Source organism: Archangium sp. (assembly GCF_057119385.1).
This window is the reverse complement of sequence record NZ_DBNGVP010000047.1, coordinates 1-57,671: the sequence shown is the minus strand read 5'-3', so window position 1 is coordinate 57,671 and position 57,671 is coordinate 1. Positions and strand designations below refer to the sequence as shown.

At 67.8% G+C, this 57,671-nt stretch carries 45 protein-coding genes; 30 read left to right on the top strand and 15 right to left on the bottom strand.

Annotated features, from left to right (window positions below):
* Positions 1-46: 46 nt before the first annotated feature.
* Positions 47-1,849 carry an FHA domain-containing protein gene (locus AC16DP_RS10945; RefSeq protein ID WP_329728995.1) on the bottom strand — a complete coding sequence of 601 codons (1,803 nt, stop codon included), beginning with the start codon at positions 1,847-1,849 and terminating at the stop codon, positions 47-49.
* Positions 1,850-2,086: 237 nt separating this feature from the next.
* Here AC16DP_RS10945 and AC16DP_RS10940 point away from each other — a divergent pair, with 237 nt between their 5' ends.
* Positions 2,087-2,866 (top strand): outer membrane lipoprotein-sorting protein, encoded by a 780-nt coding sequence (locus AC16DP_RS10940; RefSeq protein ID WP_329728994.1) that lies wholly within the window; start codon positions 2,087-2,089, stop codon positions 2,864-2,866.
* Positions 2,863-4,326 (top strand): hypothetical protein, encoded by a 1,464-nt coding sequence (locus AC16DP_RS10935; RefSeq protein WP_329728993.1) that lies wholly within the window; start codon positions 2,863-2,865, stop codon positions 4,324-4,326. Before AC16DP_RS10940 ends, AC16DP_RS10935 begins: the two co-directional genes overlap by 4 nt.
* Before the next feature lie 6 nt (positions 4,327-4,332).
* Here the strand turns inward: AC16DP_RS10935 and AC16DP_RS10930 are convergent, their stop codons facing one another.
* Positions 4,333-5,196: a hypothetical protein gene (locus AC16DP_RS10930; protein ID WP_329728992.1), complete on the bottom strand. Its 864-nt coding sequence runs from the start codon at positions 5,194-5,196 to the stop codon at positions 4,333-4,335.
* 12 nt (positions 5,197-5,208) lie between these two features.
* Positions 5,209-6,444: a hypothetical protein gene (locus tag AC16DP_RS10925; protein WP_329728991.1), complete on the bottom strand. Its 1,236-nt coding sequence runs from the start codon at positions 6,442-6,444 to the stop codon at positions 5,209-5,211.
* A gap of 189 nt (positions 6,445-6,633) precedes the next feature.
* On the opposite strand from AC16DP_RS10925, the gene AC16DP_RS10920 reads away from it, so the two are divergent.
* The 4 genes from AC16DP_RS10920 (at position 6,634) to AC16DP_RS10905 (ending at position 11,891) form a co-directional block, all read left to right on the top strand.
* The gene (locus AC16DP_RS10920; RefSeq protein ID WP_329728990.1) at positions 6,634-8,928 is read left to right on the top strand and encodes an ArnT family glycosyltransferase; all 2,295 of its coding nucleotides are present in this window, start codon (positions 6,634-6,636) and stop codon (positions 8,926-8,928) included.
* On the top strand, positions 8,925-9,842 hold the full coding sequence (locus AC16DP_RS10915; protein WP_329728989.1) for an ABC transporter ATP-binding protein: 918 nt from the start codon (positions 8,925-8,927) through the stop codon (positions 9,840-9,842). Before AC16DP_RS10920 ends, AC16DP_RS10915 begins: the two co-directional genes overlap by 4 nt.
* 2 nt (positions 9,843-9,844) lie before the next feature.
* Positions 9,845-10,645: an ABC transporter permease subunit gene (locus tag AC16DP_RS10910; protein ID WP_329728988.1), complete on the top strand. Its 801-nt coding sequence runs from the start codon at positions 9,845-9,847 to the stop codon at positions 10,643-10,645.
* A gap of 184 nt (positions 10,646-10,829) precedes the next feature.
* Positions 10,830-11,891: an SPFH domain-containing protein gene (locus AC16DP_RS10905; RefSeq protein ID WP_329728987.1), complete on the top strand. Its 1,062-nt coding sequence runs from the start codon at positions 10,830-10,832 to the stop codon at positions 11,889-11,891.
* 135 nt (positions 11,892-12,026) lie between these two features.
* On the opposite strand, the gene AC16DP_RS10900 is transcribed toward AC16DP_RS10905, so the two are convergent.
* A complete protein-coding gene (locus AC16DP_RS10900) occupies positions 12,027-13,994 on the bottom strand; it encodes a chromosome segregation protein SMC (protein ID WP_329728986.1) in 1,968 nt (655 codons plus the stop codon).
* Between the two features lie 30 nt (positions 13,995-14,024).
* On the opposite strand from AC16DP_RS10900, the gene epmA reads away from it, so the two are divergent.
* From epmA to AC16DP_RS10875, 5 genes are all read left to right on the top strand, one after another.
* A complete protein-coding gene (epmA, locus tag AC16DP_RS10895) occupies positions 14,025-15,011 on the top strand; it encodes an EF-P lysine aminoacylase EpmA (RefSeq protein ID WP_329728985.1) in 987 nt (328 codons plus the stop codon).
* Between the two features lie 8 nt (positions 15,012-15,019).
* On the top strand, positions 15,020-15,688 hold the full coding sequence (locus AC16DP_RS10890) for an inorganic pyrophosphatase (RefSeq protein WP_329728984.1): 669 nt from the start codon (positions 15,020-15,022) through the stop codon (positions 15,686-15,688).
* A 136-nt stretch (positions 15,689-15,824) separates the two neighbouring features.
* Positions 15,825-17,123 carry a carbon-nitrogen hydrolase family protein gene (locus AC16DP_RS10885; protein ID WP_329728983.1) on the top strand — a complete coding sequence of 433 codons (1,299 nt, stop codon included), beginning with the start codon at positions 15,825-15,827 and terminating at the stop codon, positions 17,121-17,123.
* A 31-nt stretch (positions 17,124-17,154) separates the two neighbouring features.
* Positions 17,155-17,820: a helix-turn-helix transcriptional regulator gene (locus AC16DP_RS10880; protein WP_329728982.1), complete on the top strand. Its 666-nt coding sequence runs from the start codon at positions 17,155-17,157 to the stop codon at positions 17,818-17,820.
* Between the two features lie 2 nt (positions 17,821-17,822).
* On the top strand, positions 17,823-22,922 hold the full coding sequence (locus tag AC16DP_RS10875; protein WP_329728981.1) for a KGGVGR-motif variant AAA ATPase: 5,100 nt from the start codon (positions 17,823-17,825) through the stop codon (positions 22,920-22,922).
* Between the two features lie 26 nt (positions 22,923-22,948).
* Here the strand turns inward: AC16DP_RS10875 and AC16DP_RS10870 are convergent, their stop codons facing one another.
* Entirely contained in the window at positions 22,949-24,088 is a 1,140-nt protein-coding gene (locus tag AC16DP_RS10870) for a TonB C-terminal domain-containing protein (RefSeq protein ID WP_329728980.1), read from the bottom strand.
* 65 nt (positions 24,089-24,153) lie between these two features.
* Here AC16DP_RS10870 and AC16DP_RS10865 point away from each other — a divergent pair, with 65 nt between their 5' ends.
* The 8 genes from AC16DP_RS10865 to AC16DP_RS10830 all read left to right on the top strand — a co-directional run bounded on the left by AC16DP_RS10865 (position 24,154) and on the right by AC16DP_RS10830 (position 33,036).
* On the top strand, positions 24,154-25,605 hold the full coding sequence (locus tag AC16DP_RS10865) for a nicotinate phosphoribosyltransferase (RefSeq protein WP_329728979.1): 1,452 nt from the start codon (positions 24,154-24,156) through the stop codon (positions 25,603-25,605).
* Between the two features lie 18 nt (positions 25,606-25,623).
* Positions 25,624-26,595 (top strand): nicotinamidase, encoded by a 972-nt coding sequence (locus AC16DP_RS10860; RefSeq protein ID WP_329728978.1) that lies wholly within the window; start codon positions 25,624-25,626, stop codon positions 26,593-26,595.
* A gap of 12 nt (positions 26,596-26,607) precedes the next feature.
* Positions 26,608-27,633 (top strand): DUF2169 family type VI secretion system accessory protein, encoded by a 1,026-nt coding sequence (locus AC16DP_RS10855; protein WP_329728977.1) that lies wholly within the window; start codon positions 26,608-26,610, stop codon positions 27,631-27,633.
* Between the two features lie 62 nt (positions 27,634-27,695).
* Entirely contained in the window at positions 27,696-28,160 is a 465-nt protein-coding gene (locus AC16DP_RS10850) for a DUF4150 domain-containing protein (RefSeq protein WP_329729010.1), read from the top strand.
* Positions 28,161-28,279: 119 nt separating this feature from the next.
* Positions 28,280-30,814, top strand: coding sequence for a TIGR02270 family protein (locus tag AC16DP_RS10845; protein WP_329728976.1), 2,535 nt, complete (start codon positions 28,280-28,282; stop codon positions 30,812-30,814).
* Positions 30,815-30,866: 52 nt separating this feature from the next.
* Positions 30,867-31,616, top strand: a complete 750-nt coding sequence (locus AC16DP_RS10840; protein WP_329728975.1) for a hypothetical protein — start codon at positions 30,867-30,869, stop codon at positions 31,614-31,616.
* Between the two features lie 156 nt (positions 31,617-31,772).
* Positions 31,773-32,210 carry an imm11 family protein gene (locus AC16DP_RS10835; RefSeq protein WP_329728974.1) on the top strand — a complete coding sequence of 146 codons (438 nt, stop codon included), beginning with the start codon at positions 31,773-31,775 and terminating at the stop codon, positions 32,208-32,210.
* A 16-nt stretch (positions 32,211-32,226) separates the two neighbouring features.
* Positions 32,227-33,036, top strand: a complete 810-nt coding sequence (locus AC16DP_RS10830; protein WP_329728973.1) for an Imm49 family immunity protein — start codon at positions 32,227-32,229, stop codon at positions 33,034-33,036.
* Between the two features lie 163 nt (positions 33,037-33,199).
* On the opposite strand, the gene AC16DP_RS10825 is transcribed toward AC16DP_RS10830, so the two are convergent.
* The 3 genes from AC16DP_RS10825 to AC16DP_RS10815 all read right to left on the bottom strand — a co-directional run bounded on the left by AC16DP_RS10825 (position 33,200) and on the right by AC16DP_RS10815 (position 35,667).
* The gene (locus AC16DP_RS10825) at positions 33,200-33,364 is read right to left on the bottom strand and encodes a hypothetical protein (protein WP_483956696.1); all 165 of its coding nucleotides are present in this window, start codon (positions 33,362-33,364) and stop codon (positions 33,200-33,202) included.
* A gap of 421 nt (positions 33,365-33,785) precedes the next feature.
* Positions 33,786-34,853 carry a C45 family peptidase gene (locus AC16DP_RS10820; RefSeq protein ID WP_329728972.1) on the bottom strand — a complete coding sequence of 356 codons (1,068 nt, stop codon included), beginning with the start codon at positions 34,851-34,853 and terminating at the stop codon, positions 33,786-33,788.
* A gap of 73 nt (positions 34,854-34,926) precedes the next feature.
* A complete protein-coding gene (locus tag AC16DP_RS10815) occupies positions 34,927-35,667 on the bottom strand; it encodes an AraC family transcriptional regulator (RefSeq protein WP_329728971.1) in 741 nt (246 codons plus the stop codon).
* Between the two features lie 67 nt (positions 35,668-35,734).
* On the opposite strand from AC16DP_RS10815, the gene AC16DP_RS10810 reads away from it, so the two are divergent.
* From AC16DP_RS10810 to AC16DP_RS10800, 3 genes are all read left to right on the top strand, one after another.
* Entirely contained in the window at positions 35,735-36,541 is an 807-nt protein-coding gene (locus AC16DP_RS10810) for a methylase (protein ID WP_329728970.1), read from the top strand.
* Between the two features lie 76 nt (positions 36,542-36,617).
* On the top strand, positions 36,618-39,287 hold the full coding sequence (locus AC16DP_RS10805; protein ID WP_329728969.1) for a TonB family protein: 2,670 nt from the start codon (positions 36,618-36,620) through the stop codon (positions 39,285-39,287).
* Positions 39,288-39,290: 3 nt separating this feature from the next.
* Positions 39,291-40,205, top strand: a complete 915-nt coding sequence (locus AC16DP_RS10800; RefSeq protein ID WP_329728968.1) for a hypothetical protein — start codon at positions 39,291-39,293, stop codon at positions 40,203-40,205.
* 13 nt (positions 40,206-40,218) lie between these two features.
* On the opposite strand, the gene AC16DP_RS10795 is transcribed toward AC16DP_RS10800, so the two are convergent.
* From AC16DP_RS10795 to AC16DP_RS10785, 3 genes are read right to left on the bottom strand one after another with little or no spacing between them, the layout of a single operon-like run.
* Positions 40,219-41,313, bottom strand: coding sequence for a glycerate kinase (locus AC16DP_RS10795; protein ID WP_329728967.1), 1,095 nt, complete (start codon positions 41,311-41,313; stop codon positions 40,219-40,221).
* Positions 41,314-41,368: 55 nt separating this feature from the next.
* On the bottom strand, positions 41,369-41,857 hold the full coding sequence (locus AC16DP_RS10790; RefSeq protein WP_329728966.1) for a YkgJ family cysteine cluster protein: 489 nt from the start codon (positions 41,855-41,857) through the stop codon (positions 41,369-41,371).
* A 39-nt stretch (positions 41,858-41,896) separates the two neighbouring features.
* Positions 41,897-43,189 (bottom strand): class I SAM-dependent rRNA methyltransferase, encoded by a 1,293-nt coding sequence (locus tag AC16DP_RS10785; RefSeq protein ID WP_329728965.1) that lies wholly within the window; start codon positions 43,187-43,189, stop codon positions 41,897-41,899.
* A 28-nt stretch (positions 43,190-43,217) separates the two neighbouring features.
* On the opposite strand from AC16DP_RS10785, the gene AC16DP_RS10780 reads away from it, so the two are divergent.
* The 3 genes from AC16DP_RS10780 to AC16DP_RS10770 are packed head-to-tail and all read left to right on the top strand — an operon-like array spanning position 43,218 to position 44,984.
* Complete coding sequence (locus AC16DP_RS10780; RefSeq protein WP_329728964.1) at positions 43,218-43,730, top strand: hypothetical protein; 513 nt, start codon at positions 43,218-43,220, stop codon at positions 43,728-43,730.
* A 42-nt stretch (positions 43,731-43,772) separates the two neighbouring features.
* On the top strand, positions 43,773-44,477 hold the full coding sequence (locus AC16DP_RS10775) for a DUF1499 domain-containing protein (protein WP_329728963.1): 705 nt from the start codon (positions 43,773-43,775) through the stop codon (positions 44,475-44,477).
* A 9-nt stretch (positions 44,478-44,486) separates the two neighbouring features.
* Complete coding sequence (locus AC16DP_RS10770) at positions 44,487-44,984, top strand: FxsA family protein (RefSeq protein WP_329728962.1); 498 nt, start codon at positions 44,487-44,489, stop codon at positions 44,982-44,984.
* 8 nt (positions 44,985-44,992) lie between these two features.
* Here AC16DP_RS10770 and AC16DP_RS10765 read toward each other — a convergent pair whose 3' ends face one another.
* Entirely contained in the window at positions 44,993-45,685 is a 693-nt protein-coding gene (locus tag AC16DP_RS10765; protein WP_329728961.1) for a hypothetical protein, read from the bottom strand.
* Between the two features lie 9 nt (positions 45,686-45,694).
* Positions 45,695-46,669 (bottom strand): class I SAM-dependent methyltransferase, encoded by a 975-nt coding sequence (locus tag AC16DP_RS10760; protein ID WP_329728960.1) that lies wholly within the window; start codon positions 46,667-46,669, stop codon positions 45,695-45,697.
* A 134-nt stretch (positions 46,670-46,803) separates the two neighbouring features.
* Between AC16DP_RS10760 and AC16DP_RS10755 the strand changes: the two genes are divergently transcribed.
* From AC16DP_RS10755 to AC16DP_RS10745, 3 genes are all read left to right on the top strand, one after another.
* Positions 46,804-47,946, top strand: coding sequence for a cystathionine gamma-synthase (locus AC16DP_RS10755; RefSeq protein WP_329728959.1), 1,143 nt, complete (start codon positions 46,804-46,806; stop codon positions 47,944-47,946).
* 147 nt (positions 47,947-48,093) lie between these two features.
* Positions 48,094-49,281 (top strand): efflux RND transporter periplasmic adaptor subunit, encoded by a 1,188-nt coding sequence (locus tag AC16DP_RS10750; RefSeq protein ID WP_329728958.1) that lies wholly within the window; start codon positions 48,094-48,096, stop codon positions 49,279-49,281.
* Positions 49,282-49,292: 11 nt separating this feature from the next.
* Entirely contained in the window at positions 49,293-52,427 is a 3,135-nt protein-coding gene (locus AC16DP_RS10745; protein ID WP_329728957.1) for an efflux RND transporter permease subunit, read from the top strand.
* A gap of 111 nt (positions 52,428-52,538) precedes the next feature.
* Here AC16DP_RS10745 and lspA read toward each other — a convergent pair whose 3' ends face one another.
* On the bottom strand, positions 52,539-53,030 hold the full coding sequence (gene lspA / locus AC16DP_RS10740; RefSeq protein WP_329728956.1) for a signal peptidase II: 492 nt from the start codon (positions 53,028-53,030) through the stop codon (positions 52,539-52,541).
* 258 nt (positions 53,031-53,288) lie between these two features.
* Between lspA and AC16DP_RS10735 the strand changes: the two genes are divergently transcribed.
* Positions 53,289-55,286, top strand: a complete 1,998-nt coding sequence (locus AC16DP_RS10735; RefSeq protein ID WP_329728955.1) for a serine/threonine-protein kinase — start codon at positions 53,289-53,291, stop codon at positions 55,284-55,286.
* Between the two features lie 61 nt (positions 55,287-55,347).
* On the opposite strand, the gene AC16DP_RS10730 is transcribed toward AC16DP_RS10735, so the two are convergent.
* On the bottom strand, positions 55,348-56,553 hold the full coding sequence (locus tag AC16DP_RS10730) for a saccharopine dehydrogenase family protein (RefSeq protein ID WP_329728954.1): 1,206 nt from the start codon (positions 56,551-56,553) through the stop codon (positions 55,348-55,350).
* 269 nt (positions 56,554-56,822) lie between these two features.
* Between AC16DP_RS10730 and AC16DP_RS10725 the strand changes: the two genes are divergently transcribed.
* The gene (locus AC16DP_RS10725; RefSeq protein WP_414640717.1) at positions 56,823-57,551 is read left to right on the top strand and encodes a class I SAM-dependent methyltransferase; all 729 of its coding nucleotides are present in this window, start codon (positions 56,823-56,825) and stop codon (positions 57,549-57,551) included.
* The last annotated feature ends 120 nt before the right edge of the window (positions 57,552-57,671 follow it).

Below are 57,671 nucleotides of genomic sequence, written 5' to 3'. Positions count from 1 at the left end.
ACTCCGCACACGCCGCGGGGGAGCGGCGTACGCGGGAGCCGTCGGCCTACTTGCCGCCTCCCGGTTGTTTCTGGCTCTTGTCGTAGTCAGCGACGAGCTTCCTGACGTTGGGAGCCATCTCGTGATTGGGCGCGAGCCGTAGGAACTCGCGGTAGTACTGCGCGCCTTCGTCCGGGCGGTTGCGCCGGGCCATCACCGTTCCGAGCGCGAGGTAGCACTGGGCATAGGTGGGATCGAGGTTGATGCACTTGCGGAGGACGGACTCGGCCTCGGGCAGCTGCGCCTTGCGCAACAGCATGTAGCCGTCGTCGAAGAGCTGCTTGGCCTGCTGCTCCGTGGTGGGGCCCGGAGGCGTGGGGCGCGGCGGCGTCTTGCCACCCGCGACCTGCGTCTTGCCCGGGGTGCCCCCCTTGGCGGCGGCGATGGCTGCCTCCACCTTCTCCTTCAGGGCGGCGTGCTCCTCGGCGAAGGCGAGCGTGCCCTCGGCGGCCTCCAGGAAGGGCAGGGCCTCCTGGTGGCGGCCCTCGTCGAAGGACTTCTGGGCCTGGTCGAGGTTCTGCTTGGACTCCTGCTCCGCCTTGGCCTGGTCGAGCAGCTCCTGGGCCTCGGTGGGGCGCTGGCCGTTGGCGTCCTGGATGGACTCGAGCGTCTTCACCGCCGCGTCGAAGTCCCGCGCGTCGATGGCGGCCCGGGCGCTCTTGAGCTGCTCGGCGAGCCCGGGGCCGTTCTCGGTGGGCGCCGGGGCCGGGTTCTGCGGCTGCGGGTTGGCCGGCTGCTGCGGCTCGGGCGGACGGGTGTCCACCGCGACGGGCGCGGGCGGGGTGACGGGAGTGGCCGGCTGCTGGCCGAACACGAACCAGGCGCCGCCGCCCACCGCGCCGAGCACCAGCACGCCCGCGAGGGCCAGCACGAGCCCCTTCTTCGAGCCCCGGGCGGTGCCATCGTGCGTCAGCCCGTCGGTGCTCTGGCCGGGGCCGATGAAGCGCAGCTTCACGTGGCCCAGCTCGATGAGGTCACCGTGCGCGAGCGAGGCCTGCGCGTAGCTCTCGCCGTTGACGGCCATGCCGTTGGCCGACTGCATGTCGATGATGCGCCACTCGCCGGAGTCCTCGCGGACGAGCTTGGCGTGCGTGCGCGACAGCGAGCGGTGGTCGATGGCGATGTCGTTGTCGTCGGTGCGGCCGATCCGCATCTCCGTGCGGATGCAGGCGAACTCCTGGCCCTTGAGCTCGGCGCTCACCACCAGCAGGTGCGGGGCCTCGTCGGCCTCCACCGCCGCCACCTTGCGGGGCCGGTTCATCTCCACCTGATCCATGCGGATCACCGCGGTGGAGTGGCGGCGCTGCTCGGCCGGGGACGGCGTGGGAGCGTCGTCGTGCTCCTCCTGCTGCTCCTCTTCCTCGTCCTGGTGGGCGGGAACGTCCAGCTCCGTCTTGGCCTGGGCGGCCTGGAGGGCCTTGGTCTGGGCTTCGTCCAGGGCGGCCTGGAGGGCCGAGGAAGGCATGCGGATGGTGGGCGCACCCACCTGGGAAGGAGGCGGGGCCGGAGGCTGCGCGGCGGCCTCTTTCTGGAGCGCCAGATCGTAGTCGCCGATCTGGATGAGGTCCCCGTCGGCGACCTGGGTCTGTCCCTGGATGCGCTCGCCGTTGATGCGCACCCCGTTATAGCTACCCAGATCTTCCACCAGCACGTGCCCGTTCTGGCGCACCAGGCGTGCGTGGCGGCGAGATACGTTTCGCTCCGTCAGGCGGATCGTATTCCCCTCCTGGCGGCCGATCGTAATTTCGTCGCGCACGAAGGGGACTACGGTCTTTCGCCCCTCGTCGTCTTCGATGATGAGCTTCAGCACGGGTCGGGTCCCCTTACAGCTATAGCAGAATGCCCATGGGTAGCTCAAGGAGGGCATCCTCCCCAAACGACAGGGCTTTTCCCGCAGGAAGGGGCCTGGGTGGGTCGGTTGTCTATCGGACAGATGGCCGCGAGCCGGGATCAGGCCTCCCGCATATAAGGAGGCGGAAGCGGGGGGATGAGGGGCCGGGCACCCGAGGGGCTGGCGGGAGGGGAGCAGGGGATTAGAGTCCGCGCCATGCGGAACAAGCTCGCCCCCCTCCTGTGCGCCGTGGCGGTGGCGCTCCTGCTGGCTCCCCCGGTGATGGCCGAGGACTCCGCGGCGGACATCGCCCGCCGGAGCCGGGAGCGGGGAGCCCTCAACCTGCTGGGCCTGCGCGCGGAGTTGAAGCTCACCACGGTGCTGAAGGACGGCCGGCGCAAGGAGCAGGTGCTCACCTCCACGGCGAAGCGGGTGGGGGGGCGCCTGCACTCGCTCGCGCGCTTCTCGCAGCCGGCGGGGGTGGCGGGCGTGGCGGTGCTCACCGTGGAGGGCGCCCCGGGCGAGCCGGCGGATATCTCCCTGTACCTGCCCAAGCTGAAGCGGGTGCGCAAGGTGGCCAAGGGGCAGCGGGGCCAGTCCTTCATGGAGACGGACTTCAACTACGCGGACCTGGGGGGCTCGGGCGGCGAGCGCGACGAGTCGCTCCGGTTGGTGGGGGAGACGAAGGTGCTGGATCGGCTCGCCCACGTGCTGCGCGGGAAGGCCGGGCCGGACTCCCCCTACGGCGAGGTGAGGCTCTACGTGGACAAGGAGACCGATGTGCCGGTGAAGGCCGAGTACTCGGACCGCGAGGGCAAGCCGCTCAAGGTGTACCGCGCCGTGCGGCTCAAGAAGTTCAAGGACCGGTTCGTCGCCGCGGAGGCGGTGATGGAGAACCTGCAGACGGGCTCGCGCACGACGCTCGAGGTGCTGAAGCTGGAAGAGGTGCAGCTCGGCGACGAGGCCTTCACCGAGCGGGCCCTGGAGCGCGGGTGAGACACGGGTTGCCCTCGCTGCTGGCCCTGGTGCCCGCGCTCGCACTGGCGGCCCCACAGCAAGCCGAGCCGCTGGAGGAGTTCTCCTCGGATGCGCCCGTGTCGCCCACGGTGACGGTGCGGGGGGACGTGCGGCTGCTGGGGGGCGTGGACACCGGCTTCGAGCCCGCCCGGGAGGACGGCCTCGGCGAGCACGTGGTGGATGGGTGGGGGAGGGCGTCGCTCGCCACGGACGTGAAGCTGAGCCCCGCGTTGCGGCTGGTGGTGGAGGGGCGGGCGTTGTGGCGCGGCGGGGCCCAGAAGGGCTTCGAGCGCGAGAAGTCCTCCTTCGAGCCCTTCCTGGGCGAGGCCTTCCTCGACGTGTACACCCGGTGGGTGGACGTGCGGGTGGGGCAGCAGACGCTGGCCTTCGGGGCCAACCCCTTCTTCGCGCCCTCGGACGTGCTCAACCCGCGCGAGCTGCGCCAGAGCTTCGTGCAGCTCGAGCCGGAGGACTTGAAGCTGCCCGTCTTCGCCGCGCGGGCGCTCGCCTCGGTGGGGCCGCTGTCCGTCACCGCTGTGTGGGTGCCCTTCTTCTTCGCGGACCGCTACGACGTGTTCGGCCAGGACGTGGCGCTGCTGCAGCCACCGCTGGGTGTGCCGGTGCCCGTCTCCGTGGATGCCTCCGTGGAGGACGGACTGCAGCCGCGCCTGCTGGAGACGCAGCGGCCGGGCCTGCCGGGCGACGTGGGCCTGCGCGTCACCGGTGACGTGAGCCGGGTGAAGCTGGGGGGCTCGTGGGTATGGGCCAACGAGAAGCAGCCCCAGGTGACGCTCGACCCCGAGCTGGAGACGCTGCTGCGCTCCCGGGAGCGCGGCGAGCCGGTGGATGCGGCGCTGCTGCTCTCCTTGCAGGACCGATTGAGCGCGGGCGAGTCGCTCGCCACCGGCCGGTATGCGCGCCAGCACGTGCTGGCCGCCGAGGCGAGCACGCTGGTGGGGCCCACGCAGCTCGATGTGGACGTGGGCTTCAGTCCCTCGCGGACGTTCTACGGCGACCGGCTGCGGCCACTGCGCAAGCCCGCGGTGTCTTGGGTGGTGGGCGCGTCACAGGCGGAGGAGTCGGACCTCGTCTACTCCGTCACCTATACCGGGCTCGCGGTGCCGAACGTGGGTGCGCAGGAGGTGCTCTTCCTGCTGGAGCCGGGCACGGCGCGTGGACGGGAGCGCACGGCCTTCTTCCACCTGCTGGTGGCGGACGTCGGGTATTCGCTGCTGGAGGGACGGCTGCAGGTGGGGATGCGTGGGGCCTTCGAGCCCATCCAGCGCTCCTTTCTCGTGGCGCCACGGGTGGGCTGGCGCGTGAGCGAGCATGTGCACGTGGGGCTCGCGGCCGAGGTGTACGGGGGTCCGTCCTTCAGTGCATTCGGCTACTTCAACCGCAACGACCAGGTGCTCGCCTCGGTGCGGCTGGCGCTGTAGTGGACCTTACCGTGCGCTCCAGACCCTCACGGTAAGCCCCAATCCAGCGGACCACTCGTCCACCCGGGCGACCCCCGCATCCGCGTGTGCATGCGCCGCGGAGAGCCGCAGCCACACCGGCTGATCATTCACGGCGATGAGGAGCCGCTCCAGGCCCACCTCCTCGCGCGTCCGGAAGCGCATCCCGCCATCGAGGCCCACCGTCCACCCGGCGAGTGCCGTGATGCGCGCCGTCCACCACCCGTCCTCCGTCTCATAACCCGCGTCGAGCAACAGCGTGGTGAACGGAGACAACTCATGCTCCATGCCCGCGCGCGAGCTGCGCAGCATGTGACTCGCCGCCGGCCCCACGCCGAGCCACACCCGCGCCGTGCTCGCACGCACCGGATCCAGCAACAGCGCGGCGCGCCCCGTCTCCAACGTCCAGCCCGGCCCCTCCCAGACGCGCCGCTCGTAGTGCCCCAGCCGCATCGCCAGGGTGAGGTCGAACGGGAAGGGGATGCGCACCGGGCGCGCGGTGGGCACGAGGATGAAGCCCTCCTCCAGGTGGCGGCGGAGGTTGCCCTCGTAGAGCGTGGCCGTCAGTCCCAGGCGCGCGGTGCCGCTCCGGGCCCGGGTGACGAACAGCCGGTGCGTGTTGAGCCAGGGCGTGCCCTTGCTGCGGCTCGTCCGCTCGGTGCGCAACAGGATGCCGGCATGGAGCTCGGGCGTGACCGCGCCCCCCTGCACGGCGGGCCCGGCTCCGAGGAGCAGCCCGTTGCCCGGGTCGAAGCAGATGGGAAAACGGTCCCCGGCCTCGTCCGCGCGTGCACAGTCCTCTCCCTGCCCGGAGGCACTGGCGAGCAGCAGCGCGAGCGTGAGCGCGAGCATCCCGGCCGTTCCTCAGCGAGAGGCCGCCAGGGGCGCGGAGCGGCGGGCGGGCGCCCACAGCGAGAAGCGCAGGCCCGTGTTCGCGGACCACTCCCAGACGGGACGCTCGTCCACGAGGTCCGTGCGCCACTGGCCCCGCCCCTCGAGCACCAGGCTCAAGGGCTGGTCGTTGATGGCCAGGAGGATGAGCTCGTAGCCGGCACGCACCCTCAGCCGCTCCGGGTGGTGCGTCCGTCCCTCCACCTGCTGGTCCAGGAGGAGCTTCTCCACCTCGGCGCCAAAGGTGAGGTGGTGGAAGCCGTTCGGGTCGAGCGTGAGGTTCCCCTCGGCCACGGCGCCGGGGACGAGCGTGAAGAAGCCGTGGGTGCGGTCGTACTCCAGCGAGGGGCCGGCCCGCACGCGCACGTACGAGGCCAGGTCCCTCGAGTGCCACAGGTCCAGCGTCAGGTGCCCGGAGATGAAGGTGTAGAAGACGTGGTCGACGCCACCGCGGCGGAGCAGCTCCAGGCGCAGCACCTCCAGCCATCCGCCCATGTCGAAGGTGAAGTCCCAGCGGCGCGGCTTGCCGAGGAAGGTGGTCACCCGGATGGGCGGCTTGTCTTGCCGGACGTTGGTGTCGTAGCGCAGCAGCGTGGCATCCAGCGACGACTGCTCCCCCAGCACCAGCTCGGTGTCCAGTACGGTGAAGCGGCGCATCATCCGCTCGCCGTCGGGGACCTCGGTGATGATGCCGAAGTCCACCCGGCCCCGGGACAGGGCGCGCGGCTCGCCCGTGCGCCACAGCGGCGCCCACGCGCCTCCCAACCACACGCGCCGGTGCAGGTCGAAGTTGAACTGCATCACCCGGCCGCGCTCGTCGCGGTACCACCCGGGAGGCGCCTCGGCGATGGCGGGCACGAAGGTGTAGCCCTCGGCGAGCCGCTGGAGGAGGCCCGGGGCCAGCTCATGGCAGGGCGCCGTGCGCTCGAGGGGGCGGGCACTCTCCGTACCGTCCGCCTCCAGCTCGTTCGCGGGCGCGGCGAGGCAGCGCCGGGTGGACTCGTCGCACTGCAGCCGGTAGCGGCCCGAGGGCACCTGGGGCGAGGGCCCGATCGAGGCACACGAGATGGCCTTCCCATGGACCAGGGAGGGCAGAGGAGACTCCGGAGGAGCGAACCTCATGGTCTGTCCCGGGGGGGCTGTCTCCGAGGGAGCCTCGGGGCCTCCGGACTGCGAGAGCAGGAGGGCGAGGAGCACGGCCGTCATCATGGGCAGGCCTCCGAGGGGGTGGATTCAAGCCGCATGCCCCCGCCTGGGGACCGGCCTGGCAAGAGGTGGGGCGCGACGGAGTGCACGATATCAGGCTCTGGCGGAGGTCGACCGGGGCGGGAGGGGGGGATATAAGGCCGCGACCCACGCCCGGAGCGTGGGCCCATGCGGACGGAGGCGTCTTTCCCCGTGTCGAGCAACGGAGAGCAGCAGCAGGAGCCGCGGACCTTCACCGAGGCCATCCTCGGCAAGGGCATCCACCAGGAGTCGTGGGCGAAGCGCTGGATGGCGCTGGAGCCGACGCTGCGCGTGGCGTTGGCGACAGCCGCCTTCGCGGCGCTGCTCTTCATCCCCTACCTGGGGGCGGTGGGCCTGTGGGACCCCTGGGAGACGCACTACGGCGAGGTGGGCCGCGAGATGGTCCAGCGCCGGGACTACGTGTACCCCTTCTGGGAGAACGCGTGGTTCTTCTCCAAGCCGCCGCTCACCATGTGGATGCAGGCGCTGGGCATGCAGGTGGTGGGCACGATGCGCACCGAGGGCGCCCTGGGCCTCTACACCGAGTGGGGCATGCGGATGCCCTTCGCCCTGCTGAGCATCGCCGCGGTGTCGCTGCTGTCGCTGGCCGTGGCGCGGGTGGTGAACCGGCGCGCGGGCCTGGCCACCGGCTTCGTGCTGGCCACCATGCCGCTCTACTTCCTGCTCACCCGGCAGACGGTGACGGACACGCCCTTCGTCACCACGCTGGTGTGCGCCATGGCGTGCGCGATGATCGGCCAGCTGGACGACGACATCACGAAGCACCGCGCCGCGTGGTGGTACGCCTTCTACGTCTTCGCGGGCCTGTCCACCCTGGCCAAGGGCCTGCTGGGCGTGGGCCTGCCGGCCGTCATCCTCGTGCTCTACGCCCTCTTCGCCGTCATCCCCTATGACGCGGCGAGCCTCAACGCGCACCTGCGCTGGCTGCTGGAGGCCCCCTTCCGCGCCGAGGTGCGCGAGGGCAAGCGCCCCATGCCGGTGCTGTGGGCGCAGATGTACAAGATGAAGCTGGGCACCGGCATCCTCGTGTTCTGCGCGGTGGCCGTGCCCTGGTACCTCGTGCTGTGCCTCTTCGACGGCGTGGACGACGAGGGCAAGCTCTTCTGGTACCGCTTCTTCATCCACGACCACCTCAACCGCCTGAGCGCGGGCGTGCACACCACCACGCCCGGCGGCACCTTCATCTACTTCATCGAGCAGGGCGGCTTCGGCATGTTCCCCTGGGTGGCGCTGGTGCCCGGTGCCTTCGCGCTGGTGTCGCGGTTGCGGCCGCGCTCGCGCGACAAGGCGGACCAGCTGGCCCTCATGGCCGCGCTGTGGGTGGCCTTCTCCTTCACCCTGCTGGCCTCCTCGGCCACCAAGTTCCACCACTACGTCTTCCCGGTGCTCCCGGGCATGGCCGTCCTCATCGCCCTCTTCGTGGACCGGCTCTGGGAGGAGGGCATCTCCGCCCATGCGATGAGCCTCGTCTTCGGGCTCATCCTCTTCATCCTCGTGGGCCATGACCTGGCCAACAACCCGAAGAACTTCACCGACCTCTTCGTCTACAACTACGACCGGCCCTACCCCAACGAGCTCGTCACCCGGCCCATCGCCATGTTCGTCTCCCGCCCGCTGTGGATGGGCGACCTGCTGACGCTGGTGCTGCTCTCGGTGGGTGCCTGGCTCGCGGTGGGCGCGTTCTCCGACAAGGGCAAGTCCTCGGTGTACGAGCGCGGCGTGGCGCTGCTGTGCCTGGCGCTGGGGCTCGCCTTCCTCGTGCCCATGGCCCTGCGCGGCGCGGTGTCCGCCAGCCCCCTGATGGGCGGGGCCCTGTTCCTCGTGGGCGGCTGGGTGGCCTGGCAGGCGTACCGGGCCGGCGAGGAGTCCCGTACCGGGCTGTGGGTGCTCGCCGCGGCCCTGCTGCTGGGCGGCGCCCTGGGCCTCGTGCGCACCGTCCGCGTGCCGCCCGCGGGCGACTCGCTCCTCAAGTCCCTGTCCGAGCCCGTCAACGTGAAGATGGCCATGGGCTTCGTCTTCACGGTGGCCGGGGGCCTGGCGGTGGTGGCGGCGATGCAGCGCGCGCGGGTGATGCTGTACGGCACCTTCTGGGCGCTCGCGGCCGGCTTCGCCCTCTGGTTCAACTGGGGCCACTGGGTGGACCTGTCCCACCACTGGACGCAGCGCGACCTGTTCTGGCGCTACTACGCCCAGCGCAAGCCGGACGAGCCCATCACCGCCTTCCTGATGAACTGGCGCGGCGAGACGTTCTACTCGCGCAACCAGGTGAAGCAGATCCGCGAGGCGCCCAAGCTCAAGCCCTTCGTGGACCAGCCCGGCCGCGAGTGGGCCCTGGTGGAGCACAACCGCCTCCCCCTGCTCAAGCAGGCCGCGGGCGCCGACAAGACCGTCACCGTCATCGACCGTGACATCAACAACAAGTTCATCCTGGTGACCATCGATTGAGCGGCATCTCCGTCCAGGGACTGGCCAAGCGCTTTGGCTCTCGCACCGCCGTGGAGGGGCTGGACTTCGACGTCCGCCCCGGCGAGGTGTTCGGTCTGCTCGGGCCCAACGGCGCCGGGAAGACGACCACGGTGCGCATGCTCACCGGCCTCCTCCAGCCCTCGGAGGGGGAGGCCCGCGTCTGGGGGCACTCGGTGCGCACGGACGGCGAGGCCCTGCGGCGCGTGGTGGGCCTGCTCACCGAGCAGCCCGGGCTCTATGAGCGGCTGAGCGCGCGCGACAACCTGCGCTTCTTCATGAAGCTGCACGAGCTGGACGAGCGCCAGGTGTGGCCTCGGGCCCAATCGTACCTGGAGCGCTTCGGGCTGGCGGGCCGCGAGAACGACCCCTGCGGCGGCTTCTCCAAGGGCATGCGGCAGAAGCTGGCCATCGTGCGCACGCTGGTGCACGACCCCAAGGTCATCTTCCTGGACGAGCCCACGAGCGGCCTGGACCCCGAGTCGGCGCGCACCGTGCGCGACGCGGTGGCGGAGCTGGCGGCGGAGGGACGCACCATCGTCCTGTGCTCGCACAACCTGGCCGAGGTGGAGCGGTTGTGCACGCGGGTGGCGGTGGTGAAGGGGCGGCTGCTGGCCATGGCCCCGGTGAACGAGCTGCGGCGCACGGGCAGCGCGCTGGAGGTGAAGGTGGAGGGCGAGGCCGAGCGCTACGTCCAGGCCCTGTCCGCGCTGCCCTTCGCGCCCAACGTGCTCGCCGAGGGCGCGCGGCTGCGGGTGATGCTGGCGGACGAGGCGCAGGCCCCGGACGTGGTGGCATGCCTGGTGGGCTCGGGAGCCCGCGTGCACAGCGCGGTGCCGGCCCAGCGTCCGCTCGAGGAGGTCTACCTGGAGCTCATTCGCGAGGGGAAGGTGTGAGCATGGCGTTCCGTTCCCGCCGCGCACTGGCCGTCTTCTGGAAGGACTTCCTGGATCTGCGCAGGAACCCGGTGCTGTTGCTGGGCATGGCGGCGCTGCCCCTGGTGCTGGTCGTGGTTCCGATGATCGTCGTCTGGACGTACGTGCGCGATCCGCACGACGGCAACCTCCGGGTGCTCGCCCTCTACTACGATCCGACGCTGCCCCTGAACGCCAACGCGGGGCGCTTCCTGGTGGAGCGCACGCTGCTGGACTGGTTCGGCATGTTCCTGGTGATGCCGGTGTTCGTCCCCATCCTCATCTCCTCGCAGAGCGTGGCGGGGGAGAAGGAGCGGCGCACCCTGGAGCCGCTGCTGGCCTCGCCGGTGACGGCGATGGAGCTGGTGGCGGGCAAGAGCCTGGCCTCGCTGGTGCCGGCGCTGCTGATCACCTGGACGGCCTTCGCGCTGCTGTGCGTGGGCGTGGACGTGGTGGCGTGGCCGCTGGGCCAGGGGCCGATGCTGCCCAACACCCTGTGGCTCTTCGGCGTCCTCGTGCTGGCGCCGCTCTTCGCCTTCTTCGGCAACGGCGTGGCGGTGCTCATCTCCGCGCGCGTCGCCGAGGCCCGCACCGCCCAGCAGCTCTCCGCGCTCATCGTGCTCCCGCTCGTGGGGCTGGTGGCCGGCCAGGTGGCGGGTTTCTTGAATGCCGGGCTGGTGTACTACGCGGTGCAGGGCGCGGTGGTGCTGCTGCTCGACGTGGCCCTGCTGTGGGCGAGTGTCCGCCTGCTGGACCGGGAGCGGCTGATCAGCCGGTGGGGGTAGCCGGGCGGACGGGGGAATGCCGGGTTGACTGGCCAAGGGTGCGGAACCTCTGGCATGTTCCCTGGACAGGCCGGGGGTGGTGCGATCGGCGGGCATGCAATGGGCCCGGTCGCTATGCGTTTAGCAGGGGTAGGCGGCGTGGCTCCCGGTAGTCGACGCGGTCTCTGGAGGCGACGAAAGCACGATGGGATTCTTCGGTACGATCAAGGACGAGGCGAAGCGGAACTTCATCGCGCGCGCCGACGAGGCGAAGGGCGAGATTGTCTACAAGTATCCGGAGAAGAACATCCGGATGCTCACCCAGCTCACCGTCGATGCGGACGAGGTCGCCCTCTTCGTCAAGGACGGGAAGGTGGAGGGCAAGCTGGGGCCGGGGCGGCACCAGCTGGACACCAGCAACATCCCGTTCCTGTCGCGCTTCGTGGAGGGCTTCACCGGCGGCAACCTGTTCATCGCCGAGGTCTTCTTCGTCTCCACGCGCGAGTTCACGGGCGTGAAGTTCGGAGGCCCCATCGGTGACGTGCGCGACCCGGAGACGGGGCTGGGCATCGGCACCATGGTGTACGGCGACTTCTCCGTCCGGGTGACGGAGCCGGAGAAGCTCGTGGTGGGCCTGGTGGGCATGGGCCGCACCAGCAACGCGGAGTTCCTGGGCTGGTTCAAGAACCAGGTGCTCAAGGTGACGCGGGACCGCATCGCCGAGCTGCTGGTGAAGAAGCGCTGGCCGCTGCTGGACGTGACGAGCGGCGCGTACACCGAGGAGATCGAGACCGAGGTGATCGCCGGCCTGAAGCCGCACGTGGACACGTACGGCATGACCGTGGTGCGGATGGGGAACTTCCACGTCAGCATCAAGGAGGAGGACGAGGCGACGCTGAAGAAGCTGTCGAAGGACGTGGCGTACTCGCGGCTGGCGGGCGGCTTCCAGCAGTACGCGCAGGGCCAGGCGATGCTGGGCGCGGCCGAGGGCATGGCCAAGGGCGGCGACGGCAGCGGCGCTGGCGCGGGGCTGCAGGGCATGGGCATGGGCATGGGCTTCGGCATGGCCCAGATGTTCACGAACCAGCAGCAGCAGAATCAGCAGCAGCACCAGCAGCAGCCGCAGCAGCCGGCTCCCGCGGCGGCACCCGCGGACACGCGCACCCCGGCGCAGCGGCTGAAGGAGCTGAAGGAGCTGAAGGACGCGGGCGTGCTGTCGGATGAGGAGTACAACGCCAAGCGCGCGGAGCTGATGAAGCTGCTGTAGCCGTCCGCCTCGAGGTGCCCCAACTGCCCCCATTTCCCCTCTCCCCCCGGGAGAGGGACGGGGTGAGGGTATCTGGGCTCCCGAGTTGTCCCCCGAGGCCTCCGTCCGTGATTCCGGGCGGGGGCCTTCGTGTTCCTACCGCCGGGTCTTGTGTCCGTGTCCCGGGCGGAGTCCGTCCTTCTTCCTGGGGGCCGAGGCCTTGCCGGGCTTCGAGGCGCGGGCCTGGCGGGACTCGGCCTTGCGGACCTTCGAGGCCTTCGACTTCGAGGCACGGGCCTGAAGGGGCTTCTTCGCCGGGCACGTGGCCGCCGAGGTGGGCGGGGGCGCGGGGGCGGGAGTCACGGGCGTGGCCGGAGGGGGCTCGGCGGCCGGAGCCTGCTCGGGGGCCGCCGGGGTGTTCTCGGGAGTGGCCGGGGCGGTGGGCTCGGGGGCGGTGGGGCCCGCGGGGGCCTCGGACGGAGCGACACTCTCATCCCGGGCATCCAGCTTGATGGGGACGCCCAGGGTGGTGCCCAGCCGCAGCAGCAGCACGTCCGGGGCGATGCCGTTCTCCCCCATGCTGTCGGCCACCTCGCGCGCGGAGAGCGCGTTGCCGTGCGCCCACAGCCCCTGGAGGAACTTCCCGGCATCCGGCTCGTGCCACCAGGACGGGCCGAAGCGCGCCTTGAGCTGGCCCTGCAACTGGCCCGCGAGGAACCACGCGCGGAAGTGGTCCGCCGACTGGAAGAAGTCCTCCTGCTCCACGAGGTAGCGCGCCACGTCGTCCTTCGTCGCGGGCATCTCGTCCACGCGCTCGAGCATGGCCTTGTACAGCTCGCGGGCGTCCACGCCCTCCTCCTGCCGGTGCAGCGCGAGCTGGTACAGCAGCCGGCCCGCGGCGCGGCGGATGAGGAACAGCTTGTGGGCGCTCGTGGCCGCCAGGTACGTGGCCCGGTCCTTCCCCGTCAGCCCCGCGTGCTCCTCCAGCCACACCGGGTCCTCCGTCAGGTCCTCGAAGAGGGCCGCGTACGCCTCGGTGACGGTGGGGTTGCCCAGCTTGGCCAGCTCGAAGCGCGGCTCCTTCGTGTACGCGTAGTGCAGCGTGTGGCCGAACTCGTGCAACAGCCGCGACTGCTCCAGCGCCCCGTCCACGGGCCGCACCGACAGCCGCACGTCCCCGGGCACCTCGATGCCCAGCGACAACGGGCGCGGATTCTTGCGCTTCACGCCCTCGCGCGCGTCGATGCGCACGTTCTTCATGCCGCCCAGGTCGATGCCCATCCCCGACAGCGTGCCGTGCGCGCGCAGCAGCAGCTCGGTCTTGGGGAAGAAGCCATCCACCTCGCGCGGGCGGAACAGCCGCGGCAGGTCCGCCCGGGTGAGGTTCGTGAAGGGCATCCCCAGCTCGCGCTGGGCCAGCCGCTCCATCACGTCCTTGTAGGGCGCCTCGGTGGCCTGCAGCACCTCCTCGGCCAGCAGGGCCAGCCGGCCCAGGTCCGCTTGCCGCAGCTCCCCGCCAAAGGCCTCGTACGAGGGGTAGCCCAGCTCGCGCACCAGCTCCTCCGTGCGCTGCTCGCGCCGCTGGATGAGCGGGTTGAGCCGCTCCAGGGCCGGCGTGGCCGCGGTGTAGAGGGCCTTGCGCCTGGGCGCGCTGCGCTCGTTGGCGAGCAACCGCTCCAGCTCGCTCCAGCGCACCTCGCGGCCGTCCACCTGGAAGGTCAACGACGCCTCCAGGTTGGCGATGGCGTCGTTCACCTCGGCGAGCTGCTGCGACAGGTACTCGCCCGCGAAGTGCGACTGGAGCGCCGTGAGGGCGCGCAGCTCGCGCGGCTCCGTGGTGCGCTGGCGCAGCCGGTCGATCTTCCGGATGTTGTCGAGGCTGAACAGCGTCTCCCTGCCCACGTACGTGGAGGCGACGTCGGCGCGGGCCCCCTCGGACCAGTAGCTCCACACGAGCAGGTCCTGCGCCTTGAGCAGGTCCGCCGCGTCGGAGGCGAGCCGCGCCACCTCGGCGGCGAGCTGCTGCTCCTCGGTGAGAGGGGGAGGCGCCTTGGGCGTGGTGACGCACCCACCGAGGGTGCTGAGGCTGAGGGTCAGGAGGAGTGCGGGAAGCCTTGGGCGCATGGGACGCGCAATGTAACTTCCGCCGCGCTCATGCCCAATCCAGTCCAGTGGCGCTCGGCCGCCGGCCGGCAGGCGCTCTACGGAGCCCTCCGCCGTTTCTTCACCCAGCTCGGCTACCTCGAGGTGGAGACCCCCCTCCTCATCCCCGCCCCGGGGATGGAGCCCCACATCACCGCCTTCGAGGCGCCCTTCGTCCCCGAGACGGACGTGGGCCAGCGCCGCACCCTCTACCTGCACACCAGCCCCGAGTACGCCATGAAGCGCCTGCTCGCCGATGGCGCGGGTCCCATCTTCCAGATTTGCAAGGTATTCAGAAACGGAGAGGTGTCTCGGACCCACAACCCCGAGTTCACCCTGCTGGAGTTCTACCGGCCCCGGGCGGACTACCACGCCATCATGGCGGACCTGGAGGGGGCGCTGGCGGAGGCGGACCAGGCGGTGGGGGGCGATGGCTTCTTCCGCCGCACGCCCTACGAGCGGCTGTCCGTGAGGGACGCGGTGCTCCGGGAGACGGGCGTGGACCTGCGGGCCTGCGCGGATGGGCCCTCGCTGAAGCGGGCGGCGGAGGCGGCGGGGGTTCGCACGGGAGATGCCACCAGCTTCGACGATGTCTTCTTCCACCTGTTCCTGCAGAAGGTGGAGGGGAAGCTGGGGTGGGAGCGGCCGACCTACCTGACGGAGTACCCGGCCTCCATGGCCTCGCTGGCGCGGCTCAAGCCGGGGGACCCGGCGGTGGCCGAGCGTACGGAGCTGTACGCCCGGGGGCTGGAGCTGGCCAACGGCTTCTCCGAGCTGACGGACGCGGTGGAGCAGCGCGCCCGCCTGGTCGAGGAACAGGAGTTCCGGCGCAATGCGGGCCGGGCCGTGTATCCACTGGACGAGCGGTTCCTTGACGCGGTAGGCCACATGCCGCCCTCGGCGGGCATCGCCGTGGGGCTGGACCGTATCCTGATGCTGTTGCTGGGCGTGGAGTCCATCTCGGATGTCCTCCTGTTCCCGGCCCATGAGTTCGTTTGAGAAGTGACATGGCCAACAAGAAGCCGCAGACCCACAGTTTCCAGGCCCATCCCTGGCACGGCATTTCCCCGGGTGACGAGTCTCCCGAGACCGTCACCGCGTACATCGAGATGGTGCCCACCGACACGGTGAAGTACGAGCTCGACAAGGAGACGGGCATCCTGCGGCTGGACCGGCCGCAGCAGTTCTCCAGCCAGTGCCCCACGCTCTACGGCTTCATTCCGCAGACGTACTGCGACGAGCTGGTGGCGAAGCGCTGCGCCGAGCGCACCGGGAACAAGGGCATCAAGGGCGATGGAGACCCGCTCGACATCTGCGTGCTGACGGAGAAGGTGATTCCGAGCGGCGCGCTGCTGGTGCACGCCGTGCCGGTGGGCGGCTTCCGCATGGTCGACGGCAACGAGGCGGACGACAAGATCATCGCCGTGCTGGAGTCGGACCTGGTGTACGGGGCACTGCAGCACGTGGCGCAGCTGCCGACCGCGCTCGTCGAGCGGCTCAAGCACTACTTCCTCACGTACAAGCAGATTCCCAGCCAGGCCAAGCGCGCGGTGGAGATCGTCGAGATGTACGATCGCAGCGAGGCGCACGAGGTCATCATGCGCAGCATGAAGGACTACCAGCGCGTGTACGGCCAGGCCACGCCCGCGCGCAAGCCGCGCGGCCGCAAGGGGTAGCCCCTGGATGCGCTCCTGCCCACGTAGGGGCTTGGCTCCGCCGTATTACCCCGGCAGGACGTTGAACGCCAGAGCGTGAACAGTTCCTGAGATCACTGCTGTTAGGTGTGCTGCGAGTCTAACCGGTCGAGCAACGATGACGGATCAGCAGATCAACAACTACGCGCGTCGGCTGCTCGTCGAACTCTTCGTCCAGCTCGGAGAGAAGCACGCTTGGTTCCACGATGAGGAGTACCGGACCGTAGTGGACTTGGCAAACAAGCTTGAGGCGGAGATCGAGCGGGGCATCGCGCTCCTGGATGCGGGCAAGGAGTTGCCCGCGGACATGTGGCCCCTCGTAAAGCTCAGGGTCGTGGACCGATTCCTGAACGAGAACAGTGGGTTCCAACCCACAGGGGTGCTGGCTCAGGTGACATTGGACGGGAAACGGCGCTTCCAGGTCTACCGGCGTCCGGTGGGCCCACGCCGGTCTTCCGTCGAACGCCAGATCAGCGGGCACCTGCGCGCCTGGGTGAAGCACCACTGGGTCATCCCGGAGACGTTCCTGGACTATAGCGTCGAAATCGTCAGGCCTCCCCAGTTCCTCATCACGAAGCTCGAAGCCCTCCGGGGGCGCCGTGAGCCGTTGCGAGTGGCCATCTACCACTTCGAGGATGGCGTGGAGATCGTCTGGCACGAGCACCTGCTTCCCCATTGGCAGGCCGTTGACCTCAAGGCGCCGGAGACGCGATGGTCCCGGGTGGAGCGCCTGCTGGAGCGTGCCCTCCAGGCGCAGGTCCACGTTCTGGTCCTCCCCGAACTCACCATCACACCGGACCTGCGCCGCCGGATCCAAGGCTGGTTGAAGAAGAACCTCAGCCGCCACTCGCTCCTCCTGGTGCTGCCGGGCAGTTTCCACGAGCCCGACCCCGCCCAGCAGGGCAAGGCCTTCAACAGGACGCAGTTGCTGGACAGCGCCGGTCAGGTCGTGATGGAGCACACCAAGCTCACCCGATTCAGTCAGGGGGGGGCATTCGAGAGCATCCTCACCGGAAGCCGCATCAGGCTCCTGCCGCTACCCATCGGATTGATGGCCACCCCCATCTGCCTGGACTTCTGTCAGTCCGCCCACCCCATTCGCGAACTCTGGAAGGTACTCGGTCCGGAGTGGTTGCTCGTTCCAGCGTACGGCAACCAGTCGAGCGTGAACGCCCATCGCGCTGCGGCGAAGGATCTTCGGACTTCCCACGGAAGCCGGACGGTGCTCGCCAACCAGCATCGCCAGGGGGAGCAGTCGGCTCCTGGATTCATCGGGGATCCGTCCTCGGAGTCCCTGGCCCTGAGTCCCGAGGAGCAGACTGCGGAACAGGCGGACGCCTTTCAGGTAGAGAGCCTGTGGATCTGGTCCGACGAGACGTCGGGGGGAAACAAGAGTGGCCCGGGACTGGTAAACTAGAGTAAACAGGCTTATTGCCAGGAGTTTACTCATGCCGCTCGATCTTGAGGAGTGTGCCCCCGAAGATGTGGCGGTCTACTCCACGTTGCCCGAGTTGCTGGAAGCCGTCGAAGCCATCTCGCGCTGGAGCGACCGGAAGGCGGCGGTGTTGGACTACGTCTATTGCGAGCGGCTGCTGAAGCTGATCCGGACGAACGCACCGAGAGAACAGCTCGAGGAGTTCAACGAGCACCTAGTCCAGGTGGTGCATCCCCTGCGACAGGAGGATCTGGACGGCCTGAGCCTACGCTACTACCAGCGCTGGTCCCTGTTGCGTGAGCTCCTGGAGCGGCGCATCGAGTCGCTGCGCGGTGAGCTGCCTCAGCAGTTGCTGGCGCGGGAGCACGTGTCCTCCATACTGGAGTACCTCTCCCGGGCCCGTGGGCCCGTGAGCCAGCAGGACCTTATGCGGGAGCTGGATCTCCGAAAGGCCAACCTGTCGCGCATCCTGAGCCGACTGGAAGCCCACGAACTCATCGAGAAGCTTCCTGGCAAGGGGGGCAGCAATCTCATCAGTCTGGGATTCCGTGGCCGCGAGCTGGAGCTGGCATCGGCTACCGCCCCGCAGCCCCCAACGCCCACCGTCGAGAAGCCTGGGACGATGGCGCGCTTTTCTTCGCTCATGGCGGACGATGATTCGCCTTCTCCCCCGATGTGACGATGACGACCCACATCTCTACTTTCTATAGCTTCAAGGGTGGCGTTGGACGCTCTCTCTTGCTCGCCAATGTCGGCGTCAGTCTCGCGCGCAGCTCGCAAAAGGTCCTGCTCTGGGACCTCGACATGGAAGCACCGGGAATGCATTACATCTCGGGGTTGCGAGCGCAGAAGTTGCCGGCCCGCGGCTTCCTGGAGTGGCTCGTGGATTGGCAGCAGGCGGGCTCTCTGATTCCGGAGGGACACCTGCTTGAGTCCTTCCTGTCGCTGGCCTATGCCGTCCCCAACATCCCGGGATTGTTTGTCCTGCCTGCGTTCGGAGAACGCGGCAACTTCGCTCGTCTGTACCAACAGATTGACTGGCACGCCTTCACCGCTCGGAATCCAGAGCTCGGTCTGAAGCTGTTTCAACGCCTCCTGGATGCGCTCTCCGCGAAGTTTCAGTACGACCACGTTCTGCTGGACTCGCGCACGGGCATTACGGATCTGGGAGGGCTGCTCACCGCCGTGTTGCCCCATGCGACGGTATTGGTGGGCAACTACTCGGCGCAGAACACGGTGGGCCTGTTGAGTGTCTACCGCGCGCTCCAGAAGGCAGTGGACGACAAGCTTTCCGTGCGCACCCAGGGAGCACTCCAGCGCATCCTCGTCGCATCGCCCGTGCCCCTTGATGAGGATCCGAGCAGCCTCGCCCGCCGCCGTGCTGTCTGGGATGGTCAATTTGAACTGCCGCCCGACGAAACCCGCGTGGAGGTGCCCTTCGTGGCCCGGCTTCTCTTCAGCGAGGAACTACTCGTGGAGACGGAGCCCGACTCTCCCGTGGCGCGCGCCTACAAGCGAGTGGCTCAACAGCTTCTCGACCTGCGCAAGGCGCTTCTCCGGAAGCAGGAGTCTGCCGAGCTCGAGTCCGTGCTCTACCGCGACCTCTCTTCGAATCCTTCCTCGAACCGGCCAGGCCCCAGGCAAAAGGAAGTGCGTGGCCCCTCCTTCGAACAACGGGTCGAGCGGTTGCTACAGCTGTTGGGTTACTCGGTGAGCCGTGGCGAAACAACCGGCCTCATCGCCCAGCGAAAGAGCGGCTTCCAGCAAGAACGCTATCTCGTTGCATGCAAGGAGTCTCGTAGCTCCTTGAGTGCGGCTGCGGTGGCGGACCTCGCGGACTCTTTGCGAGCGGCAATCGAGCAGCTCCCTGGGACAAAGCCCATGTTGGTGGCGTCCGCGTTTTCGGAGGCTGCCCGCGATTACTTCCGGAATTGGCCGGGAGTGGCCTTGACCCTGAGCGAGCTGGAAGGGGAGCTGTTCGACTTCAAGCCCTACCTCACTCGTCTCCGGAGGAATTACGAGGAGAGCACCCTCGCGCGCGCCTATGTGGATTCGCGTTTCGTTCCGAGGTCTCACGAGCCCAAATCCATACCCGTACTGGAACGGGGCAAGGCATGGGCTCGCGGGAAGGGCTCGCGCCTCTGGGTCGTGCTGGGGGAGGCGGGGACAGGGAAGACCAGCTTCGTTCGGAGGCTTGCCTACGAGTTGGCGACTGCCGCCGAGCGTGACGCGGAAACGCCCATTCCTCTCTATATTCCGTTGAGGGAGTTGTCGGGTGCCCTGACACTGGAAATGCTGCTCCAGGAACACATGGCCACGGCTGTGGGCTGGCGCGGAGACCCCGCCGTCCTGCTCCACCTGCTCTCTCTGGGCCGTGTGGTCTTGTTGCTGGATGGTTTGGATGAGATGGGGAACGCGGCGGCCAACCTATCCGCGCTGGAGGATCAATTTCGCAATCTGGTCCGGCCAACGGCGCTCGAACCTGAACGGCGTCGCGGCAATCGGGTTCTGCTGACCGCCAGGACGGGTCTGTTCCGCGAGCCGCGGCCGGTCGGTTCCCGTTCTCCCGAGGTGGGGCAACCCCAGCTGACGTCGCTGGGCCAGGTCGCTCTGGCGTTCGGGGCGGAGGTTGACGAACTGGCGGGGTGGAATCAGGAGCAGCTCCTCCGGTTCCTCACGCGCTCCTTTGGTGATGAGCGGGCGGAGCAGTGGCGCATGCTCCTGAGCAGGTTGGAGGAAAAGGCGGAGCTGGTGATGTCCCGCCCGTTACTCGTGGAGATGCTGCTATATGCGGCTCCTGACCTTTCCGCCCAGAAGGGACCCTTGAGTCTGGGTTCCCTCTTCCAGCATTTCACCGACCGCTGGTTCAAGACAGAGTCCCTGCGGAGTCCCGATGCGGCAATGGTCCAGCCCCAGATCTTCGAGCACATCGCCCGAGAGCTGAGAGGACGTCCGCAGGGCAGGTTGCACTTGCGCCAGCTCGTCAGTCTGGTGAGAGAGTCGGATGAGCGGCTTTCTCTCGCGGAGTCCGAGCGCTTGAGCGCGGAGCTACGGAGTTCCCCATTCCTCACGCGAACGGAGCCCGCTGGTACCTACCAGTTCTCATTCAAGAGCTTCGAGGAGTTCTTCTTTGCCCGGTACCTGCTTCGTGCGGCACGGGGACGGACCCTGACGAGCGCGCTGGATACACCTCCACTGACGGCGGAGTGTGTCTCCTTTTTGGTCGACCTCAGCGCGATTGAGGGTGGACGGGACGAACTCCAGATGGCTCTGAGGGCAGTGCTCGATTCCCCTTATCGTTCGCGGGTCAGTGAAAATGCCCTCAGACTTGCCTATGAATGGTCCTGCAATACGGCAGGGCAGGCGGGTTCTCGGAGTCAGGAGGAGATGTCTCGAATTGTTCCTCCTGGGGTCCGGTTGCAGGGCGCGGACCTTCGCAATGCCCGGCTGGCCTTTGCTTGGCTCGAGGGTGCTCATCTCGAAGGGGCGCAACTGGATGGAGCTGATCTCACGGGCGCCAACTTCCGGCGGGTCGTTGGGACAGGGCTCAAGGCTCGCGGTAGTGTACTGGATGGGGCGGACTTCGCAGGCGCGGACCTGGAGGCGGCGGACTTCTCCGGGAGCAGTGCCGTTCAGCGGCCTCCTTTGTTTGAAAAGGCCATGCTCCGCGATGTACGTCTGCGAGGAACCGCATGGCAGATGCCCGATTTGCACGAGGCTTTTCTCAAGAGCACCGATCTGGGTCTTGCGCGGTGGAGTGCTCCGCGGATGGTGGAACAAGGACCCCAAGACGCTTCCCTGGTTCCGGTACTTCAAGGGAAAATCCGTTCCATCGCCATTTCACCTGATGGCTCGCTCCTCGTGATCAACTCCGGCCGAAACCCCTGTGTCGTGGATGCTACTTCTGGTCGTCCCTTGACGACGCTGGAGGGTAACGAGTCAGCGGTGAACTGGGTAGCCATTTCCCCTGACGGAGAGAGGGTCGCGGGGGGCTGTGCCGATGGCAAGGTGATCCTTTGGGAACTCGCATCTGGGAAACTGCTCCGGAGCACTCAGGCTCATGAGGATGAGATTATCGAGGTGATGTTCTCACCGGATGGCAGAATGCTTGCCACAGCTTCCGATGACGGTACCGCTCGCTTGTGGGACGCGCACGCCGACACACTGCTGAGAACCTTGGATGGTCATGGGAAGGCGGTGATGACAGTCGCATTCTCCCCTGACGGATTGCTGCTTGCTACTGGATCGGAAGATGCGGTGATCATCATCTGGGAAATTACACAGGGCACGCTTATTCGCACCCTGAGAGGGCATAGAAGTTCGGTCATCTGGTTGGCATTTAATCCGCGATCTTCGCAGCAACTGGCGAGCGGCTCCGAGGATGGGACGCTGCGCATCTGGAATGTGAGTGATGGAATCGAAACCACTCACTTCGACACTAATCAGGGCGCTGTCAACAGTATGGCGTTCAATGGTACGTACCTGGCTGCTGTCACGGCTCGGGACCGGTTGTTGGTTTGGAACAGCGAAACGAGCACTGTGGTGCGCAATATTGCCCTTCAATCGCAAGAGGGAGTTGTGACCTTTTTGCCAGGGAGTGTCTCGGGCATTGTCTTTGCGGCGAGCGGAACACTTTCCATCGAGCACCTCGATGGTTCCGGAGTGGGGGCGTTGAGAGTCTCCATTCCCTGGGTACTTGATACCGTGTTCATGCCGGATGGAAATGCGGTCATCGGGTGTGAGGATGGAACGATCTGGATCTGGGATACACGGACTGGAGAGTGTCGGCTCTCCGTTCAAACTGGCCATGACGATATGATCGGGCTGGCGGTATCCCCAGATGGAAAGCGGTTGGTGACCGCTGCGATTTATGGCGCTGTTCAGATGTGGAGCCTTGAGACAGGCGAGATGCTGGGTGTCATCTCGAATTTGGAGCGCCTCCTGTTCCTGTCATTCTCTCCAGATGGAAAGTACCTCGCAGGAGTAGGGCAGTATGCATTGGTCTGGGACTTGACCTCACCCCGGCCGCAAGTGGCTTTTGCATTGGAAGGACATGAAGGACTGGTTTTAGGAGGAGTTTTCTCCCCGGACGGGAAGTGGCTGGCCACTTTTGACGATGAGTCTGTGCGACTGTGGGATGGCAAAACCGGAGCGGCGGTACGACCCATGAAGGGTTTTTCGCACGAGCCGAGTTGTGTCTCCTTCTCTCCAGATGGAAGGTGGCTGGCGAGCGCAGGAGATAATGGTGAGATCCGTGTCTGGGACCTTCAGTCGCGCGGGTTGACCCATATGTTGAAGAGCCCCGATGAGACCATTTTCGACATATCGTTTTCCCCGGATGGAAGCCGGCTCCTGACAGGCTCAAGTGTCGGGTCGATTTGTGTCTGGGACCTCCGGGCGGGCGCTCTCCTCAAGCGACTAGATGCGCATCGAGAGGAGTTGGATCACGTGGCGTTCTCTCGGGACGGCCATCGCGCGATGACGACTTCATGGGACGGTGCTACACGGCTCTGGGATACGGAGACGTGGAACTCCCTGGCGGAACTTGTTCGTTTGCCGCAGGGCTGGGCCACGCTTGCTGGCCCGTATGCCGTTGTCTCGAACGGTGCGGACACGGACAGGGTTTCCGTACAGTCTGGAAATCGGTTTGCCCCTCTCACGCTGCTGCGGGACGTGTGTGTTCGGCCGGAAAAGGTTCGAGCTGCGTTGGCGGGACAGCCTCTCGAGCCGCTGCGCTTGGACCTCTCCCTTGCGGAGAGCACGCGAACGGGGCGGAACTGAGGGGTGATCCCTCAAGGCCGGACTGCTCAGCGCACCTCGAGCAGCCGCACGCGTTTGTAGAGCCGGCGGTCGAGCGGCATCCGAATGTCCGTGAGCTTCATCTCCGCGTCGAACTCGATGCTGAGGGTGGGCACCGGCGGGCTGATGGAGATGATGAGCTCGATCTGCCACAGGCTCACCAGTTGCGTGCGGCCCTGGAGGGCCTCGGGTGGCGGAACGGGGAGGCTCGCGGCGGCGGCACGGATGTCGGCCACCGCCTCCCGGTCTATCTGCATGTCATTGCTGGGCGTGATGAGTTCCACGCTGAGCAGCCGTCCCTCCGTGTCCTGCACCACGCGCACCGTGGCGCGGCGGGTGGCTCGGAACTGCTCCTTCATCTGCCGGCGCAGCGTGCGGCGCGCTTCGAGCGATGGATCTCCCCCAGGCGGTAGCCGGTCGTAGGCCTCCGGCGTGTCGGCGTCGAGCGCCGAGCCCGTGTTCGCGTAGGCCGCGGCCCTGTCCGACCAGACTCGCATCCACTCCGCGGAGTTGCCGCGCGTCTGGTCGAGGAATCCCTTGAGGCCCTTGGCGCTGACGGCGCGCTCGGCATCCCAGTTCTTCAGCAGCGATTTGCCCAGCTCGGAGAAGTAGGGGTGCACGAGCCCCCGGTCCACCTTCCCCCGGCGCACGCCCTCCATCACCATGTCGGCCACCTTCTCCTCCGGCGTGGCGGGAACGGGCACGCCCGCATCCGGTACGTCGACCCCTCGGTCCTGACTCCACGACAGCGAGGGCGAGGGCAGCAGCCGTGAGGCACCCAGGCGTGGACCCTCGGCTCGCGGCGCGTCCGCGCGAGGAATGTCACTCCCGGTAGGTGTCTCGGTGACGGTGGGAGGAGGCTCGGCCGGGGTGGGCGCAGGCTCGGCGGGTGGTTTCGGGGCTTGCGCGACGGCCGGTGGTGGACGGCGGGGCGGCCTCGGTGGTGGAGGGCTCGGTGGGGCGGGCTTCGGAGGCTCCGGAGGCGGGGCCACCTCCACCTCGACGAACTGGAGCGTCGCCGGAGCGGGCGGCAGGGGACGCGGCTCCGCGAGCGGGGAACGCCGGACCTCCATCCACAGCCACACCCCGGCGTGCAGGCCGAGGCTGAGGAGGAGCGCGAGCAACAGTCTGCGGCGGGAGTCCGGCATTCCTGGGCCGATTCAACCACCGCCGACCCCCATTTGGTTAGAGTGTGCGCCTTGGAGGCAACACCATGGGGCGCTCGCTGCTCGCGACGGACGGCTACAAGTTCAGCATGGCGGAGGCTGGCTGGCCGCTTCGCCGGGAGACTTTCTACTACTCGCACCGCAAGGGCGGACAGCAGGTGGTGCCGTTGGATCTCGAGTCCTATGTGCGCAACCTGCTCCCGGAGCCGACCGAGAGCGACTACTCCTACCTCGCCCGCAACAGCTACGAGATGGGTGCCGGTTTCAAGGCCGCCATCCAGCGCAAGGACAAGCTGGTCATCCGCGCCCTGCCCAAGGGGGCTCGCTTCTACTCGCGCGAGCCCGTGTTCACCGTGACGGGGACCTCGGCGCTGGTGTCGTGGCTGGAGCCGCTGCTCCTGCAACTCAACTTCCGCATCCAGATCGCCACCCAGGCGCTGGCCGACCGCGAGGCGCTGGCGAAGGCGCTCGCCGTCCTGTCGTGCGAGGAGGAGAAGCGCATCGCCCTGGAGACGTTGGACGCGGTGGGCGTGAAGCCGGTGCCCATCACCGTGGACTCCGAGGGCTATCACGCGCGCGTGGTGGCGGTGGTGCGCGAGCTGGTGCACGCGGTGCAGGACCCGAGCCGCATCTTCGAGGTGGGCCTGCGCGCGGCCACGTGCATGGAGCAGCATGAGATCGCCCTGCGCGCCTGCAAGGAGGCCGGGGTGATGCGCACCAGCAACGTGTATCTGGCGCGGAAGCTCGGGATGATTCCGGTGGGCACCATGGGCCACGAGCATGTGCAGCGCTACGGCTCGGACGAGGCTGCCTTCCGCGCCATCCGCGAGCGGCGCCCGGAGCGCTCCAGCTACCTGCTGGACACCTACGACACGGTGACCTCGGGCCTGCCCACGGCCTTCCGCCTCGTCCACGAGGATCCCAACGCGGGGGACTCCATCCGCTTCGACTCGGGTGACAAGAAGAAGCAGTACGTGTTCGCGGTGTCCCGGGCCAAGGAGGAGGGCATCAAGCCGGTGTTCATCCTCGAGGACGGGCTGGACGCGCAGGCCACGCGCGAGTTCGAGGAGCTGCGCACCCAGTATGGCTGGGAGTCCTCGAAGCAGTTCTACGGTTACGGCGGCTTCATCGTGGCGCGCACCATGGCGTGCCCGTACACGCGCGACCGGGTGGCGGCGGTGTACAAGCTGTCGCGCACGGGCCACGTGCCCACGATGAAGTTCGGCAACGAGCTGGCCGAGGGCAAGCAGAGCATCCCGGGTGTTCCGGTGGTGTTCCGGCGCCGGAGTGGCTCGGGGCCCATCGGCCTCATCGGACAGGAGGGCGAGCCCGTGCCCGAGGGCTACGAGCTGCTCTCCGGTGCCACGTCCGAGACCGCCGCCTCCATCCCCGCGCCCGGCGAGGGGGAGCAGCGCGTCGCGTACACGGCGGCCACGCAGAAGCTCGTGGAGGAGCTGCGCCACCGTCACTTCCCGCAGGGCCCCGCGCACCATTCTTGAGCTTCCCTGGAGAACGTCATGCCGTTGCCCCTTCCCGAGTTCCATGACGACAAGCGCGTGGGCTCGCTGTACCTGGAGCGTGCCGCCCTGGTGACCGACGAGGCCCGCCGCTACGCGCTCGCCCACCAGGTGAAGCCCGCGCGCGAGGACCGGCTGCGCATCGCCGCCTTCGGCATCGACGTGCAGGTGGCCTTCTGCCAGCCCGAGGCGAGCCTCTTCGTCCCGGGCGCGGTGGAGGACTCGCAGCGCACGCTGCGCTGGCTGTACGCGAACCTGGACCGCATCACCGGGCTGGTGTTCTCCCTGGACACCCACCGTGTCTTCCAGGTGTTCCACCCCGCGTGGTGGCAGGACGCCGAGGGCCGCAATCCCCCGCCGATGACGGTGATTACCTCGGCGGACATCCGCTCGGGGAAGTGGCGGCCCACGCGTTACTCGGAGGAGAGCCTCGCCTACTGCGAGCGCCTGGAGGCCACGGGCAAGTACGTGCTGACGGTGTGGCCGTACCACGCGCTGCTCGGCGGACTGAGCCACGCGCTGCTGCCCGCGATGATGGAGGCGAGCCTCTTCCACTCGGTGGCGCGCGACACGCAGACGCGCTTCGAGGTGAAGGGCGAGGAGCCGCTCACGGAGAACTACTCGGTGCTGTCTCCCGAGGTGACGGAGCTGCCCGGGCGCAAGGTGGGCGAGTTCAACCAGGACCTCTTCGACCACCTGCTGACCTACGACCGCGTGTACGTCTTCGGGCAGGCCAGGTCGCACTGCGTGCTGTCGACGCTGATGGACCTGCGGAAGCACATCGAGGCCACGGACCGCTCGAAGATGGGGCGCATCCACATCCTCGAGGACGCGATGAGCCCCGTGCCCGCGCCTCCGCTGGATCCCCTGCCTCCCGGGCTGGACTTCCCGCGCGTGGCCAACGAGGCGATGCGGGCCTTCCGCGAGGCCGGCATGAAGATTGTCCGGACCACCGACCTGCTGGACGTGTAAGGGGCGCTCCGAATGGGCCACGCTTCCATCGAGAACAAGACGCCGCTCGTGCTGGAGCCGCTGTTCCTCGCAGATGAGGAGATGCGCCCGCTGCTGACGTTGGTGGTGAAGGCCACCTACGTCATCGGCCGGGACGGGCTGACGCTGGCCGAGCAGCAGGTGCCGGTGAACGTGGCCGGCGAGTACTGGGGCGTGCCGGAAGAGTCCAGCTACCGCTACGAGCCCGAGTGCGCCTTCATCAAGCCGGCCACGGACGTGGTGTTGGTGGGCCATGCGCACGCGCCTGCACGGGGTACGACGGAGGTGCTGGCCGGGTTTCAAGTAGGGCCGGTGCGCAGGATGGTGCGGGTGGTGGGGGAGCGGGTGTGGTTCAAGAGCATGGGCAGCATCTCCATGACGAAGCCCCAACCTTTCGAGCGCATGCCCCTGCGCTACGAGCGGGCCTTCGGTGGATGGGACAAGACGGACCCGGACACGGCGAAGCACGGCTTCGAGCCGCGCAACCCGGTGGGAGTGGGCTTCCGCACCAGCGCCCAGCACTTCGAGGAGGGGCTGCGGCTGCCGAACCTGGAAGCCCCCGAGCAACCGTTGCAGCGCTTTGGCCAAGTGATTGCGCCCGCGGGTTTCGGCTTCGTGTCTCCGCATTGGCAGCCACGCGCTTCCCTCGCCGGTACCTACGACGAGGCCTGGAACCAGAAGCGCAAGCCGCTGCTACCGAAGGATTTCAACCGGCGCTACTTCAATGCCGCGTCACCGGGCTCGGTTGCTCCTGGCTTCCTGCAAGGCGGAGAGCCCGTCACGCTCGTCGATGTCTCCTCAATGGGTCGGCTCTCGTTCGCACTGCCGCGTGTGGTGCCGAAGGCCATCGTGGAACTCACGGGAAATGAGGATGTCCATCCGGCGTTGAACCTGGACACTGTCATCCTGGATATGGACGAGCACCGCGCTTTCCTGCTGTGGCGGGGAAGTGTCTCCCTACGGGATGGACCCCATGACGTGCGGAGCGTTGTGCTGACGGCGGAGGGGAGCCTTCCGTGAGCACGGAACTTGGCGAAGGTGCTACACTGGAGGACACTCCGTAGGTGATTGATGGGGGCGTTATGGCGAACACGGTTGGTGTGAACAAGATGTCCGTGGTGACGAAAGACAGTAAGGGCATCACGGTGGTCTTCCCAGATGTATGCAAGACGCCGAGTCCAGGAGGTCCCGTACCCATTCCTTATCCCAACATCGCGAAGTCCTCGGACACCGCCAAAGGTAGCAAGACTGTGCTGGTCGACGGCAATCCCGTTTGTTTGAAGGACTCCTGCTTCAGTACCAGTACTGGTGATGAAGCAGGTAATGCTGGTGGCGGCGTTGCTTCTAGCAAGACCAAAGGCAAAGCCGAGTTTGTCAACTACTCTGTCGATGTGAAGTTCGAGGGTAAGAATGTTGCGCGGGCGCTCGACCCGATGCTTCACAACGATAAGAATACTCCACCTTCGCCGCTCATTCAGGGACCAGTCGTCGCCATTGGGACGCCACCAGGGAAGCCGGTTTGTTTGAACTGTGAGAAAGAGTTTTAACCGGCAAAATAGCACAGTGGCCATTCCTGCTTGATGGGCTTGGTGCCTTCGTAAATGGGTTGTTGTTTTCGCGTGGGGTTGTGCGCCAAACCGTACTCAAGCCCAGGTCGGGGAACCTCATGAGATGGGACATTATCGAAGAGCACTTGGATGAGGCTGCGTTCCTCTGGGGACGGCGGGAGTCGAGTTGGTCCGCATCCGATTATGCTCTACCTGAGGTGGCTGAACTTGAGGCACGTCTTTGTGCCCATGTGGATGCGTTGGTGCTGGCGGGGACTCCAGCAGCACAGCGCGTGCTACGAAATGCCTTGTTGGATGAGGAGGCGCAGCGTGTCGCAGTGGCTGCGCTCGCGCTCTTGGGTCAGGGATCCAGTGGGCTATCCATGGTACTGGAGCATCTCCGGAAGGGAGGGCCTGCCCAACGGCTTGGAGTCGCCAGTGCCTTGTTTGCCTGCGAGGATAGTGGCTTGGTGCTACAGCTGTTGCCATGTCTGGGGGATGACGAGCCAGAACTGCGGGTACTCGTGCTTGGGTTGCTCGGACACTGGCGTACCTCCCCAGGCCCTGTTCTCCAGCAGTTCCTCGTTTCCAGTGAGCCGCAGGTACAGGCTGCTGCCTTCCAACTGGCGGCACAGGTACCGGCACCTATAGCCCTTGAGACCCTCAAGCATGGGCTGGCTTCCCGTGTTCCTGGTGTACGGAATGCCGCCATCCAAACGGGATTGGTCCTCGGTTACAAAGAGGCATGGGCTGCCTGTCTGGCTGTGGTTGGGGCTCGTGCTCCGGCCTCGCAGCTTCCCATGCTGCTGGTAGCCATGGGGGGCGGTGTCAAGGAGCAGGAGCTGCTTCTCGATGCGCTGTCCATACCCGCTTTGCGGCGCGATGCCCTGTGGGCGTTGGGGTTCAGCGGACGGGTACAGGCTGCGGACGCTTGTCTAACGATGATGCGTAACGAGGATTCTCTCCTCGCACGTCTGGCGGGTGAGGCCTTCAGCTCCATAACCGGGCTGGAACTCAAGAATGGATATGTCGCCAGGGAGTCACCTGAGGAGGAATCGCTGCCCCCGCTGGAGGAGGAAGATCTCGACGCCAATCTCACGCCTGTACCAGAGCAGGCGCTGCCTTTGCCCTCTCCCGATGCAGTGGAGCAGTGGTGGGCACATGCTCGTGGATCGTTCGAACTGAAGGGGCGTTACCTAAGAGGCCGGCCTTTCTCTTGGCGCATGTTGCTGGAGCAACTTGAGCATGGCCCCATGCGCAGGCGTCCGGTGCATGCCCTCGAACTGCTCATCCGGAGTCGGGGTGAGCATCGGATATCGCTCGGAGCTTTCGCTGAACTGCAGCAGCGCGAGTTGTCACGTGCACATAGACCAGAAGAGGTGATGTGCCCGTCTTTCGAACGCCTGCCCATGAGGCAGTGGACTCCTGCGCCAGCAAGTGTGCTGGGTGCTCATGTGGCCACCCGTGTGTCCTCCGCGCAGGGCAGGCGCTCGGTCTCGCTAGGCGCACGGGCGCTAGTTGTTCGCGGGCTGGGCATGGTCTCGCCGCTTGGTGAGGACGTGGTCATGAGTTGTGCGGCTAGCAGGGCGGGCATTCCGTGCATCGCAGCGCTCGATGCCCTTGATGTATGGGATCCGGACGGCGAGCGGATGCAGCCGGCCGCTGGTTGCTACATTCCGGGGCTCGCCGAGGGGTTCACGGGATTCGGGCGCCTAGCACGTTTGGGCGCTGCGGGTTTGAAGGATTTGCTGGGTCGCACCCAGGTACCCGACTGGAGGCGGACAGGCCTGTTCCTGGTCCTGCCCGATGGTCAGCACTTGTTGGACCACGAGGAGGCGCTGCGGAGGGATGCAGAGATCGAGGGCGTGGAACCGGAGTCGTTGCCCGGAGAACTTGTCAGCACGCTGCGGCGAAGCTGCGGGCAGAGTCTGCTGTTGACCCTGGCCAAGCATGTCGAACCCTCTCTCTCCCAAGCTCACCTGCGGCTCTTCTGGCAGGGCCGGGCTGGCTTCGCCTTGGCTTTGGAGGAGGCCAACGATGCGCTGGAGTGTGGCAAACTGGATCGTTGCATCATTGGAGGGATTGATAGCTTGGTGGATAGACCCGTGTTGGAGGCGCTCAAGCACCTCAATCGCTTGAAAGCGCCCAGCCAGCCGGTCGGAGTTGTCCCGGGCGAGTGTGCAGCTTTCGTGCTCGTGGACAAGGGTCGTGCGTCAGCCACGCGCGATGGGAATGTGCTCTGCATCATCGACGGGCTGAGTTTTTCCAGGGGAGAGGGAGAGCGGGGCGCCAGTTCGGTGTCCGAAGCCGGATGTGCGCTAGGGCAGACCCTCGCCTTAACGCTTGGGGGTGGCTCGGCGGAGGGGATTCAGGTGGCGCTCCTCTCTGGCTGTATCAATGGTGATGAGCGGACGGCCTACACGTGGGGCCACGCGCTCCCATGGCTGCGTGCCCGCGGCTTGTTGGACGCTCCATTCGAGTGGCACCCGGCGCTTTCCTTTGGAGAGATTGGAGCGGCGACTGGTCCGGCAGCCCTCTGCCTGGTTGCGCATGCTTTCGGACGGGGTGTTGCGCCTCACGGCAACGGCTTGGTTTGGCTGCTGGACGAATCTGGTGCACGGGGTTCGTTCCTGCTGCGACCGCCGGGAGGGTGAATGATTCAGGCCTTGTAATCCCTTGTGAGATACGTTGCCACGGGAGGATGTGATGTCTGATGAAGAACATCTCGATATCGAGAAACTACGACCCCGCAGAGGCTGGTTCCGGAAGGTAGAGGAGGGCATGCCGGAGCCCAAAAAATACGCTAAGTCTTGCAAGGCAGGGAAGGATGGCTATCTGGGGCCGCACTCTGGCGCACACCATTTGTTGCCTCAGACTTCGTTCTTCATGTCCATCGAGGGACATCCGAATAGAGAATATATCGAAAATGTGATGGAAGTTATTCCGTATCACATCAATCGCCAGTCGAACATGCTCGGGTTGCCCACCTTCTCTGTTTACGATTTGCACTACCAGAAGCAGCACACACTGGATGAGAATCAGCATTCCTCAGGTGTGGCCAAAGGCTATGTAGCCACTTTCAATAGCTACAAGGAGGAATGGCGCAAGCGCTGGCTACAGAAACTGACCTCTGGTTTGGCGAATATGAGCCCCGAACATCTGGCAATCCACTTGCCTGTGTCCTTCGGACACATCGAATACAACTATATGGTGGCTGATGAGTTGAGGCGTAGAGTCTGGCGGGTGCTGGATAGCGAGAAAGACAAGCACAAAATAAAGAAGGAGAGTTTCGACGCTATCCAGAGTGCTCTGACGGAACTCGAAAGCAAATTTCGCAAGCATCTGAAGGACAGAGCGACCAGTCTCCAGCAGTGGGACAAGCGCAACGACTCCGCCGAAACCGACTGGTACGAACCCTATACCATGGCAGACACCAACGATCCGCTGAGGGGCTGAGAAGTCAAGAGGATGAAAATGGGATATATGATTGGAATGCCCAAAGTAGGGCGAGGCGCGTGCCGCGTAGGGGTGCTGCTGGGGGTCGAGCGGACTTATGAATTGCTCGACGGGATATCTCGCGTGAACGGCTTCCCATTGGATGCACGCTTGCGTATGAGCGATGAGTTCCCCAGCGACATCAAGACAGAGGACTTTATCAAGAACATGGACGGTCTGCTGGTTGTTTCAGCACGGGCTCGAGAGATCTTGGAGGGGCAGTCGCTGAAGAATAACGAGTTCCTGCCCGTGAGCATCATCAACCACAAGGATAGGAAGGAGAAGGGACCGTTCTTCATACTTCATCAAGTTTTGCTCCAGGACTGTGTTGATTCAGGAAAGACCGTGGCGAAGGAGAACCCCATCAACCCTGAGCTTTTCATAAGTGTCAGCAAACTGGGTCTGGACGAGCAGCGGATTGATCCTGAGGTGGGTCTCTTTCGCATGAGGCGCATCCCAGACTACCCCGTCTTCAGGGACGACTTGGTAGGCAAGATCAAGGCCGCAGGTCTGACAGGGCTCAAGTTCATCCAGCCAGATGCTTTCTCGGATTGAGCCGAAAGGAGTGCTCGTGTCCCTAGAGGAATTGAAAGGAAGCATCGTGTTGTACTTGGACGGGCTTGCCAGGACTGCCGCACAGCAGCGCCAAGCCTCAGCCATCGGCAAGGTCTACTATGACTTGGCAAGGCATCACCGTGCCTTTGGCATCTGCGTCTTGCTGACAGACGTAAATGTGGATGGTTTCTTCCACGGGCTCATTCAGTCTGCGCTTACCTGGAAGTTCTTTTTGGAACGCTGCCAGTTGGAAGGGGTTAGTGACTCGTCTTACCGCCGCGTAAGCCTGAGCGCCCCCTTTCTCGATGCAGTAGCGGCTGGCCAGTGGAAACTAGCCAAGCAGATTGCAGCGCTTTCTGCCGATGCTTGGCGCCAAGGGGAGGAGTACGAGGACGACTTCGCGTATGCGCGCTTCCTGCACAGGTTGCTCGATTTTGAACAGGCTGAGCGAGCTGTGGCCCAGCATTTGTTGGATCAGTTCGAGCGTGCGCTTGAGGGCGGTTCAGATGTCCGCTTGGAGCTGGCCCGGGCTTTGTTGGACAAAAACCAGGATGCCTTTGAGTCCGCATTCGAAGGCTTGTTGGATGACCATGAGCACAAAATGAAGAGGATTGCGGATCCGCAGCGGGACTCGGTGCTGGCGCGTGAGTACACCTTCGAGCCAAATCGCCATATCATGGTCGAGGGACTGGCGATCCTGCAAGTGGCCGAGGTGCTGGGGCTGAAGTTGGAGTCCGAATACAAGTTCTGTCCGGGTTTCGTGCGGCGCACGCAGTACGCGCCGTTCGCCCCCCTGACCTTCCCGGGTGCAAAGCTAGAGGACTAAATGGCAACACTTGCTCCAATAAGGGCCGCGTCATACCTGCTCGCAATCCAATGTGCTCTTGTCTGTTGAGCTGTATCGAGCTACTCATAATGCGCTGGGGGGCCGATGAGGTGGGACTTGGAGGACAGACTCGTCCTTGCTCTTAATGACGACCCGCTTGCCGTCAACGTGGGTCGTTGAATCCGTTGCTATCGGGGCTGGAGCGCAGCGCGCTCTTCGTCTTGTTGTCGGGCAGCGAGGTGGGAACCGGATTCTGGCAGTTGTAGACGCTACGGGTGACGATGGGCCCGGTCGGGGTTGCCCTTGAGTGGTTCCACCGCCATCTCATGCCCGATTCGAGGGCATCACCGTGGCGCGGATGCGCTGACGAGCCGACCCCTTGCATCCCAGCGCACTACGCGCGACATGATGCTGTTGAAGAATCGTGCCGTCCCATTTCCGAGCTGGACCGTCAGCAGCGCCTCCTGATTCAGCTGGGTCTTCTCGTCTACGCCTCTCGTCGGGTGGTGGCGCCGGGAGGACGTCGAGTCGTGCTGGGGGAGGGTCTCCTTGGCGTCAACACCCACGACGGCTAGTTCTCTCACGGCATGGGGACCTACCTAGAATTCGAACTCAGCCTTGTTGGGCTGGAGCTCAGCGGTTGCAATCACGTGAGTCCCCCCATCCCGGGTATGCGGCAATCACTCCGGGTGTAATGCAGGGAACGTCCTGGGAGAGAATCCGAGGCTCAAGAATGTTCAAGCCGCTGCTCAGAGGCTGAACTCGGCGAAGGGCCGCCGGCACGCGGGCCCCACCGCGATCCACATCGTGCGGCGCGCCGGTGCCATCACCACCGTGGCCGCCGTCTCGCGCGGCATGGCCCCGGGGGCGGGCTGCGTGTCGTGCAGGCAGATGCGGCCCTCGGGCGTGCCGTGGTCCGTGAGCATCTGCTTCACCGTCTCGGGCGTGTGTTGGCCGTGTCCGGCGGCCACGAGCTTAGCGATGCGCTCCCGGCGCCCGAAGGTGCAGGGGACGTAGCGGTGGGTGACGTCCCGCTCCCGGAAGCGCTCGGACTGGTAGTGGTTGGCGTGGACGAGCACTCCTCGCTCCGGCCGCAGCAGGACGTGATCGTCGTACGTGCTCTCGATTCCCACCACGTGCCCCTGCGCGTCCGCCAGGTGGTAGTAGCCGAAGCCCCTCGCCGCCGTGACGAGCACCTCCAGCGCCGCGGACAGGCTCGGCTGGCGCATTGCCTTGGGGACGTACACGGACAGCGGCACCAGCGAGGCACAGGGCCGCGGCTCCACCAGCGTGAGGTTGGCGCAGTTGCCCACCCCGTCACTGTTGAGGTGGTAGTACGGCGAGCCGTCCAGGCACAGTGAGAGCTGCTCTCGTCCGTCCGCGTGGCGGATGCGGAGCAGGTCCATCCGCGCTCCCGGGTTCCAGTCGATTGTCTGTCCGAGCAGCGCCTGGCCATCCTTCGTGGCCTCGCCGGTGAGGGCCATGGACGTGCACATGCCGCCGATCTGCGCGTAATTGATCGCCAGTTCCAGCATGCAGTGCAGTGCGAAGGTCTCTCCGTAGGGGAGGCCAGTGCCCTCGGCCTGTCCCCGGATGAGCTCGAGCGCCTCCGGGTCGAAGGCGCGTACGTTGGTCTCCAGCTTCAGCGCCGTGCGCACCACGTCCTCCCGCGAGGCCGCGAGGGGGCTCATGGACAGGGTGAGGAAGAGGTTGTCCGCCGAGGCGCGCAGGCTCTCGCGGCATGCCTCTCCCCACTGTTGGCCTATCTGTCGCGGCGTCCCACGGCACTCGATGACCCGAAGCGTCTGCGTCGTCATGGGGCGCAAGGTACGCCGTGGGGCCGGGCCTCGCTTGAACGGATGCGACACGTGTTGCCTCGCTCGAAGACCCTCACCCCAGCCCTCTCCCAGAGGGAGAGGGAGTCCGGAAGTCGCTCGGCGTCCGGCCCGTCAGCTCCCGGAAGTCCCTCGTCATGTGCGCGTGGTCGGCGTAGCCGATCCGGTACGCCACCTCGGACAGCGAGCGGGTGGGGTGCTCACGCAGCTCGGACAGGGCCTCCTGGAGCCGCACGATGCGCGTGTATGTCCTCGGTGAGAAGCCCACGCGCTCCTTGAAGGCCCTCTGCAACGTGCGCGTGCTCAGGTGGAGCGCGTCCGCCAGGGCGCCCGGGCGCAGCGGCTCCGGCCGGGCGAGCAGGTGGCGCAGTGCCCGGTCGAAGCTGTCTCCGGGCGGGTAGGGCGTCCGGCTCAACAGCGGAGTGAGCGCCTCGCGCATCCGCTCCGGTGAGCCCGCGGCCAGCAGCCGTTCTCCGAGCGCGTCCACGGAGAGGCCCGCCACCTCGCGCAGCTCCACGGACTCGTTGACCAGCTCCGAGGGACTGGCATCCACGAGCCCGGGCATCGCCCCCGGGCGAAAGTGCACCACCAGGTAGCCATGGCCCGCGCGCGAGCGGACGTGGATGCTGCGCGTCAGTGGCCCGTAGAGCACGGCCCGGCAACGCTCGTCCGACAGCTCGAGGAGCAGGTCCACGTTGGCGTCGGGCACCACCTCGTGCACGTGGGTGACGGAGGCCTCCGGCGGCACCCACATCAGGAACTCCACCCGCTCCTCCAGCGAGGCGGGGGCGGGCATCCAATGCGTCCACGGAGACGGCGGCGTCGTGGCGGGCATAGCCGGAATATAGTCCCGGGCCCGGCCCATGACCTCCCTGGACAAGAAGACCCGAGGACGCACCTCACACGGGCGCCTGCGCGCACTCGACGAGTACCTGGTCCACCACGAGCGCGAGCTGCTCCTCCGGACCGAGGGCCCCTGGGCCCGGGCCGCCTTCGTGGACGTCGGTTTCGGCGAGCACCCGTGGACCACCCTCGAGAGCGCCGAGGTCTTCCGCGAGCTCCACCCGGGGCTTCCCGTCGTGGGCGTGGAGCTGGAGGACTCCCGCGTGGAGGCCGCCCAGGTCCATGCCGATGCGCTCACCGGCTTCCGGCAGGGTGGCTTCGAGCTGCCCCTGCACCCGGGAGAGAGCGTCCGCCTCATCCGCGCCATGAACCTGTTGCGCGGCTACCGCCCCGAGGATGTGCCCGGCATCCACCAGACGTTGGGTGGGGCGCTGCTCGAAGGAGGGCTGCTCGTCGAGGGCAGCACGGACACACCCGGGGCCGTGCTGGTGGCGCACCTGCTGCGGCGCATCCCCGAGGGGCTCGCGCGCGAGGCCCTGCTGTTCCACACCGACTTCAGCCGCGGCTTCGCGCCCGTGCTCTTCCGCGATTGGATGCCCCGGGACTTCCGCCGCCGGGTGAAGCCCGGAGAGCCCATCCACACCTTCTTCGCCGACTGGACGGCCGCGTGGCAGGACGCGCGCGAGGCGGGCCACACCGCGCCCCCCGACGCCTTCCGGCACTCCGTCCTCCGGCTGGTTTCTCGGGTTCAGGGAATTGTCACGGACGCATGGCTGCTCGAGCGCGGTTATCTGCTCTGGAAGCCACCGGGCGGCGTCTTCCCATGACTCCGAGCAGGGCCCATCGTCTCCGGCGCGAATGCCGGTAGAATTCCTGGTTGTCCGGCGAGGAAGTCCCTCTTAAATGCCCCCCACCGTGGCCTCGAATCGCTCCGTCCTCTGGTTGCTGCTCGCAGTCCTCTCCCTTTCCTCCGTGCGCGCGTGGGCCCAGGCCTATGACGGCGCACGCCGGGAGGAGGTGGACGCCGGTGTCCATACTCCGGTGCTGACGAAGGCACCCGAGCTCATTCAAACCGTGGAAGCCGTCTACCCCGCCGAGGCCGCCGCGGCCGGGAAGACGGCCGCCGTGGAGATGCTCGTCACCATCGACGAGAAGGGCCAGGTGTCCGACGCGCAGGTGGTGACGCCCGTGGGCGATGGCTTCGACGAGGCGGCGCTCGCGGCGGTGCGGCAGTTCCAGTTCTCACCGGCCGAGGTAGACGGAGCGCCGGCCCCCATTCAAATCCAGTACGTCTACAACTTCGTCCTCCAGCCGCCGAAGGTGGACGAGTCCGCTCCGCCGCCACCCCCGCCCGAGGCCACCCTCACCGGACAGCTCCTGGCGCGTGGCAGCCGCTCGCGCGTGGGCGGTGCCACCGTGCGCTGTGGAGACGACCCCGAGGCCCCCGAGGCGCTCTCGGACGAGGACGGCCGCTTCACCCTCAAGGTGACGCCCGGCACCTGTGACGTGCGCGTGGTGGCCAATGACTTCCACCTCTTCACCACCAAGGAGGAGCTCGCCCCCAACGAGACGACGGAGGTCATCTTCTACCTGATGCCCAAGGCCCCGGGTTACGAGACGGTGGTGCGCGGCGCGCGCGAGAAGAAGGAAGTGGTGCGCCGCACCCTCGAGCGTCAGGAGTTGCAGAAGGTGCCGGGCTCCTTCGGCGACCCCATCCGCGTGCTGCAGAACCTGCCCGGCGTGGCGCGGGCGCCCTTCATCTCCGGCCAGCTCATCGTGCGCGGCGCGGCGCCGGACCAGACGCTCACCTTCTTCGACGGCGTGGAGGTGCCGCTCCTCTACCACCTGGGCGGTGGACCCTCGGTGCTCAACGCCGAGTTCATCGACCGCGTGGACTTCTACCCGGGTGGCTTCGGGGCCCGCTACGGCCGGGCCGTGGGCGGCGCGGTGGACGTGGCCACGCGCAAGGGCTCCACCGATACGCTGCATGGCTCGGCGAAGGTGGACCTGCTGGACTCGGGCTTCTTCCTCGAGGCCCCCGTCACCGAGGGCATCTCCGTGGCCGGTGCCGCGCGCCGCTCGTACGTGGACGTGCTCCTGCCGGCGGTCCTCCCCGAGGATCCCCAGGGGGGCACCCTGCTCGTGCTGCCGCGTTACTGGGACTACCAGGTGCGCGTGGACTTCGGCGCGAAGCGGGGCAGCGAGCCCGGGACTGGCGGACGCCACTCCGGGTACATCATGGCCTTCGGCTCGGATGACCTGCTCAACGTGGTGGCCTCGGGCGGCGGACGCAACCGCGATATCACCGTGGACGCGCGCACGCTCTTCCACCGCATCAAGGGTGACTGGACGTACCGCAACGGCCGCTTCACCTCCGTCTTCACCCCCTACGCCGGCTACGACCTGGCCAGCTTCGGCTTCGGCGAGACGAAGCTGGATGCGAACGTCTGGTCGCTCGGCGCGCGCCAGGACCTGGCCCTGGAGGTGCTGCCCTGGCTCACCGCGCGCGGTGGCGCGGACGTGAAGTTCGAGCACCTGGTGGGCGAGGGGAAGGTTCCGTTCATCGGCGGCATCCAGTACCCGTCCTTCCCCGGCGCCGAGCCCAAGGTGGAGCTGCAGGACATCCGGCGCGTGGCCAACACCTTCGACGGCGCGCTCTACGCCGAGGTGGATCTGAAGGCCGGGCCCGTGACGGTGACGCCCGGTCTGCGCGCCTCGTATGCCCGCATCTACGGGCAGGATCGCTTCGCCTATGACCCTCGGCTCTGGGTGCGCGTGCAGCCCACGGAGAAGACGGCCTTCAAGGGCAGCCTCGGCCTCTACAGCCAGCCGCCGGAGGCCTTCAACCTGGAGCCGGCGCCGCTGGGCAACCCGGCCCTCACCCACGAGCGCTCCTTCCAGACGAGCGCGGGCGTGGAGCAGCAGCTCACCGACGCCATCAGCGTGGACGTCACCGGCTACTTCAACCGGCGCTATGACCTGGTCGTCTCCCCGGGCGATACGGTGCGCAACGAGGACGGCACGCTCACGCGCTACCAGTACTCCAACCGCGGCCTGGGGCGCGCCTACGGCATGGAGATCATGGTGCGGCACGCGGTGACGCGCGACTTCTTCGGCTGGCTGGCCTACACCCTCAACCGCTCCGAGCAGCGGCGCGTGGGCAGCAATGACTACCGCCTGACCACGTTCGATCAGACGCACATCCTCACCGCGGTGGCCAGCTACCGGTTGCCCCATGGCTTCGAACTGGGCGCGCGCATGCGCTACGTCACCGGCCGGCCCACCACGCCGCTGCAGCACACGTTCGACCGCTACGACGTGGACCGCAACAACTTCACCGGCACCTTCGGCCCGTCCAACTCCACCCGCTTCCAGCCCTTCCACCAGTTGGATCTCCGGCTGGACAAGAACTGGATCTTCCAGAGCTGGACGCTCAACGCCTACATCGACGTGCAGAACGTCTACAACGCCTCCAACGTGGAGGCGACCTTCTACGACTACCGCTACCGCGACCAGTTCGAGGTGCCCGGCATCCCGATCCTCCCGGTCGTCGGCGTCAAGGGGAGCTTCTGAGCCATGCGCCACCTGTCCGCCCTGCTGGGCCTGCTCCTGTGCGCCGCCTGTGTGGGGCCCGAGGACACTCCGTCGAACGTGAAGGACCTGCGCGTGCTCGCGATGCGGTTGGATCCGCCCGAGCTGCTCGCCGACACGTGCTCCACCGATCCCGCCGTGCTCGCCGACACGCTGGTGCGCCCGGTGCGGCTCACCGCGCTCATCCCGGACCCGGCCGGCGAGGGCCGCGAGCTGGACTACACCCTGTGGGCCTGCGCCTCGCAGGACGATGACACCTGCCGCGAGGACCGCGTGGAGCTGGCGCGCGGGGTGACGAAGGGCGGCGAGCTGGTGGTGGACCTGTTCCCGGGGCCGGGCACGTCTCGGCTGGGGGACGGCACCTTCCTGGTGCAGCGGGTGCTCGAGAAGGACCTCTACAACGGCCTGGGCGGCGTGCGGATGCCGCTGGTGCTGTGGGTGCGCGGCGGGAGCGAGCAGGTCTACGCGCAGAAGCTGATGGTGTACGGCTGCCGCTTCTTCCCGGAGATGCAGCCCAACGTGCAGCCGGAGCTGCCGGACCTGTTGCTGGAGGGCGAGCCGTGGGTTGCGGGCGTGCCGCGCGAGCTGTCCGGCCCGGGGCCCTTCGAGATGAACGTGCCGGATCTCACCGGCCGGGAGGAGGCGTACGTGGTGCCCTCCTTCGAGCTGAAGCCGTTGAACCTCCAGGAGGCGTGGGAGGTGGCGTGGCACACCACGCTGGGGAGCTTCTCGCCCAACCAGACGGGCGGGGCGGACTTCGGTGGCGGCGTGGCGCGGCACCGGGTGGAGTGGACGCCTGCGCGCAACGCGCAGGCCCAGGAGGTGCGCTTCTGGATGGTGGCGCGTGACGGGCGCGGCGGCATGTCCTGGGTGGAGCGCACGGTGAAGTACACGCCGTGAGCCGTGGTTCGTTCTACCGCCGCCGGGCGGCCCACCCCGTACCGGCGTGGCGCAGGGCCTCGGCATGGGAGGCTCCGGGCGGGGCGAGCGCGGACACCTCGACCACCTCGTCGAAGGGCCCACCGTCCGTGCCGGGCGCGACGGCTCCCGCGAACATCACAGTGTATTTGCCGAGTGCCCGTGCCTCCCTCGCCAGCGAGCCGGGACCCTTTCCGAGCGCCGTCTGCCGGTCGAAGCGGCCCTCTCCCGTGAGCACGGCCTGCGCGGCGGCGAGCCGCTCGGACAACCGGAGCGTCCGCGCCACCAGCTCGTACCCGGAGACGATCTTCCCTCCGGCCAGGGCCAGCAGCCCGTAACCGAAACCTCCCGCCGCCCCCGCGCCCGGCGTGCCAGCGAGTCCGGGGGCGACGACCTCGGCGAGCCGGGCCAGGGCCGACTCCAGCTCGGCGACCGCGGCCTCGTCCGCGCCCTTCTGCGGGCCGAAGAGGTGCGAGGCTCCGTCTGGCCCGAGCAGCGGCGCGGTGACATCCGTGGCCACCAGCAGCTCCACCGCCGCGAGCCGCGGGTGACGTCCGCTCGTGTCCACCCGGGCGAGCCGCTTCAACGCGGCCCCACCCGGAGGCAGGGGCGCCCCCTGTGCATCAAGGAACCGGAACCCGAGCGCCGTGAGTGCCCCCGTGCCCCCATCATTGGTGGCGCTGCCTCCGAGCCCGAGGATGAGCCGCTCACAACCCCGCTCCAGCGCCGCGCGCATCAGCTCGCCGGTGCCTTCGGTGGAGGCACGCCGGGGGTCTCGCTCACCGGGCGCGAGCAGGGACAGCCCGGAGGCCGCGGCCATCTCGATGACCGCCGTGCGCCCCGAGTCCAGCAGCCCATAGGTGGCTCGCACGGGAGCGCCGAGCGGCCCCGGGACGGTGCTCGTCACCCGTTCGCCACCCAGGCCCGCGAGCAGCGCGTCCACCGTGCCCGGCCCGCCGTCCGCGAGCGGCGCCACGTCCAGCTCCACGCCGGGCGCGCCCTGGCGCAATCCCTCGGCCAGGGCGGTGGCGGCCTCGGCGGCCGTGAGGGTTCCCTTGAACTCCTGCGGCGCGACGAGCCAGCGGGTCACGGCGTGGGTTCCGCCATGCGCTCCCCGGACTCGGCACTGCGCCACGGCATGGGGCTCATGATTCCTCCTCGCGGATGGCCTCCGCGTGCCACTCGAGAATGGGACGGGGTCCGGTCAACGATGGCAGCAGGCGCTGCGAGACGCGCTCCAGCCGCACCAGCAGGGCGGTCACCGTGTCCGCTGGCTGACGGGCGGGGCCCCGGATGCGCTCGCAGAAGAAGGTGCGGCAGCCGAACGGGCGCTCCGCGTACACGGTGCAGCGCTTGCCCGCGGCGTCCAGGTAGGGACAGCCGCCGTCCTCCCTCGGGGGCGGCAGCGGATGGTGGCGGGCCAGCATCAGCCACTCGGGGTACCACAGCCAGGGCTGCCGCTTCGTCGTGGAGAGCTGGCAGCACTCGCCGCTCGCCGGGCACGAGAAGGGCGCGTACGCCGCATCCGCTTGCCGGTAGATGGCGCGCAGCTCCTGCAGGGCCCGCGCCTCCTCGCGCGAGCCCGTGGCCGTGGGGGCCTCGTCCGTGTCGTCTTCCCAGTCGGTGTGTCGCATGACCTCGCGACGGGGATCATCCCACCGGGAGGGGCCGGCTCACAACACGCGCAGGACGAAGCACTTCAGGTAGCGCGTCTCGCGCAGGCTGAGCAGCACCGGGTGGTCCTTGCCCGCCCCGCGCTTCTCGATGATCTGCACCCGCCGCTTCGCGTCCGCCGCCGCCGAGGCGAGCATGTCCTCGAAGCCCTGCTCGTCGATGTGGTACGTGCAGCTGGCGGAGATGAGGTAGCCGCCCGGCCGCAGCAGCTGCATGGCGCGCAGGTTGATCTCCTTGTACCCGCGCAGGGCGCCCTCGATGGCGTCCTTGTTCTTCGCGAAGGAGGGCGGGTCCAGGACGATGGTGTCGAAGCGCCGGCCCTCGTCCACGGCGTCGCGGAGGAAGTCGAAGGCGTTGGCCACCACCACGTCCACGTTGGGCAGCTTGTTGGCGGCGGCGTTCTCGCGCAGCTGGGCGGCGGCCTGCTCGGAGATCTCCACGGCGGTGACCTTCTCGGCCCGGGTGGCGAGCTGGAGCGCGAAGCCCCCCACGTACGAGAAGCAGTCGAGCGCCTCGCCGAAGGCGTACTGCGAGGCCATGACGTGGTTCTCGCGCTGGTCCAGGAACGAGCCCGTCTTCTGGCCCTCGAGCAGGTCCGCGCGCACGCGCACCAGGCCCTCGTCATAGGGCACGGGCCCGGGCTGGGTGCCGTACAGCACGCCCTTCTCCTGGGGCAGGCCCTCCAGCGCGCGCACGCCCACGTCCGAGCGGTTGACGATGGCGCGCGGCTTGAACAGCTCCACGAGCAGGTCGGTGAGGAGCTGCTTGCGCTGCTCGGTGCCGGCGATGAGGAACTGCACGCTCAGATAGTCGCCGTAGCGGTCCACCACGAGGCCGGGGATCAAGTCGGCCTCACCGTGTATCACGCGGTAGGTGTTCTCCCCGGGCAGGGCGCGACGGCGCATCGCGTCAGCCTGGGCCAGGCGCTGGCGGAAGAAGTCGGTGTCCACCGGCACGTCCTCGTAGGAGAGCCAGCGCAGCGAAATCTTGGAGTGCTTCGAATAGAAGGCCTTGCCGAGGAACCAGCCGCGGGCGTCGACGACGCGCACCACCTCACCGCCCTGGAGGGCGGGGTCGCCGTTGAGGTCGGCGCGGTAGATCCACGGGTGGCCGGCCTGCCAGCGCTCGACCCCCCGGCGGACGAGCGAGACCTGGGGGAGACCGTCCTGGCCGATGTCCGGAGTGGTCCGGTCCTGGGCGGGCTTCTCCGGGCGCTGCGGGGGACGCTTGTTGCGGCCGGGGGGGCCACCGGGGCGGCGATCGTGACGGGGTCCTGGGGTTGGCTTGGGCATGGCTGGTGCGGCGTATACTCCAAACAGCGTGAGATACGACCTGCTCCTTCAATCCATGGTCCCGGGGACGCCTTTCGACAGCGCCCGGGTGGAGGCCCTCCTGGAAGCCCGGGGGGCGAAGGCCCGGCCGAGCGGTGGGCGGACCTGGCTGCTAGAACACGGCTCGGTGGAGGTGCACCCGCTGCGCGAGGGGGGCCAGTGGGTGGCCACCGAGGTGCGCATCCCGCTGGAGCACCGGACCGAGCTCATCCGCGAGGTGGTCTCCAAGGGGGCGGAGCTGGCGCGGGAGGCCGAGGTCCGGCTCTTCGATCCGCAGCTGGGACGCGAGCTCGGCGCCCACGACGAGGGCCTGGTGGCGGACCAGTACGAGCGGACGGCGCGCTACGCGGGGGAGATGCTGGGGTTGGCCTCGGCCATGCCCATCGACACGTCCACGGACGAGGGCTTCCAGCCGACGACGAAGTTCGTGCTCGGGGCGTTGGCCTTCTTCACGCTGCTGTACCTGGTGGTCAGCTGGATGAATGAGCAGCTCGGCGGCTGAAAAAGGCTGGATTTCGCGGCGGCGCTGACGCATGGCTGCGGCATGTTCCGCTCCTGGTCCGTCCGCATCTCGTTGTTGGCGGTGTTGCTGCTCGTCCTCGGGCCGTTGCTGGCCCTGGTGGGGCTCGTGCCTGGGATGAAGGCGCTGCTGCTGTTCGCGAGCGCGGCGCCGGTGGGCCTGGTGGGCATCGTGGCGGGGATCGTCTCCGCGGTGAGGGGGAGGGTGGCACCGGGGATGACGGCGGTGGCGCTCGGGACGCTGGCGCTGGTGTCGGTGCTGACGCCGGCCTTCGCGGGGGGAGGCAAGCCGCCCATCAACGACATCAGCACGGACCTCCAGGACGTGCCCGTCTTCACGCACGCGGGGACGCTGCCGGAGAACGCGGGGAGGAACCTGGAGTACCCCGAGGACTTCAAGGGCGTGGTGCGGGCGTATTACCCGGACCTGAAGTCGCTGAAGCAGGCCGAGCCGCCGGACGTGGTGTTCGCGCGAGCGGTGGAGCTGGCGCGGGCGCAGCCGGGGTGGACGGTGACGCACGTGGACGCCCAGGGACGCACGCTGGAGGGCTTCGCCGAGACGCGGCTGTTCCGTTTCCGGGACGACTTCGTGGTGCGGGTGCGGCCGGAGGAGGGAGGGGGCTCGCGGGTGGACATGCGCTCGAAGTCGAGGGTGGGGCGGGGCGACCTGGGAGCCAACGCCGCGCGCATCCATGCGTTCCTCCAGGCGCTGGCGGCCTCCGGGCGTTAGGCTGGGCAGGTGTTCAAGTACCTTCTCCTGGCGTTCACGGTCGTTCCCTTCATCGAGCTGTACCTGCTGCTGGCCATTGGCCGCGAGGTGGGCTTCTGGCCCACGGTAGGCGGGGTGCTGCTCACGGGGGTGGTGGGGGCCTGGCTGGCCAAGAAGGAGGGCTTGCGTGTGCTCCGCCGCTGGCAGGAGTCGCTCGCGCAGGGCCGCATGCCGGAGGAGGGCCTGGTCGGCGGAGTGCTGGTGCTGGTGGGTGGGGTGCTGCTGGTGTCGCCGGGGGTGCTCACCGACGTGGTGGGGCTCTTCCTGCTGTTCCCGCCGACGCGCCGGCTCGTGGCCGCGGTGGTACGCCGGAGACTCGAGCGCCGCATGGCGGAAGGCACGCTGCGCGTCACGACCTTCCAGTCGGAATCCTTCCCGGGAGCAAATCCCTTCGAGCCTCGAGTCTCACAGCCCCGGATCGACCGGAGACCGGGAGCTGAAACGGACGCGGAGTTCACCGAGGAGTGAATTTCCCCTCAGAGGACGCGCTGGTACTCGCGGACCCAGAACTTCATGACGCCCTCGCAGATGTCCTCGAGCCGCTGGCACTCGAGCTCGCGGGGCTTGTCCATCTCGAGATTCGCATCCAGCAGCAGCTCCTTCCGAGCGTTCCACAGCTGGAGCCGGACATGGGTGGCATCCGTGCGGGTGGCGCTGGCGTACAGCCGCAGGCGCTTGCCGCGGTGCTCGAAATCCAGCAGGAGCGGCTCCGGCTTGGAGGGCGAGAGGGAGTAGACGCCGGTGACCGCGGGAAGCTGGAGCAACAGCTGCACGGGGGGTTGGTGCTCGAGGGGAGCCTCCAGCGCGAGCGAGTGCTGGCCGGTGATGCGCACGGCCAGGAAGTCCAGGGTCTGGGGGTGCTGCTCGGAGACGGGGGTGACGGTGAGCAGCTTCCGCGAGCCCTCGATGCGAGCGATGACGGCCTCCCGGGTGCGGATGTCGCCGGAGCAGCGCTTCTCGCCGGCGCAGTCGACGGAGATGCGCCAGTCGGCGCGGGCATCGGGACAGTCCTTGGGGACCTCGAGCTGGGCCTGGGCCTTGGGAGGGAGGATGAGGCTCTGGGTGCTCGGGGAGCGGCAGACGAAGTCCACGTCCACGGCGAGCGCGGTCACCTGGACGGGAGGGGTCGCTGAGAGCAGCAGGGCGAGCACGGAGAGGGCGGCGAGCATGGCTCCGATCTATCCCACCCGGGGAGGCGCCACCATGCGCCAGCAGCGGTGGATCTCCTGGCGCTGGAAGTCCTCGGGGATGGAGCCGGGGGTGAGCTCCTCCACTCCCTCGTAGCCGCGGACGGCGGAGTCCTTCAGCTCGAAGCCCAGGAAGTTGGTGGAGAAGTAGAGGACGCCGCCGGGGTTGAGCAGCTCGCGGATGCCCTCCAGCAGGCGCACGTGGTCGCGCTGCACGTTGAACGAGCCCTGCATCTTCTTCGAGGTGGAGAATGAGGGCGGATCACACACCACCAGATCGAAGGTCTGCTCGGGGTCCTGGCGCTGGTCCTGCACCCAGGCCATGGCATCGGCGCGCAGCAGGGTGTGGCGCGGAGCCGACAGCCCGTTGAGCGCGAGGTTCTCCTCGGCCCAGTCCAGGTAGGTGTTGGACAAATCCACACTCAGGGTGCGCGAGGCTCCGCCCGCGGCGGCGTACACGGTGAAGGCGCCGGTGTAGCAGAAGAGGTTGAGGAAGCTCTTCCCCTTGGCCTCGTCGCGCACGCGGGCGCGCGTGAGCCGGTGGTCCATGAAGAGGCCGGTGTCGAGGTAGTCGCCGAGGTTCACCCAGAACTTCAGCCCCTGCTCCTCCACCACGAGGCGCTCGGTGCCCTCGCCGACCCGGCCGTACTGCGAGCGGCCCCAGGGCTGGGGCAGGTGCGTCTTCACGTGGACGCGCTCGGGGGGCACCTCGAGCACCGCCGTCACGGCGGCGAGCACCTCGGCCCGCTGCTCCTCCAGGCTCTTGAGGGCCCGGCGGCGGGGGTACTCCACCAGGTGCACATGGTCCGCGTAGAGGTCCACCGCGTAGGTGTACTCGGGGACGTCCCGGTCGTACACGCGGAAGGCGGTGAGCCCGCGGGCCTTGGCCCACTTGCGGAAGTGCTTCACGTTCTTGCGCAGGCGGTTCTCGAACATCCCCACCGCCGTTCCGCTGCCCTGCGTCATGACTGCCTGTCCTCTCCGGTACGACCGCGGCCCTCTCTTCTCCGAGTCCCCGCCGGGGAGCAAGTCTTCCGGACGGGCGGACGGGCCCGGGCCGACATTCCCGGGGGGAAGGGGAGTGTGATAGGCCCCCGGCCATGCGCTTCGACACCCTCGCGATTCATGCCGGCCAGGAGCCGGATCCCACGACGGGCGCCATCATGACGCCGGTCTACCTGACCTCCACCTACGTCCAGGCGGGCCCCGGGGAGCACAAGGGCTTCGAGTACAGCCGGACCCAGAACCCCACCCGCAACGCGCTCCAGGACTGTCTGGCGGCGCTCGAGGGGGCGAAGCATGGCCTCGCGTTCGCCTCGGGTCTGGCGGGCTCGGACATGTTGATGCACATGCTGGAGTCCGGGGACCACGTGGTGGTGTCCGACGACGTGTACGGCGGCACCTTCCGCATCTTCGACAAGGTCTTCCGCCGCCACGGGCTGAGCTTCTCGTGGGTGGACCTGTCCAACCCGGACAACTTCGAGAAGGCCATCACCCCGAAGACGAAGATGGTGTGGGTGGAGTCGCCCACCAACCCGATGCTCAAGCTGATCGATCTGGCGCGCATCGCGGAGACGGCGAAGAAGCGGAACATCCTGTCGGTGTGCGACAACACGTTCATGACGCCGTACTTCCAGCGTCCGATGGACCTGGGGTTCGACGTGGTGACGCACTCGACGACGAAGTACATCAACGGCCACAGCGACGTGGTGGGTGGCTTCGTGTGCACCAGCAACGACGAGCTGGCGCAGAAGATGTACTTCCTGCAGAACGCGGTGGGCGGCGTGCCGGGCCCGATGGACTGCTTCCTGGTGCTGCGCGGCGTGAAGACGCTGGGCGTGCGCATGGAGCGCCACGCGCAGAACGCGCTGAAGGTGGCGCAGTTCCTGGCCACGCACCCGAAGGTGCAGAAGGTGACCTACCCGGGCCTGGAGAGCCATCCCCAGCACGCGCTGGCGCGCAAGCAGATGAAGGGCTTCGGCGGGATGATGACCTTCGACATCAAGGGCGGGCTGGAGGCGGCGCGCAAGTTCCTCAAGACGGTGAAGATCTTCGCGTGCGCCGAGTCGCTCGGTGGCGTGGAGTCGCTCATCGAGCACCCGGCGATCATGACGCACGCGTCGGTGCCCAAGGAGACGCGCGAGCTGCTGGGCATCTCGGACGGGCTCATCCGGCTGTCGGTGGGCATCGAGGACGCGCAGGACCTGGTGGATGACCTGAAGCAGGCGCTCGACGTGGCCTGAGCCGGGTTCGAATCCGGGAGCCCTTTGTGTTCCAAGCGTGGAGGTTCCTTCCGAAGTGACCTCTGTAGTACGAAGGGGTCCCCTTCCAAATACCGAACCTTCCCGCCTGACCGCGAGCCGCTGAGTGGCCGGTCCAGGAACGTCTTCATGCACCCCGCTCGAAACCGGACGCCCCTCTTCTCCGCCCTCGCCCTCGTGTCTTTCCTGGGGGGCGCGGCCTGCGACAAGCCATCCGAAGCGCCTCCTCCGTCCGCCGCGCCTCCGGCCGTGGAGGTGGGCACTGTCACGGTGCAACCCTCGAGCATTCCGGTGCTCGATGAATTGCCGGGGCGAATCGCTCCGACGCGGAGCGCCGAGGTGCGTCCGCGCGTGTCCGGCATCATCGTCGAGCGCGTCTTCCGGCAGGGAGGCAGCGTGAAGGCGGGGGATGTGCTCTTCAAGCTCGACGCATCCATGTACGAGGTCGAGCGTGCCAGCGCGAAGGCCGTGTTGGCGAAGGCCGAGGTGACGGCCGCGGAGGCGCTCCAGCAGGCGGAGCGGGGCGAGAAGCTGCTGGCCAACGGTGTCGTCACCCAGGAGCAGCACGAGACGCTCCAGGCGGCCCTCCGGCGTGCCGAGGCCGATGTGGCGGCGGCCAAGGCGGCGGTGCGCCGCGCGGAGCTCCACCTGGAGTACTCGACGATCCGCGCGCCCATCGCGGGACGGATCGGCCGGGCGCTGGTGACGGAAGGCGCGCTCGTGAGCGCGGGAGATCCCACGGCGCTCGCGCTCATCCAGCAGTTGGATCCGGTCTACGTGGACTTCACCCAGCCGGCGATGGAGCTGCGCCGCCTGCGCCAGGCCGTCAAGGACGGGCGCATCCAGGGCAGCACGCCCGAGCAGGCGAACGTCCAGCTGGTCCTCGACGATGGCTCCCTCTATGAGAAGCCGGGGCGGCTGCTCTTCTCGGACGTGGCGGTGGACCCTGGCAGCGGCCAGGTGACGCTGCGCGGTGAGTTCCCCAATCCGGAGGGCGAGCTCCTTCCTGGCATGTACGTGCGGGGACGCGTCGAGCAGGGCACCCAGGGCGAGGCGCTCGTGGTGCCCCAGCAGGCCATCCAGCGCGACACCTCGGGCAAGTCCCAGGTCTTCGTGGTCGCGGGCAACGGCACCGCCGAGGTGCGTCCGGTGCGCGTCTCGCGCGTCTACCAGGAGCAGGCGGTGGTCCAGGAAGGCCTGAAGGCGGGAGATCAGGTCATCGTCGAGGGCTTCCAGAAGTTCGGCGCGGGCTCGCCGGTCAAGCCCGTGGCCTGGAGCGTGCCTGGCGCCGGCCTCCACCCCACCCAGCCTCGATAGGGCCCACCGCCATGCCTCGTTTCTTCATCGACAGGCCCATCTTCGCCTGGGTCATCGCGCTGTTCATCATCATGGCGGGCGTGCTCGCCATCCCCAACCTGCCGGTGTCGCAGTACCCCACCGTGGCGCCGCCGCAGCTCACCATCTCCACCTACTATCCGGGTGCGTCGCCCGAGGACCTCTACCAGAGCGTCACGCGCATCATCGAGGAGGAGCTCAACGGCACGAAGTCGTTGCTCTACTTCGAGTCGACCAGTGAGGCGACGGGCGCGGTCACCATCACCGCGACCTTCGAGCCGGGGACGGATCCCGCCCTGGCCGCCGTGGAGCTCCAGAACCGGGTCAAACGGGTCGAGCCCCGGTTGCCGCTCGTCGTGACGCAGCAGGGCCTGCAGATCGAGGAAGCGGGCAGTGGCTTCCTCATGCTGGTGACGTTGCGCTCCACGGACGGCGCCATCGACGAGCTCGGCCTGGGGGATTACGTCTCGCGCAACGTGGTCAATGAGTTGCGGCGCATCCCGGGCGTGGGCCGGGCGCAGCCCTTCTCCTTCGAGCGCGCCATGCGCATCTGGGTGGATCCCCTCCGGCTGCGGGGCGTGGGCCTCACCACCCAGGACGTGATGAACGCCATTCGCGCGCAGAACGCCCAGGTCGCGGCGGGCTCGCTCGGCGCTCCCCCCGGACCGGCGACCCAGAAGGTCGCGGCGACCGTGCTGGTGAGGGGCCAGTTGACCTCGCCGGAGGAGTTCGGCGCCATCGTGCTTCGCGCGAACACGGATGGCTCCTCCGTGCGCCTGCGGGACGTGGCCCGTGTGGAGCTGGGCGGGCAGAGCTATACCCTCTCCTCCCGGCTCAATGGCCAGCCGAGCGCGGCCATCGGCATCCAGTTGTCTCCCACGGGCAATGCCCTCGAGACCTCGACGGCGATCCGCGCGAAGATGGAGGAGCTGTCCCGGTTCTTCCCACCGGGCATCGCCTACGACATTCCCTATGACACGGCCCCGTTCGTGGGCGTGTCCATCCAGAAGGTCCTCCAGACGCTCGCCGAGGCGGTGCTGCTGGTCTTCCTGGTGATGTTCCTGTTCCTCCAGAACATCCGCTACACGCTCATTCCCACGCTCGTCGTTCCCATCGCCCTGCTCGGCACCTGCGCGGTGCTGTTCGCCATGGGCTTCTCCATCAACGTGCTCACCATGTTCGCCATGGTGCTCGCGATCGGCATCCTCGTGGATGACGCCATCGTGGTGATCGAGAACGTGGAGCGCATCATGAGCGAGGAGGGCCTGTCTCCGCGCGAGGCCACGCAGAAGGCCATGAAGCAGATCACCGGCGCCGTCATCGGCATCACGCTGGTGCTCAGCGCCGTCTTCGTGCCCATGGGCTTCTTCCCCGGCTCCGTCGGCGTCATCTACAAGCAGTTCTCGCTGACCATGGTGGTGTCCATCCTGTTCTCGGCGCTGCTCGCCCTGTCGCTGACGCCGGCGCTCTGCGCGAGCTTCCTGAAGCCCGTCACCCGGGGGCACGTGCACGCGAGCACGGGGTTCTTCGGCTGGTTCAACCGCGGCTTCGAGCGCACGTCCCAGGCCTACCGTGGGTTCGTGGGCCGCACCCTGCATCGCGCCGGCCGGTTCATGGTCGTCTACGCCGCGGTGTTCGCGGCCCTCGGCTGGCTGTTCGTCCAGCTCCCCTCGTCCTTCATTCCGAGCGAGGACAAGGGCTTCATCATCCTCGGGGTGCAGGGGCCCGCGGAGGCCACGGTCAACCGGACGCTGGACGCGGTGGTCCAGATGGAGAAGACGCTGCTGGCGGAGCCGGGCGTGGAGCGGGTCGTGGCCATCCTGGGATTCAGCTTCTACGGCCAGGGACAGAACGCGGCCTTGAGCTTCGCGACGCTGAAGCCCTGGTCGGAGCGAGGAGCGAAGGACAGCGCCGGTGCCATCGCCGCGCGGGTGAACGGGGCGCTCTCGGCGGTGCGGGATGCCTTCATCTTCGCGTTCGCGCCTCCCCCCATCGAGGGACTGGGAACCACGGGGGGCTTCGCCTTCCGGCTGGAAGACCGGGCGGGTCTGGGGCATGAGGCGCTCACCGCCGCGAGGAATCAACTGGTGGCGGCCGCCGCCCAGAGCCCCATCCTCTCCGGCGTGGCGTTCGAGGGGCTGGAGAGCTCGCCGCAGGTGGAGCTGCGCATCGATCGCGAGAAGGCCAGTGCGCTCGGAATCACGTTCGCGGAGATCAACGAGACCCTGTCCACCAACCTGGGCTCGGCCTACTCCAATGACTTTCCCAACGCGGGCCGGATGCAGCGGGTGATCATCCAGGCGGAGGGGAGCCGGCGCATGCAGACGGAGGATCTCCTCGCGCTCGACGTGCGCAACCGCGAGGGGAGCCTGGTGCCACTCTCCGCCTTCGCCACGGTGGACTGGCGGATGGGGCCCTCGCAGGTCATCGGCTACAACGGCTACCCCTCGGCCCGCATCGGCGGCAACGCGGCGCCCGGCCGTTCGAGCGGTGAAGCCCTCCAGGAGATGGAGCGCCTGGCGAGCCAGCTCCCGCGCGGGTTCGGTTACGACTGGACGGGGCAATCCCTGCAGGAGATCCAGTCGGGCTCGCAGGCGCCGTTCCTGATCGCCCTGTCCATGTTGTTCGTGTTCCTGTGCCTGGCCGCCCTCTACGAGAGCTGGTCCATTCCCCTGGCCGTGTTGCTCGTCGTTCCCCTGGGAGTGCTCGGGTCGGTGCTGGCCGTCATGCTCCGGGGCATGGACAACGATGTGTATTTCAAGGTGGGACTCATCACGATCATCGGCCTGTCGGCGAAGAACGCCATCCTGATCATCGAGTTCGCCAAGGAGCTGCGGGAGCAGGGCAGGCCGCTGCTGGACGCGGCGATCGAGGCCGCGCAGCTGCGCTTCCGTCCCATCCTCATGACGTCGCTGGCCTTCACGCTGGGCGTGGTTCCGCTCGCCATCGCGACCGGGCCCGGCGCCGCCAGCCAGCGAGCCATTGGCACGGGAGTGCTCGGGGGAATGCTGTCCGCCACGGTGCTCGCGGTGATCTTCGTGCCGGTCTTCTACGTCTTCATCATGAAGCTGCTCAGCCCGAGGCCCGTGGCCACCGGAGAGGTGCGTCTCCCCGAAGCCACGAATTGAACGGGGGCGCATCACTTCGCCCAATGTCCCCTCTCCCCCCGGGAGAGGGACGGGGTGAGGGTATCGGAAGTACCCGGGTTCGAATCCCGGCCGAGGGCCTCGCGCTTCGTGTCATCCCCGGCCCAAATCCCCCTGGCGTTCGCCAGGGAGGTTGGCTCGCCGCCCGGCCAGGATCAGCAGTCCAGCGCCGAGCATGAGGGCCACGTCCGCCACGTTGAAGATGCCCGTGCGCAGGGAGCCGATGCCGAGGTTCATGAAGTCCACGACGCGTCCGTCGTTCACCAGACGGTCGAACCAGTTGCTCAGTCCACCTCCGACGATCAGGGCGAGCGCCGCGGACTGGAGCGGTCCGAGCCGGCGGCTCATCACGAGGTAGACCAGCGTACCGAGGAGGAGCACGCCCACCGTCGCGATGAACAGCCAGAATCGCAGGGAGTGAGAAAGATTGCCGCCGAGGCTCAGGAAGGCGCCGGGATTCTCGGCGAAGGTGAGCCGCAGGAGCCCGCCCAGGAAGCTCCGGGTGGATTCGTCTCGGAGCTGCGAGATGGCCAGTTGCTTGGTGGCCTGATCGCAGCCCACCGTCCCCGCGAGGACCAGCGACACGAGCGTGAGTCGATACCGACGAGCCGATGGATTCATCCCCCGAGGATGCCAGACGCGCCCCCTCCCATCCAGGCGGTGGGCTCGAGTCATCGAACTGCTCACAGTTCCGCCGCTGGGGGGATGGGGTTGAATGGCATGCGGAGGGCCTGGCGGCGTTCGAGCTTCCTCCCTGGGCGGGCCTCCCCATCACAACTCCGTGCAACTCCTTCCACCTCCCACAGGGGGGGTCATGCTGCAGAAAGGAGAGGAGGCACGGCGATGAGCAAGGATGGCTCCTGGCCGGACGGGCATGGAAGCCCTCCCACGAGCGGAGATGGGTCCCTTCTCGAGGAAGCCGGGTGCACGGACTCATTCCTCGTGGAGCTGCTCGCGCCCGCGCCGCCGCCACCGCTGATGCCGGTTCCCGGGGACAGGCTGGGAGGCCTGGATGGCCGCCGGTACGTCATCCTCACGTGGATGGGGGGAGGGGGGATGGGCCAGGTGTTCCGCGCCCGGGACGAGCTGCTACACCGGGAGGTGGCGCTCAAGTTCCTCCTGGCCGGGGCGGGGGTCGAGCAGGAGGTGCTGCGGGAGGCTCGCGCGGTCGCCCGGCTGGACCACGAGAACATCATCCGGATCTTCGATGTCACCGAATGGGCCAGAGGCCCCGGGGAGCCACGCCGCCCCTTCCTGGTGATGGAGTGCCTGGAGGGCGAATCACTCGCCACGCTGCTGAGGCGGGGGCCCGTGGACGTCGGGCGCGCGCTGGAGCTCCTGGACGGCATCACCGCGGGCCTGGCGCACGCGCATGAGCGCCACCTCATCCACCGTGACCTCAAGCCCCGGAATGTCTTCCTCACCCGGCAGGGGGTGGTGAAGCTGCTGGACTTCGGGCTGTCGCACCTCGCGCCGGCCAGCCTCGAGCGCGGGCCAGGGTTGGACATCTCTGGAACGCCCGCCTACATGGCACCGGAGCAGTGGCGGGGCGAGCCCCAGGATGCGCGCACCGATGTGTGGGCGGCCGGGGTGGTGCTCCACGAGCTGCTCACCGGCAGGCTGCCCTTCCCGGGCACCACCGTGGCCGAGCTGCGGGCCTGGGTGCCCTCCCCGGAGCCCGTTCCTCCGGTGCGCGCGCGCCGGCCGGAGGTGCCTCGAGAGGTGGAGGCGCTGGGTGAGCTGGAAGCGGCCTTCCAGGAGACCTGCGCGGAAACCATCGAGCAGCACGGAGGCACCATGGCCCTGTCCATGGGCGGCTCGGTGCTGGCGTGGTTCGGCTGTCCTCGGGCCCGAGAGGACGACTCGGAGCGTGCGGTGCGCGTGGGGCTCCAGCTCACCCGGACGTTGCGCGACACCCTCCCGCGCAAGCTGCCGCAGCTGTCCCTCTCCGGGCTGTCCGTGAGGGCGGGCATCCACACCGGCCAGATGGCGGTGGGCCTGCGTTCGCCGGAATCGCGGGCAGGTGGGCCGGTGGTTCAGGGCGACGCCCCGAAGGTGGCCGTGTGTCTCGCCAGACAGGCCCGGGCCGGTGAAGTGGTCATCGGCGACACGGTCTACAAGCGGGTGCGCACCGCCTTCGAGACCGAGCCGCTCGGGTCCCGTACCTTCGAGGGGTTGTCGGGGAGCGTCCACATGCACGTCCACCGCGTGGGCCGCGAGAGGAAGGTGGGCTCGCGCTTCGAGCGGACGCGCGTGGCCGGGCGTCTCTCGCCGCTGGTGGGACGGGAGCGGGCGCTGGGGCGGTTGCTGGACTACTGGGCGCGGGCCCGGCGCGGGCAGGGGGCCTTCTTCCTGCTGAGCGGCGAGGCGGGCATCGGCAAGTCCCGCCTCATCCAGGAGCTGTGCGAGCGGGTGTCCCGGGAGCCGGTCCGCCTGCTGCGGGTGCAGTGCTGGTTCCGCGCCAGCATCCGCGTCCTCCACCCCATGGTCGAGCTGCTCCAGGAGGTGGCTCACTTCAGCCCGGAGGAGTCTCCGTCCCGGCGCCTGGAGACACTGCGGGCCCGGCTACGGGGCGAGGGCCTGAGGGAGCTGCGGTCCATGGGCGAGCGCTTCTTCGAGGCGGAGCTGCTCCGCCTGCGGGGAGAGCTGCTGCGAGCGCAGGGGAAGCACCGTCAGGCGAGGATTTCCCTCATGCGCGCCATCGTCGTCGCCGCGAAGCAGGGGGCGGGCCTCTTCGAGTTGCGCGCGGTGATGAGTCTGGGCCGCCTGCTGGGGGAGCTGGGACAACCGGAAGACGGGCCTGCCCTTGCGTGCCTGGGCGCGGAGGCCCTTCGTGTGTGACGCGGGCTTTCTGCCGGGGGCAAGCTCTAGTCAGTCCCCCAGCGGCCCGGTCCGAGGCCTCTCAGGCCGGGCCCGAGGGGGTGACGGAATGCGCGGGCGTCTGCGCCCAGTGCTCCTCGGCGGTCCGCTCGCGGCCGGGGACCGGCTCCACCAACGAGATGGCCACTCCCATCCGTTCCATGTCCCGGAGCATCCGCTCCGGCTCGGCCACGTGCGCTTGCAGCCAGAGCCCCGGCCGGCGGGCGGTGCCGTCCAGGTATTGCAGCAGGCACGCCACCACGGGAATGGCCGTGAGCTCGTAGGCATCGGCATGGGAGAGCGTGAGCTCGAGGTGCCGCGCCGTGCCCCGTACGAGGCCGTCCGCCTCCAACTTGAGCAGCGTGCCATAGGGGGGCCTGGAGAAGCGGCACAGCCCCCAATGCATCAGCCTGGCCATGGGGCGGAGCGCACGCCGCGGCCACACGCGCATCGCCAGCCATGCCAGCGGGAAGACCACCCAGTCCACGAACCAGTTCAAGCCGCCGACGTAGAAACCGACCCGCCGCAGGCCCGGGTACAGCTCGGGCAGCGAGCGCATCTCCTCCAGGAACATGGGCACGCAGTACTGGCGGCCGAATACCGGGCCGAAGTCCATGGTGCGCGGCGTCCACATGGCCGTCCAGCGTGCCGGCCGCCAGGTGCCCTTCTGGAACTCCAGTATCTGGGAACCCGCCAGCCCCACGAGCTCCTCGATGGCGGTCGCGCCGATATCCAGCCGGGCCCATTCGACCCGGATGACGCTGCCCACCTCCGCCCGCGTGAGGTGCTCGAAGCGCGAGCCGGCGTAGCGCACGAGGACGGCGGGCAGGCCGGGATGGAAGCCGCCATCGGTGATGAAGCAGCGGCCCGCCCGGCGGATGTCTTCCTCCAGGGCGCTCAAGGCGCCGAGCTTGGCCGTCGAGACCTGCACGTCCAGGTAGTCCGTCCCCGTGTCGAGCGCGGCCCGGGCCACCTGCCCGGCGTATGCCGGCGTGCTGGAGGCCACGACGGCCAGACGGCAGCCCTCCATGGCCTGACGCAGGCTGGAGGGATCCGCCGCATCGGCTCTCACGGCGGAGACGCGCTCGCTTCCATGCTTGGAAGCAAGCGCCCGGGCCATGGCCTCGGCCCTGGCCAGGTCGCGGCCGGCGAGCACCACATGGCAATCCGTCTCCTTCAGCAGCAGCCGCGCGATGGACTGGCCCGTGTTGCCATAGCCCCCCAGGATGAGAAGGGTGTCTGTCTTCATGATGGCCTCCCCGCCACTCCCTACGATTGGAGACTCCGCGGGTGTCTGGCAATGGGAAGGCCGAACGGGATGGGCATGCGATGGAAGGGCTGGCCGGATCTCCTCCACGCCAGGCAACCCAGGAAGCAGTACCCCGGCCGGAGCCACCGCTCCCCGGCACCCAGGGGCTCGCGGGTCTTGTGGGCGCGGGCCTCGGCGTTGTGCTCCATCCGATCGAGCGCGGAGGCCAGCGGTTCCACCGCTGGCGGGGATGGGGTTGAATGGCATGCGTGGCCCCCGCACGCCCCAGCCAGAAGGAGGATGAGGAGGACCTGGCGGCGTTCGAGCTTCCGTTCTTCCAGCGCCTCGCCGTGCAGCTGTGGGCGATGGTGCTCGGGCTCATCACCCGGCTGACGGACGCGGTGTTGCTGGTGGGGCGTCCCGCGCTGGTGCGGCCCTATGTGGGCCTGTGGCTTTCCGAGCGGTTGCGCTCGCCCTACCGGGCCCGGCGTTCCTTCGAGGTGGTGCTCGCGCTGCGGGCCACGGGCCAGCGCATGCGCGAGCTCATCTACGGGGAGACGCCCCTCATGTCGGCCCTCTGGGTGTTCCGGCGCGCGGGCGTGGGCCCGGGCAGCCGACTGGTGGACCTGGGGGCGGGGAGGGGGAGGGTGCTGCTCGCGGCGCGGTGGCTCGGGGCGGAGGCGAGGGGCGTGGAGTTGCTGGCCGAGCATGTGACGCGCATGGCGCACTGGCTGGCGCCCGCCGGCATCACGCTGGAGCAGGGGGACGCGGCCCAGGCGGACGTGTCGGAGGCCACCCACGTCTTCACCAACTGGCTGGCGCTCACCCCGGAGACGAAGGCCCGGCTGGTGGCGCGCTTGCGCACCTGTGCGCCCGGCACGCGCGTGCTCACGGTGCTGCACCCCATCGAGGCGGAGGACTTCGTGCGCCTGTCGAGCCACCGGGTCCTCTTCACCTGGGGCCTCGAGCGCGTGTGGATTCACGAGTACCGGCCCTAGTGGACTGTCCGACAAGTTTTTCAACATAGTCAGGACAGGTGCCGGTCCACCCACGAGTGCATCTTGGCGCGAGTCCAGGACCAGGTGAAGGGGTGGGCGTAGAGGCGGTTGTACTCGGGC

What these genes read in the sequence shown, in the direction of transcription:
- AC16DP_RS10940 (WP_329728994.1), top strand. Translation starts at nt 2,087, where the DNA reads ATGCGGAACAAGCTCGCCCCCCTCCTGTGCGCCGTGGCGGTGGCGCTC.
- AC16DP_RS10930 (WP_329728992.1), bottom strand. Translation starts at nt 5,196, where the DNA reads ATGCTCGCGCTCACGCTCGCGCTGCTGCTCGCCAGTGCCTCCGGGCAG.
- AC16DP_RS10925 (WP_329728991.1), bottom strand. Translation starts at nt 6,444, where the DNA reads ATGATGACGGCCGTGCTCCTCGCCCTCCTGCTCTCGCAGTCCGGAGGC.
- AC16DP_RS10910 (WP_329728988.1), top strand. Translation starts at nt 9,845, where the DNA reads ATGGCGTTCCGTTCCCGCCGCGCACTGGCCGTCTTCTGGAAGGACTTC.
- AC16DP_RS10905 (WP_329728987.1), top strand. Translation starts at nt 10,830, where the DNA reads ATGGGATTCTTCGGTACGATCAAGGACGAGGCGAAGCGGAACTTCATC.
- AC16DP_RS10900 (WP_329728986.1), bottom strand. Translation starts at nt 13,994, where the DNA reads ATGCGCCCAAGGCTTCCCGCACTCCTCCTGACCCTCAGCCTCAGCACC.
- epmA (WP_329728985.1), top strand. Translation starts at nt 14,025, where the DNA reads ATGCCCAATCCAGTCCAGTGGCGCTCGGCCGCCGGCCGGCAGGCGCTC.
- AC16DP_RS10890 (WP_329728984.1), top strand. Translation starts at nt 15,020, where the DNA reads ATGGCCAACAAGAAGCCGCAGACCCACAGTTTCCAGGCCCATCCCTGG.
- AC16DP_RS10885 (WP_329728983.1), top strand. Translation starts at nt 15,825, where the DNA reads ATGACGGATCAGCAGATCAACAACTACGCGCGTCGGCTGCTCGTCGAA.
- AC16DP_RS10880 (WP_329728982.1), top strand. Translation starts at nt 17,155, where the DNA reads ATGCCGCTCGATCTTGAGGAGTGTGCCCCCGAAGATGTGGCGGTCTAC.
- AC16DP_RS10875 (WP_329728981.1), top strand. Translation starts at nt 17,823, where the DNA reads ATGACGACCCACATCTCTACTTTCTATAGCTTCAAGGGTGGCGTTGGA.
- AC16DP_RS10870 (WP_329728980.1), bottom strand. Translation starts at nt 24,088, where the DNA reads ATGCCGGACTCCCGCCGCAGACTGTTGCTCGCGCTCCTCCTCAGCCTC.
- AC16DP_RS10865 (WP_329728979.1), top strand. Translation starts at nt 24,154, where the DNA reads ATGGGGCGCTCGCTGCTCGCGACGGACGGCTACAAGTTCAGCATGGCG.
- AC16DP_RS10860 (WP_329728978.1), top strand. Translation starts at nt 25,624, where the DNA reads ATGCCGTTGCCCCTTCCCGAGTTCCATGACGACAAGCGCGTGGGCTCG.
- AC16DP_RS10855 (WP_329728977.1), top strand. Translation starts at nt 26,608, where the DNA reads ATGGGCCACGCTTCCATCGAGAACAAGACGCCGCTCGTGCTGGAGCCG.
- AC16DP_RS10850 (WP_329729010.1), top strand. Translation starts at nt 27,696, where the DNA reads ATGGCGAACACGGTTGGTGTGAACAAGATGTCCGTGGTGACGAAAGAC.
- AC16DP_RS10845 (WP_329728976.1), top strand. Translation starts at nt 28,280, where the DNA reads ATGAGATGGGACATTATCGAAGAGCACTTGGATGAGGCTGCGTTCCTC.
- AC16DP_RS10840 (WP_329728975.1), top strand. Translation starts at nt 30,867, where the DNA reads ATGTCTGATGAAGAACATCTCGATATCGAGAAACTACGACCCCGCAGA.
- AC16DP_RS10835 (WP_329728974.1), top strand. Translation starts at nt 31,773, where the DNA reads ATGAGCGATGAGTTCCCCAGCGACATCAAGACAGAGGACTTTATCAAG.
- AC16DP_RS10825 (WP_483956696.1), bottom strand. Translation starts at nt 33,364, where the DNA reads ATGAGATGGCGGTGGAACCACTCAAGGGCAACCCCGACCGGGCCCATC.
- AC16DP_RS10820 (WP_329728972.1), bottom strand. Translation starts at nt 34,853, where the DNA reads ATGACGACGCAGACGCTTCGGGTCATCGAGTGCCGTGGGACGCCGCGA.
- AC16DP_RS10815 (WP_329728971.1), bottom strand. Translation starts at nt 35,667, where the DNA reads ATGCCCGCCCCCGCCTCGCTGGAGGAGCGGGTGGAGTTCCTGATGTGG.
- AC16DP_RS10810 (WP_329728970.1), top strand. Translation starts at nt 35,735, where the DNA reads ATGACCTCCCTGGACAAGAAGACCCGAGGACGCACCTCACACGGGCGC.
- AC16DP_RS10805 (WP_329728969.1), top strand. Translation starts at nt 36,618, where the DNA reads ATGCCCCCCACCGTGGCCTCGAATCGCTCCGTCCTCTGGTTGCTGCTC.
- AC16DP_RS10800 (WP_329728968.1), top strand. Translation starts at nt 39,291, where the DNA reads ATGCGCCACCTGTCCGCCCTGCTGGGCCTGCTCCTGTGCGCCGCCTGT.
- AC16DP_RS10790 (WP_329728966.1), bottom strand. Translation starts at nt 41,857, where the DNA reads ATGCGACACACCGACTGGGAAGACGACACGGACGAGGCCCCCACGGCC.
- AC16DP_RS10785 (WP_329728965.1), bottom strand. Translation starts at nt 43,189, where the DNA reads ATGCCCAAGCCAACCCCAGGACCCCGTCACGATCGCCGCCCCGGTGGC.
- AC16DP_RS10775 (WP_329728963.1), top strand. Translation starts at nt 43,773, where the DNA reads ATGTTCCGCTCCTGGTCCGTCCGCATCTCGTTGTTGGCGGTGTTGCTG.
- AC16DP_RS10765 (WP_329728961.1), bottom strand. Translation starts at nt 45,685, where the DNA reads ATGCTCGCCGCCCTCTCCGTGCTCGCCCTGCTGCTCTCAGCGACCCCT.
- AC16DP_RS10760 (WP_329728960.1), bottom strand. Translation starts at nt 46,669, where the DNA reads ATGACGCAGGGCAGCGGAACGGCGGTGGGGATGTTCGAGAACCGCCTG.
- AC16DP_RS10755 (WP_329728959.1), top strand. Translation starts at nt 46,804, where the DNA reads ATGCGCTTCGACACCCTCGCGATTCATGCCGGCCAGGAGCCGGATCCC.
- AC16DP_RS10750 (WP_329728958.1), top strand. Translation starts at nt 48,094, where the DNA reads ATGCACCCCGCTCGAAACCGGACGCCCCTCTTCTCCGCCCTCGCCCTC.
- AC16DP_RS10745 (WP_329728957.1), top strand. Translation starts at nt 49,293, where the DNA reads ATGCCTCGTTTCTTCATCGACAGGCCCATCTTCGCCTGGGTCATCGCG.
- AC16DP_RS10735 (WP_329728955.1), top strand. Translation starts at nt 53,289, where the DNA reads ATGAGCAAGGATGGCTCCTGGCCGGACGGGCATGGAAGCCCTCCCACG.
- AC16DP_RS10730 (WP_329728954.1), bottom strand. Translation starts at nt 56,553, where the DNA reads ATGAAGACAGACACCCTTCTCATCCTGGGGGGCTATGGCAACACGGGC.